General features: G+C 69.3%; 41 protein-coding genes and 1 pseudogene. 28 read left to right on the top strand and 14 right to left on the bottom strand.

Features of this window, described 5'->3' with window-relative positions; all coding sequences use genetic code 11:
• The coding region (locus tag H537_RS0112945) for an IS630 family transposase (RefSeq protein ID WP_028998266.1) at positions 1–579 on the top strand (579 nt) is incomplete at its 5' end.
• A 19-nt stretch (positions 580–598) separates the two neighbouring features.
• Here the strand turns inward: H537_RS0112945 and H537_RS0112940 are convergent.
• From H537_RS0112940 to H537_RS0112895, 10 genes are all read right to left on the bottom strand, one after another.
• Positions 599–1,960, bottom strand: coding sequence for a TolC family protein (locus H537_RS0112940; RefSeq protein WP_028998265.1), 1,362 nt, complete (start codon positions 1,958–1,960; stop codon positions 599–601).
• Between the two features lies 1 nt (position 1,961).
• The gene (locus tag H537_RS0112935) at positions 1,962–3,176 is read right to left on the bottom strand and encodes a beta-barrel domain-containing protein (RefSeq protein ID WP_028998264.1); all 1,215 of its coding nucleotides are present in this window, start codon (positions 3,174–3,176) and stop codon (positions 1,962–1,964) included.
• Between the two features lie 44 nt (positions 3,177–3,220).
• A complete protein-coding gene (locus tag H537_RS42705) occupies positions 3,221–5,458 on the bottom strand; it encodes a type I secretion system permease/ATPase (RefSeq protein WP_051242508.1) in 2,238 nt (745 codons plus the stop codon).
• Entirely contained in the window at positions 5,458–7,302 is a 1,845-nt protein-coding gene (locus tag H537_RS42700) for an O-linked N-acetylglucosamine transferase, SPINDLY family protein (RefSeq protein ID WP_043458705.1), read from the bottom strand. The genes H537_RS42705 and H537_RS42700 overlap by 1 nt, the downstream gene beginning before the upstream one ends.
• 143 nt (positions 7,303–7,445) lie before the next feature.
• Positions 7,446–8,516, bottom strand: a complete 1,071-nt coding sequence (locus H537_RS0112920) for a tetratricopeptide repeat-containing glycosyltransferase family 2 protein (protein WP_028998263.1) — start codon at positions 8,514–8,516, stop codon at positions 7,446–7,448.
• 77 nt (positions 8,517–8,593) lie between these two features.
• Complete coding sequence (locus tag H537_RS0112915; RefSeq protein ID WP_028998262.1) at positions 8,594–8,887, bottom strand: flagellar protein FliT; 294 nt, start codon at positions 8,885–8,887, stop codon at positions 8,594–8,596.
• A gap of 40 nt (positions 8,888–8,927) precedes the next feature.
• Positions 8,928–9,275: a flagellar export chaperone FliS gene (gene fliS / locus H537_RS0112910; RefSeq protein WP_238446676.1), complete on the bottom strand. Its 348-nt coding sequence runs from the start codon at positions 9,273–9,275 to the stop codon at positions 8,928–8,930.
• Between the two features lie 208 nt (positions 9,276–9,483).
• A complete protein-coding gene (fliD, locus tag H537_RS0112905) occupies positions 9,484–10,887 on the bottom strand; it encodes a flagellar filament capping protein FliD (protein WP_028998260.1) in 1,404 nt (467 codons plus the stop codon).
• A gap of 149 nt (positions 10,888–11,036) precedes the next feature.
• A complete protein-coding gene (locus H537_RS0112900) occupies positions 11,037–11,915 on the bottom strand; it encodes a flagellin N-terminal helical domain-containing protein (RefSeq protein WP_028998259.1) in 879 nt (292 codons plus the stop codon).
• Between the two features lie 228 nt (positions 11,916–12,143).
• On the bottom strand, positions 12,144–13,166 hold the full coding sequence (locus H537_RS0112895; RefSeq protein WP_028998258.1) for a flagellin N-terminal helical domain-containing protein: 1,023 nt from the start codon (positions 13,164–13,166) through the stop codon (positions 12,144–12,146).
• A gap of 404 nt (positions 13,167–13,570) precedes the next feature.
• Between H537_RS0112895 and flhD the strand changes: the two genes are divergently transcribed.
• The 13 genes from flhD to H537_RS49140 all read left to right on the top strand — a co-directional run bounded on the left by flhD (position 13,571) and on the right by H537_RS49140 (position 27,936).
• Positions 13,571–13,894, top strand: a complete 324-nt coding sequence (gene flhD, locus H537_RS0112890; protein ID WP_028998257.1) for a flagellar transcriptional regulator FlhD — start codon at positions 13,571–13,573, stop codon at positions 13,892–13,894.
• 49 nt (positions 13,895–13,943) lie between these two features.
• Complete coding sequence (gene flhC, locus H537_RS0112885) at positions 13,944–14,483, top strand: flagellar transcriptional regulator FlhC (protein WP_028998256.1); 540 nt, start codon at positions 13,944–13,946, stop codon at positions 14,481–14,483.
• A 99-nt stretch (positions 14,484–14,582) separates the two neighbouring features.
• Positions 14,583–15,761 carry an HD-GYP domain-containing protein gene (locus H537_RS49145; RefSeq protein ID WP_051242505.1) on the top strand — a complete coding sequence of 393 codons (1,179 nt, stop codon included), beginning with the start codon at positions 14,583–14,585 and terminating at the stop codon, positions 15,759–15,761.
• Between the two features lie 81 nt (positions 15,762–15,842).
• On the top strand, positions 15,843–16,703 hold the full coding sequence (gene motA, locus H537_RS0112875; protein WP_028998255.1) for a flagellar motor stator protein MotA: 861 nt from the start codon (positions 15,843–15,845) through the stop codon (positions 16,701–16,703).
• A 26-nt stretch (positions 16,704–16,729) separates the two neighbouring features.
• A complete protein-coding gene (gene motB / locus H537_RS42690; RefSeq protein ID WP_043458704.1) occupies positions 16,730–17,707 on the top strand; it encodes a flagellar motor protein MotB in 978 nt (325 codons plus the stop codon).
• The gene (cheY, locus tag H537_RS0112865) at positions 17,704–18,102 is read left to right on the top strand and encodes a chemotaxis response regulator CheY (RefSeq protein WP_028998254.1); all 399 of its coding nucleotides are present in this window, start codon (positions 17,704–17,706) and stop codon (positions 18,100–18,102) included. The genes motB and cheY overlap by 4 nt, the downstream gene beginning before the upstream one ends.
• A 16-nt stretch (positions 18,103–18,118) precedes the next feature.
• Positions 18,119–18,769: a protein phosphatase CheZ gene (locus H537_RS0112860; RefSeq protein WP_028998253.1), complete on the top strand. Its 651-nt coding sequence runs from the start codon at positions 18,119–18,121 to the stop codon at positions 18,767–18,769.
• Positions 18,770–18,795: 26 nt separating this feature from the next.
• Complete coding sequence (flhB, locus tag H537_RS0112855) at positions 18,796–19,944, top strand: flagellar biosynthesis protein FlhB (RefSeq protein WP_028998252.1); 1,149 nt, start codon at positions 18,796–18,798, stop codon at positions 19,942–19,944.
• A gap of 341 nt (positions 19,945–20,285) precedes the next feature.
• Positions 20,286–22,319, top strand: a complete 2,034-nt coding sequence (gene flhA, locus H537_RS0112850; RefSeq protein ID WP_375136322.1) for a flagellar biosynthesis protein FlhA — start codon at positions 20,286–20,288, stop codon at positions 22,317–22,319.
• Positions 22,316–23,998 carry a flagellar biosynthesis GTPase FlhF gene (gene flhF, locus H537_RS42685; RefSeq protein ID WP_051242500.1) on the top strand — a complete coding sequence of 561 codons (1,683 nt, stop codon included), beginning with the start codon at positions 22,316–22,318 and terminating at the stop codon, positions 23,996–23,998. Before flhA ends, flhF begins: the two co-directional genes overlap by 4 nt.
• Before the next feature lie 44 nt (positions 23,999–24,042).
• Positions 24,043–24,822 carry a flagellar biosynthesis protein gene (locus tag H537_RS42680; RefSeq protein ID WP_156901664.1) on the top strand — a complete coding sequence of 260 codons (780 nt, stop codon included), beginning with the start codon at positions 24,043–24,045 and terminating at the stop codon, positions 24,820–24,822.
• 29 nt (positions 24,823–24,851) lie between these two features.
• A complete protein-coding gene (locus H537_RS0112835; RefSeq protein ID WP_028998250.1) occupies positions 24,852–25,571 on the top strand; it encodes an RNA polymerase sigma factor FliA in 720 nt (239 codons plus the stop codon).
• Positions 25,572–25,710: 139 nt separating this feature from the next.
• The gene (locus H537_RS49140; RefSeq protein ID WP_084150633.1) at positions 25,711–27,936 is read left to right on the top strand and encodes a PQQ-dependent sugar dehydrogenase; all 2,226 of its coding nucleotides are present in this window, start codon (positions 25,711–25,713) and stop codon (positions 27,934–27,936) included.
• Between the two features lie 68 nt (positions 27,937–28,004).
• On the opposite strand, the gene H537_RS0112825 is transcribed toward H537_RS49140, so the two are convergent.
• The 3 genes from H537_RS0112825 to flgA all read right to left on the bottom strand — a co-directional run bounded on the left by H537_RS0112825 (position 28,005) and on the right by flgA (position 29,608).
• Complete coding sequence (locus H537_RS0112825; protein ID WP_028998249.1) at positions 28,005–28,400, bottom strand: hypothetical protein; 396 nt, start codon at positions 28,398–28,400, stop codon at positions 28,005–28,007.
• A gap of 25 nt (positions 28,401–28,425) precedes the next feature.
• Positions 28,426–28,719: a flagellar biosynthesis anti-sigma factor FlgM gene (gene flgM / locus H537_RS0112820; protein ID WP_028998248.1), complete on the bottom strand. Its 294-nt coding sequence runs from the start codon at positions 28,717–28,719 to the stop codon at positions 28,426–28,428.
• 157 nt (positions 28,720–28,876) lie between these two features.
• The gene (gene flgA, locus H537_RS0112815; RefSeq protein ID WP_051242494.1) at positions 28,877–29,608 is read right to left on the bottom strand and encodes a flagellar basal body P-ring formation chaperone FlgA; all 732 of its coding nucleotides are present in this window, start codon (positions 29,606–29,608) and stop codon (positions 28,877–28,879) included.
• Positions 29,609–29,735: 127 nt separating this feature from the next.
• On the opposite strand from flgA, the gene flgB reads away from it, so the two are divergent.
• The 14 genes from flgB to H537_RS52745 all read left to right on the top strand — a co-directional run bounded on the left by flgB (position 29,736) and on the right by H537_RS52745 (position 44,364).
• Complete coding sequence (gene flgB / locus H537_RS0112810; protein WP_028998246.1) at positions 29,736–30,176, top strand: flagellar basal body rod protein FlgB; 441 nt, start codon at positions 29,736–29,738, stop codon at positions 30,174–30,176.
• 43 nt (positions 30,177–30,219) lie between these two features.
• Positions 30,220–30,627, top strand: coding sequence for a flagellar basal body rod protein FlgC (gene flgC / locus H537_RS0112805; RefSeq protein WP_028998245.1), 408 nt, complete (start codon positions 30,220–30,222; stop codon positions 30,625–30,627).
• Positions 30,628–30,647: 20 nt separating this feature from the next.
• Entirely contained in the window at positions 30,648–31,310 is a 663-nt protein-coding gene (locus H537_RS0112800; protein WP_028998244.1) for a flagellar hook assembly protein FlgD, read from the top strand.
• A gap of 19 nt (positions 31,311–31,329) precedes the next feature.
• The gene (locus tag H537_RS0112795; protein ID WP_028998243.1) at positions 31,330–32,949 is read left to right on the top strand and encodes a flagellar hook protein FlgE; all 1,620 of its coding nucleotides are present in this window, start codon (positions 31,330–31,332) and stop codon (positions 32,947–32,949) included.
• A gap of 43 nt (positions 32,950–32,992) precedes the next feature.
• Positions 32,993–33,724, top strand: a complete 732-nt coding sequence (gene flgF, locus H537_RS0112790) for a flagellar basal-body rod protein FlgF (RefSeq protein WP_028998242.1) — start codon at positions 32,993–32,995, stop codon at positions 33,722–33,724.
• A gap of 294 nt (positions 33,725–34,018) precedes the next feature.
• The gene (flgG, locus tag H537_RS0112785; protein WP_028998241.1) at positions 34,019–34,801 is read left to right on the top strand and encodes a flagellar basal-body rod protein FlgG; all 783 of its coding nucleotides are present in this window, start codon (positions 34,019–34,021) and stop codon (positions 34,799–34,801) included.
• A 25-nt stretch (positions 34,802–34,826) separates the two neighbouring features.
• Positions 34,827–35,528, top strand: a complete 702-nt coding sequence (locus tag H537_RS0112780; RefSeq protein WP_043458702.1) for a flagellar basal body L-ring protein FlgH — start codon at positions 34,827–34,829, stop codon at positions 35,526–35,528.
• A 23-nt stretch (positions 35,529–35,551) separates the two neighbouring features.
• Positions 35,552–36,700, top strand: coding sequence for a flagellar basal body P-ring protein FlgI (locus tag H537_RS0112775; RefSeq protein WP_043458708.1), 1,149 nt, complete (start codon positions 35,552–35,554; stop codon positions 36,698–36,700).
• Between the two features lie 58 nt (positions 36,701–36,758).
• Positions 36,759–37,679 (top strand): flagellar assembly peptidoglycan hydrolase FlgJ, encoded by a 921-nt coding sequence (gene flgJ / locus H537_RS0112770; RefSeq protein WP_051242490.1) that lies wholly within the window; start codon positions 36,759–36,761, stop codon positions 37,677–37,679.
• Positions 37,680–37,719: 40 nt separating this feature from the next.
• Complete coding sequence (flgK, locus tag H537_RS0112765) at positions 37,720–39,720, top strand: flagellar hook-associated protein FlgK (RefSeq protein WP_028998237.1); 2,001 nt, start codon at positions 37,720–37,722, stop codon at positions 39,718–39,720.
• Positions 39,721–39,799: 79 nt separating this feature from the next.
• Entirely contained in the window at positions 39,800–41,020 is a 1,221-nt protein-coding gene (gene flgL / locus H537_RS0112760) for a flagellar hook-associated protein FlgL (protein WP_028998236.1), read from the top strand.
• 126 nt (positions 41,021–41,146) lie between these two features.
• Complete coding sequence (locus H537_RS0112755) at positions 41,147–41,542, top strand: Hpt domain-containing protein (RefSeq protein WP_051242488.1); 396 nt, start codon at positions 41,147–41,149, stop codon at positions 41,540–41,542.
• Between the two features lie 4 nt (positions 41,543–41,546).
• On the top strand, positions 41,547–43,784 hold the full coding sequence (locus H537_RS0112750; RefSeq protein WP_051242486.1) for a putative bifunctional diguanylate cyclase/phosphodiesterase: 2,238 nt from the start codon (positions 41,547–41,549) through the stop codon (positions 43,782–43,784).
• Between the two features lie 424 nt (positions 43,785–44,208).
• Complete coding sequence (locus H537_RS52745) at positions 44,209–44,364, top strand: hypothetical protein (protein ID WP_156901662.1); 156 nt, start codon at positions 44,209–44,211, stop codon at positions 44,362–44,364.
• Between the two features lie 474 nt (positions 44,365–44,838).
• Here the strand turns inward: H537_RS52745 and H537_RS54370 are convergent.
• Positions 44,839–45,290 (bottom strand): annotated as a pseudogene (locus tag H537_RS54370) (IS4 family transposase); the annotation flags it as partial.

The following is a 45,290-nucleotide window of genomic DNA, read 5'->3' as shown; positions in this document are numbered from 1 at the left end:
TGGCGCGAGCACGAATACCCCAAGATCGCGTCACGGGCCAAGCGCGAGGGGGCGCTGGTGATGTTTGCCGACGAGTCAGGGATTCGGGCAGACCACCATGCGGGCACGACCTGGGCGCCCAAGGGCCAGACACCGGTGGTCGAGGCCACGGGCGCGCGATATGGCTTGAACATGCTCTCGGCCATCTCTGCCAAGGGTCACTTGCGCTTCATGACGATCGAAGGCCGGCTCAATGGAGAAACCTTCTGCGAGTTCCTGCGCCGCCTGATCACGGGCATGGACCGCAAGATCTTCCTGGTGGTGGACGGACACCCCGCACACACCTCCAAGCTGACCAAGCAGTTCGTCGAGGACAACGCCGAGCGGCTGGAGTTGTTCTTCCTGCCTGGGTACGCGCCGCAGCTCAATCCCGACGAGCTCGTCTGGGGTCACATGACGACCCGCGTGGCCAAAGCGACAGCGCGGACCAAGGACGAGCTCAAGCGAACGGTCTACCGCACCTTGCATCGACTACAGAAGTTGCCTCGGGTGGTTGCGAGCTTCTTCCACGCACCGACCTGCCGCTACGCCTCAGCATGAGACTTTACTTACGCCGGTTTTAGTAATCCATCCCCGCCGCCACGCCGCGACCCAGCGACCACAGCAGCATCGTGGCCTGCTGCGCGTCGAGCAGCGCGTTGACGCGCGTGACCTGCAGGTTGTGGTACTCGCTTTCGGCGGAGATCACGTCGAACAGCGAGCGCCGTCCCAGCTGCTGCCACTGCAGCAGCGTGGCTTCGCGCAAGCGCTGGCTGCCCTGCAGCACCTCGGCGCTGGCCTGTGCGCGCTCGAAGGCGGCACGCGCCTGCTCGTGCGTCTCGGCCACGCGCTGCAGCCGTGACGCCAGCGCGTCGTCGCGCTGCGCCAGCGCCGCATCGGCGCGCAGGGCCGCGGCGCGCTGCGCGGGCTCCAGGCTGCGGTCCACCAGCGGCACACTCAGGCTCACGCCGCCGCTCCACACCGTGGTGGGCGCCGTCGCACCGGCTTGGCGCGAGCCGCTCACGCTCCAGCTGACTTGCGGCAGGGCGCTCGCGCGCGTGGCACGCGCCAGGTGGGCCTGTGCCTGCGCCTGCGCGCTGAGCTGGGCGATGGGGCTGGCAGCGGCGGCCTCGGACAGCAGCGGCTCCAGCGCCGGAGGGCCGGGCAACAGCGCCTCCAGCGGCGCCGGCGGCGGCAACGATTCGCCCACGAAACGGCGCAGCCGCGATTCCACTTGGCGCTGCTGCGACTGCGCCAGTGCCAGCGCCAGCTCTGCCTGGCGCAGCGTGTTGCGCACTTGCAGCAGCTCGCTGGCTCGGCCTCGGTCGGCCGCCACGATGCGCTCCAGCGCTCCCACCAGGCAGCCCATGCGCGAGGCGTAGCGGGCGTAGACCTCGGCCTGGCGCCGGTAGCGCTGCTGCTCCAGCGACAGCGACACGGTCTGCAGCGCCACCTGCTCGCGCGCCTCGATCTCGCCCAGGCGAGCGGCTTCCAGCAGCCGCTCGCGCCAGTTGACCAGCGCCGCGCTGCGCCCGGCGTCGAACAGTGGGGCGCTCACGTTGACGTTGAGCTGGCCCTGCAGCCCCTCCTGGCGCAACGTGGAGTGATGCTGCGACAGGCCGCTGGCGGCGGCACCCAGCGTCACGCGCGGCAGCGGCGCGGCCTGCGCCTCCTGCAGGTCGCCCTGCGCCGCCTCGGCCAGCAAGCGGGCCGCGCCCACGGACTGGCTGCGCGCCAGGGCCTGCTCCAGCAGCGCCTGCAGCGCGCGGCGCGCTTCGGTGGTGGCCTGCGGGTTCACAGTGGCCGCCATGGGGGCGGCCTGCGCGTCGCTGCAGATGCCGGCCGCGGCGTGCGCCGGCACGGCGGGCAGCACCAGCGTGGCGGCCAGCAGCGCGGCCAGGGCAGGGCGCGGCGCGGCGCGCCCAGGTTTTGCGGGCCTCACTTCAGCGCTCCCGGAACGCTTCGGTGGAGCGCAGCAGCGGGCGCATTAGGAAGCTCAGCACCGAGCGCTCGCCCGTGCGGATGTCCACGGCACCGGTCATGCCCGGGATCACGGGCAGCAACTCGCCGCGCGGGGTGCGCAGGGCCGCCTCGTCCGTGCGCACCAGCACGCGGTAGTAGGTGTTGTCGCCGGCGACGCGGTCGGGGTCGCCCAGAGTATCGGGGCTGATGTGCTCCACGCGGCCCATGAGCCGTCCGTAGATGGAAGGCTCGTAGGTGTTGAGCGTGAGCTCCGCGCTCTGGCCCACCTGCAGGAAGCCGATTTCCGAGGGCTTCACGCGCGCCTCCACCAGCAGCTGCGTGCCGGTGGGCACGATGTCCATCACCGCTGCGCCCGGCGCGACCACGCCGCCCAGCGTGACCGTGCGGATGTTCTTGACCACGCCGTCCACCGGCGAGGTCAGCACCGTGCGGCGCAGCACGTCGGCGCGGCCTTCCTGCTGCTCCATCAGCTGTGCCAGGTCGGCGCGCACGCGCAGCAGATCGGTGCGTGCGTCCTGGCGGAAGCGGTTGATGCGCTCCTCGCCCTGCATTTCCTGGTCGTTGAGCTGGCGTTGCAGCCGCATGACCTCCACTTCCGACAGCAGGCCCTGGGCCGACATGTCCTGCGCCACCTGCAGCTCGCGCCTGAACAGTGCAGCACTGCGGCGTATGGCGGCCAGCGCGCCGTCCAGCGCGCGGCGCCGGGCCTGGAAGGCCTCGGTTTCCGAGCACACCAGCGCGGCGTGGCGCGCCACCTCGGCCGGGAACTGCGGCGTGCCGCCCGAGGCCTCGGCCTCCAGCCGTGCGATGGTGGCCTGCAGTGCCAGTTGCTTGGCTACGCCCTCGTTCTGCTGGGCCTGGAAGCGCGTGGGGTCCAGCCGCGCCAGGGGTTGCCCCGCGCGCACCGGCTGGCCCTCGCGCACCAGCAGCTCGGCCAGCAGGCCGCCTTCCAGGCTCGCAATGGACTGTTCGCGACCATCGGGAATGACGCGCGCGTCAACGTGCGCCATGCGGTCCACGCGCGCCAGCGACGCCCAGGCCACCAGGGTCGCCAGCAGCGCCGCCATCAGCCACAAGGCCCAGCGGCCGCGCGGCAGGTCGTCCAGATGCTGCGCGGCGCGCAGCTCCGAGAGGTATTGCGCCTCGGCGGGGCTCAAAGCGTTCTTGCCGGCCATGAGGGGTACGTCTCAAGAAGGGAAGCCACGGTGCGGCGCAGCACTCAAGCCTGTGCCGCCGCCTGCAGCGGCACCGCGGCGGCCGAGGCGGGTTGCCCCGCGGTCACCTGCCGCTGCGGCTGGGGTTGCTGTGGTTGTTGGGAGGGCTGCGGCTGTGGCTGCGGGGCCAGCGACGCCATCACGGCGGCCTTCGGGCCGTCGCGCACCACCTGGCCGTTGTCGATCACGAGCACGCGCTGCGCCAGCTCCAGCACGGCCGGGCGGTGCGTGACCATCACCAACGTGCGGTCGCCCACGGCGGCGGCGAGCTGGCGAAGAAACAGGAATTCGCTTTGCGCATCCATGGAGCTGGTGGGCTCGTCCATGAGCAGGATGCGCGGGCGTGTGACCAGGCAGCGCGCCAAGGCCACGAGCTGGCGCTGGCCGCCCGAGAGCAGCGCGCCCATCTCGCCTACTTCCATCTCCCAGCCCTGGGGATGCGCGTCCACCATACGGTCGAGCCCGGTAAGGCGGGCCACCTCGGCCAGGGCTGCGGCATCCACGCCGGGGCGGCCCATGGCCACGTTCTCGCGCAGCGTGCCGGTGAACAGCCGCGGCTCCTGCGACACGAAACCCACCTGGGCACGGAAGTCGGCGCGGTTGAGTTGGCGCAGGTCCAGCCCATCTACTTCCACGCGGCCCTGTGTGGGCTCGTACAGGCCCGCCAGTACGCGCAGGATGGTGGACTTGCCGCTGCCTATGCGCCCGAGCATCACCACGCGCTCGCCCGGTTCCACGCGCAGATTCACGTTCCTGAGCACCTGCGGCGCCGGTGCGGCGCCAGTGGGCGGGTAGGCGAACTGCACATCGCGCAGCGCGATGCGCCCGCTCAGCGCCATGGGCGGCAGCGACGCCGCGCCGGGGGGCTGTTCGGTGGGCAGCGACATGAGCTGCTCCAGCGCCCGCAGCGCCGCACGTGCACCCTGGTAGCGCGTGGCCAGACTCACCACGCTGGACAGCGGCGCGATGGCGCGGCCGGCGAACATCACCGCGCCGATGAGGCTGCCGGCGCTGATCTGCTTGTCGGCGATGAGGTACACGCCCCACACCAGCATGGCCAGCGTGATCGCCTGCTGCGAGCCCGTGGTGAGGTTGCTGCTCCAGCTTGCGACGCGGCGCGAGCGCAGCGCCGTTTCGGCGGCGGCGGCGGTGGCCTGTTCGAAACGCTGCGCGAAGCGGCCCTGCGCGCCCACGGCCTTGACGTCCTCCAGCCCCTCCAGCGCCTCCACCAGCGCGGCCTGCTGCTCGGCCTGATGCTTGAGGTTGGAGCGCATGGCGCGGCGCAGCGCACCCTGCATCAGCGCCGTGGCGCCCAGGATCAGCGGGACTGCCACCACCATGACCCAGCCCAGCGGCCCGGCCACGGCGAAGATGGCCACGATGAACACCAGCACGAAGGGCAAGTCCGTGACGGCGGACATGGTGGCGGAGGTGGTGAAGTCGCGCACCAGCTCGATCTGCGCCAGTTGATGGGCGCAGGCGCCGGATGAGGCGGGGCGGTGCTCCATGCGCACATCCAGCGTGTGGCGGAACAGCGCGGTGCCCACCAGCAGGTCGACCTTCTTGCCGGCCACGTCGATGAGGTGGGCGCGCAACTGCCGTGCTACGGAGTCGAAGGCCAGCGCCACCAGCGCCACGGCCGTGAGCGCCCACAGCGTGACGAAGGCCTGGTGCGGGATGACCTTGTCGAAGGTCACCGCAGTCACCAGCCCCATGGCCAGTGTGAGCACGTTGCTCAGCAGCGCCGCCATCATCGCCGAGCGGTAGTGCGGCGCGAAGCGGCGCAGCACGCTCCAGAGCCAGTGCGGTTTGTCCTGTCCGGCCGAGGCCGCCGGGTTCACCGGTTGCGGCGTGGCCAGCAGCGCGAAGCCGCTGTGGCGCGCGGCCAGCGCGCTCGCTTCCTGCACCGTGGCCTGGCCGGTGCAGGGGTCCAGCACCTCGTAGCGCGCGCCTTCGTCCAGGCGGCGCAGCACGACGCAGGCCCCGCGCTCGTGCAGCAGCAGCACGACCGGGAACACCAGTGCGTTGAGCTGGGCCAGCGGGCGCTGCACCACGCCGGCCTTGAAGCCCGCGGCCTGCAGAGCTCGCAGGGCCTGCACGGTGTCGAGCCGGCCCTCAAGGGCTTCACCCGCCAGCAGCGACGCCGCACTGTGCTCGCGCCCATGGTGGCGCGTGAGCCACAACAGCGCTGCCAGCAGCGGGTCGGCCGCCGCGGCGGCATCGGGGCCCAGGGCAGTGCTCATCAGCTCTTACGGTGCTCAAGCGCCAGGCGCTCGAACTCGGCTTCCAGCCCGCGCACGAAGCGCGGGGTGTCGAACAGCGCCGACTGGCGGCCCTGCTCGGTGAGGTAGCGCCGGTACGAGGCCACGCGCGCGGGCGTGTTGCCCAGCAGCACGGCCATGCGCTCGTACTCGGCCAGCGAGCCCGTCGCCAGCTCGGGCAAGCCCACGTGCGTGAGCAGGCTGCCGGCCATGCGCGAGATGTAGCTGCGGCCCGAGCAGGTCAGCAGCGGCAGCCCCATCCACAGCACATCGCTGGCGGTGGTGCCGCCGTTGTAGGGGAAGGTGTCGAGGAACAGATCCGCCAGCGGCAGCCGCGCCAGGTAGTCCGGCGGCGCCACGCGCGGGGCGAAGACCAGTCGCTCGCGCGCCACGCCCTGGGCATCGGCGGCTCGCCGCATGTTCTCCTGCGCCCACTCGTTGTCGGCCAGCAGCCACAGCACGCTGTTCGGCACTGCGTGCAGTACCCGCATCCACAGCCTGAACACTTCTTCGGTGAACTTGAAGTTGTTGTTGAAGGCACAGAAAACGAATGAGTCCTCGGGCAGGCCGTACTGCGCGCGCGTGGGTGCAGCGCCGATCTCGCGCTGGCGGTCGCTGACCTGGTAGCAGCCGGGCAGGTAAATTGGACGCTCGCTGCTGTAGGGCAGCAGCTCCGGAGGCATGACGTAGCGGTCGGCGATCACCCAGTCCACGCCAGGGATGCCGCAGGTGCCGGGAAAGCCCAGGTAGCTCACCTGCACCGGCGCCGGGCGCTGCGTCAGGATGGCCGGGCGCGCGCCGCTGGTCAGGCCTTGCAAGTCCACCAGCACGTCGATGCCCTGCTGCGCGATGAGCTGCGCGGCGGCCTCGTCGGAGAGGGACCCGATGGGCCAGACCTTGTCGACGCCTGCCTTCAAGCGCGCGCGCAGCGGCGAGCCGTCCTCGCGGCTCCAGCAGAAGGCATGCACCTCAAAGCGCTCGCGGTCGTGCGTCTCGTACAGCTCGGCGGTGAGCAGCCCCACGGCGTGCATGTGCAGGTCGCCCGAGAGGTAGCCGATGCGGATCTTGCCGGTGCGCAGCGGCTGCTTGGCGTGCAGCGGCGTTGACAGCGACTTGTACCCCCGCTCCAGCACGAAGCGCTGCGCGGCGAGCATGTGCAGCGCCGGGTCGTCGGTGGCGCTGAGCATGGCCAGCGCCGAGGTTCCGGCCAGCAGGTGATAGTGCGTGAGCGCGCCCACAGGCTGGTACACCGGCCAGGCGCACTGCTTCTGGCGCAGGTGCACGTAGTGCTGTATCGGGCCGGGCTGCGCGGGGGCGAGCTCCAGGCTCTGGCGCAGCCAGGATTCGGCTTCGTCGAAGCGGCGCAGTTGCTCGCACAACCGTGCGCTGTTGTTGAGGGCGTGCAGGCGCAGCTGCAGCGTGGCGTCATCGGGCGCGGACTGCAGGGCGATGGAGCGCCACTGGGCCAATGCCTCGTCGTGGCGGCCGAGCTGTTCGAGCTGGTGGCCCAGGTTGAGCCGGGCCTGCGCGAAGTCCGGCGCCGTTTCCAGCGCGCGCCGGTAAGCCTGCTCCGCGTCGGCCGCACGCCCAAGCGTGCCCAGGACCACGCCCCAGTTGAAGCAGGCCAGATGGCGCAGCGGCGAGGCGGTGTGCGCGAGCCAGTCCTCGTAGAGCCGTGCGGAGGCTTCCGACAGTCCCTGCTGCGTCAGCCGGCCGGCGCTGTCGAACAGCTCGGGCAGCGGCATCCGGCCCGAGCGGGCCTGGGCGAACAACTGCTCGAGCGCGGCCTCGCGGACAGCAGGGGGCGAAACGGTCTGTGAGGACATGGCAGGGCCGGCAGGCATAAGACTTCTGCGGCAATTGTGGAGAGCAGCGGCAGTACGCGATCGGTGCATCAAGCGGCAAAAGGAGGGCTATCTCGGCGGACGGCGCAGGGGCTGTCAACAACACGACGAGCGGCCGTGGCAGGTTAGCCCCTCAACTGCCTGGCCAGCTTCCGGTAGTGCGTGGCCTTGTCGGTCTGGTCCATGCCCTCGTAGAGGACAGCCAGGTTGTGGGCCGCCAGATAGCTGCCGCGGCCCGGCACGCCATCGAGCATGGGGCGCTCGCCGATCTCCAGGCAACGCAGCCAGGCAGCCTCAGCCAGCGGCAGCCAATGGCCGAACGCCTGCGCCGGATGCTGGACGGCCGAGTCCAGTAGCAAGTTGCCCAGGGTGAAGAAATAGTCCGGGCTTTCCTGGAGCCCGTCCAGCATGTCGCCGGAAAGGACCAGCGCCTGTTCCAGTTGGCCGGATTGGGAGAGGCAGTAGAGCAGCCGGACTGAAGCGTCCTGGCGGTAGCTGGCATCCACGGGAGTCAGCGCCAATGCTTGGACGTAGTGGTCACAGGCTTGAGCAAACTCGCCGCCAATTTCGAAGTCCTTGCCCAACTGGTACTGCATGTAGGGATCGTCCGGACGGGCCCGCACTTCCCGCAGCAGTAATTCGCGGTTGCGTCCCGCCTTGCTCGCCAGTTGTGAAGGCAAGTAGCCGTCGTGCCCCAGCACCAACGAAAGGGGCCGTCTGGGCCAGGCCGAAACCGGTGATTCGTGGATGCGCCCCTGGTAGCGTACGCCGCGCGGTAGAAGCCGGGGCAGCCAGGTATGGCTGTGTTCGCGCCGGGCACCGATGTTGAAGTCGCTTCGAACCAAGACCACACCTGTGAACGGCTCGGTAGCTTCTTCAACGAGATGCAAGCACTGTGCGCCGCTGCTGATCCATTCGTCGGCGTCCAGGATGAGATTCCAGTCGGCAGCCGCCAGCTCCAGGGCCGTATTGCGGGCGGCCGAGAAGTCCTCGTTCCAGGCGGCATGGTGCACCTCAGCACCGCAGCGCCTGGCAAGGGCGGCGGTGTCGTCGGTCGAGCCCGTGTCCAGCACCAGCATGCGGCTGACGTGCTCGCGGGCACTGAGCAGGCAGCGTCGGATGCAGCGTGCCTCGTTGCGGGCGATGACGACCAGGGCCAAGTCCAACGGCTTCCGGGGCAGGGGAGGACGCTTCATGAACTGGGGCTTCCTCCTTTGGTGGTGCCACGAGACAGGCGCAGCCGGGCTGGCGCCTGCAGTGGTCTTTGTTGGAGTCAGTGCACGGTGCGGAGCCGCGCGGCCAGCAGCCCGTCGAGCTCATCGAGCCAGGGCTCGGCCAGGCGCCGAATCTGCGCGTCGTTGAAGAGGATGCGCTGCAGGATGCGCATCTTGAGCTTGGCCTGCTCCGGCGCCAGTGCGACCTTGGCCTGCTTGATGTCCGAGATCAGCACGCCGCATGCGCTTTCGAGCTGAATGACCGCATCCCAGTCGCCACGGCGCGCGGCCGACAGCATGTCGGCGCTGGTCTTCTCAATGGCTTCGTAGTAGCTCAGCAGCGAAGTGGTCATGGCGTGCGCGATGGATGCGCAGGGCGGCGGCCTTGCGGCCTCAGCGGGTGCTTCCGACTTGTGGGCCAATGGCGACCCAGGCCTCGATGATCGGCTCGATAAGGCGCTTGCACTCGTCCAGCAGCGCAGGGTCGTTGCGCAGGTTGGCCTGCGTCAGGCGCAGCGAGATGTAGGCGTAGAGGTCGCCCAGATCCGAGGCGAGTTGCCCGCCCTGCTCTCGGTTGAGCGCACTGCGCAGCCCTTCGTCAACGATGCGCACGGCGCGGCTGAGCACGCTGCACTTGAGTTCGGTTTCGCCCTGCGCCATGGCGCCCTGGGCCTTGGCCAGGCAGTCGAGCAGGCCCTCGAACAGCAGGGTCACGAGCTTGTGCGGCGAGGCGGCACTCACCCCGGTTTCCACGCCGATTTTGTGGTAAGCGTGGGCCAGGCCGGCAGCCGCACCACGAGTGGGGGTAAAGGAGGAATTCGCGTTGAACATGACGATGGCGTGAAAAGTAGTTGCGGGTGCTTGCGATTGCCACCAGTGTGACCCGTTACCTGAGATGCTGGGCAGCGTGCAGCGAACGGACTTACGGCGGCAGGTGCAGAACCGGAACTCAGCTTGTGTAGTAGAGGTTGCTCAGATTCGTGACTTGCGCCGCCAGTGCGTTGAGCGAGGACATCTTGGTGTCCAGCGCTTGGTACTGTTTTTCCAGTCGAGCCTGGGTGCGGGCCACACGATCCTCGATTTTCTCCTGCTCGGTCTGGTTGCGTTTGAGCTTGCTTTGCAGGCCCTCGGTGCGGGTGCTCAGCACGCCGTCGCTGCGGGTGATCTGATCGATACGAGTGCTGAAGCGCACCCCGAAGCCGTTGTTTCCGGCCATCGTGTCGTCGGTGCTGGAGAAGAGCTTGGCCACCTCCTCGGGCTGCTGCAGCGCAGCCTTGAGCTTGGCGGTGTCGAGCTTGAGCGTACCGTCACTGGAGGTGCTGAAGCCGATGCTGGCCAAGCTGCCGTACACCGGGGAGGCCGCGTTGGTGCCCTGCAGCAGCGAGCGCATCTGGCTGCGCAGGCCTAGCGCGGTGCTGTCTCCCTGCAGCGGGGCGCCCTTCTTGGCTGCTTCGTCGTACTTGGTCTGGTCGCGCAGGTAGCTGTTGAGCGCGTTGTAGGCGGCCATGAAGTCCTCGACGGCCTTTTGCTGGGCCGTGGCGTCGGAGGTGGAGGACACCTTGACCGGGGCGCTGATCTTCTTCAGGAGCTTAAGCGTGACGCCATCGATGGCGTTCTTGAACTCGTTGGTGGTGGACTCCACCGGCACGCCGTTGACGGTGATGGCCGCGTTCTGGGCTTCCTGGCCTACCGACATCGTTCCGCCGACATCGTTGAGGCCGGCGTAACTGAATTCGCCCATGCCTCCACTGCCCGCGATCTCGATCTGGTCCTTGGTACCGGTGTTCTTGGATGTCAGGGAGAGCTGGACAGTGCCGTCGAGGTTCGTGACCAGCGAGGCGACCACGCCGGCACCCGCCGCGTTGATGCGGTCGCGCACCTGGCTCAGCGTGGTGTTGGGGTCTGTGAATTCCAGTGGCACGGGGTTGGTGCCCTCCTTGTACTTGGGCGGCGGGCCATAGTCTTCCACCAGCCCGATCGTCAGCGAGCCCGCGCCCAGAGGCTCCGAGGGTTGCATGGCTCTGGAGTAAAGCGACTGGGCGCGGGCGAGCTGGCTGACCTCGACGTCGTACTCGCCGGCGCTGACGCTGCCGCTGCTGGTGGCGGTGAGCACCGTGGTGTCGGAGGCGGTGGCCGTGCCCTGGGTCCACAACGAGCTCTTGGACAGCGCCGCGGCCGAGTCGCGCAGCGTGGACATCAGGCTCTGCACCTTGCCGTAGGAGGACACCTGCGTCTGGATGCTGCTGGCCGCGGTTTTGAGCTGCTCGATGGGCTTGCGCTCGACTGCCATCAACTGCGAGACGAGGCTCTGGACGTCGATACCGCTGCCGATGCCGGCGGACGAGATGGTCATGTTCTCCGCTCCTGGTGAGGGTTGTAGGTGGCAGATCGGCGACGCTTGCAACAACTTGAGGCCGTGCCGACGGTGACGCGGGCCATGCAAAGCCGTCTGCGGTAGCCGTGGCGCAGGCTGTGACGGGTGTGGCCCGCGCCAACGGAGCTTCAGCTCTGCAGTAGCTTCATGATCTGCTGCGGCTGCTGGTTGGCCTGCGCAAGCATGGCTTGGGCGGCCTGGCTCAAGATCTGCGAGCGTGCGAGGTTGGCGCTCTCGGCAGCGTAGTCGGCATCCATGATGCGGCTCTTCGCTGCGCTCTGGGCCTCCGCCGAGATTTGCAGGTGGGAGACGGCCGCCTCGAAGCGCGACTGCGCCGCGCCCATGGTCGCGCGCTGGTTGCTGATGTTGTCGAGCGCCTTGTCAATGTTGGAGATCGTCTCGCTGTACACGGGATTCATGGGCTCAAGCGTCGCGCGGGGGACGCTGGGACTGCTGCTGGCCTTGCCGGCTGCAAGCTTGACGCTTGGATCCTCGGTCATGTCGACGATATTGACAGTAATCGCGTCGTTGGAGGTGCCGTTGGCACCGACCTGGAAGCTCAGGTCCTTACCCGTGGGAGCAGGGAGTGCATCGGAACCCAGGATCTTCATCTTGTTGAAGGTCGTGCCGCCCAGCAGCAGCTGCACTTGCTCGGCCAGTTGCCCGAACTCCTTGTCCAGCGCTTCGCGGTCGGACGTGCTGTTGGTGTCGTTGGCGGCCTGGATGGTGAGTTCGCGCATGCGCTGCAGCGCCTCGCTGGCCTTGCCCAGCCCGGCATCGGCGGTCTGCGCCAGCGAGATGCCGTCGTTGGCGTTGCGTACGGCGGCGTTCATGCCACGCACCTGGGCCGTCATGCGCTCGGCGATCGCAAGGCCGGCGGCGTCGTCCTTGGCGCTGTTGACGCGCAGCCCGCTGGAGAGGCGCTGCATCGCCGTGGCGGCCGAGTTTTGACTATTGCCGATGTTGCGCTGCGCGATGAGCGCGGCCAAGTTGGTGTTGAGCGTCATGGCGGGATTCTTTTTTCAAGGTCGGCGCAGGGTCCGAGTCGCGGCTGGGCGAAGTCGTGACGGGGATGATTCTTGGGCGAAAAGGCCCCGGTCAAAGCGTGGAGGAAAGGGTGGTTCGTGGCACAGTTCGCGCGCCGGATGAAAAAAAGCCCCGGCGAGGTACTGCCGGGGCTGTTTGGTTGCCCAGGCAACCGCGCCCGGGCGCAAACCCGGGCGTGAGCGGCGCAATCAGCGCAGCAGCGACATGACCTGCTGCGGCTGCTGGTTGGCCTGCGCCAGCATTGCCTGGCCAGCCTGCTGCAGGATCTGCGAGCGCGACAGGTTCGACGTCTCGGTCGCGTAGTCGGCGTCCATGATGCGGCTCTTGGCGGCCGACTGCGCTTCCGAGGCGGACTGCAGGTTGGAGATGATTGAGTCGAAACGCGACTGGTAGGCGCCCAGGTTAGCGCGCTCTTCGTTGACCAGGTCGATGGCGGTGTCAAGGTCGTCGATCACGAGCCGGGTGGCGTCAGCGTCTCCCGTAATACTGGCCCGGAACATGGCCGAGCCGGCAGCTACCTTATCGTTTGTATTATCACCGTCATTGTTCATGTCCCAAGTTGCGGTCAGCTCCTGGGAGGCGTTGAAGCCTGTCACGGCCGTGATCCCGTTATGCGTGGACGCATAGTTGTTCACCTTCACTTCGACATGATCGTCGGTGCTGATGTTGGCGCCAATCTGGAAGGACAGCGCCTTGGAGGTGGGGTCCGTGATGGTGGTGTTGTCGGGTACCGCCGTATTGTCGCGATATGCGGTCTCGACATCGGCCATGGTGAGACCGGCTCCAGCATTAGCGCCCAGGATGCTCTTGCCGTTGAAGGTCGTCCCACCGAGCACGCGGTTGATTTCCTCGGCCAGCTTGCCGAATTCCTTGTCCAGCGACACGCGGTCGCTCGTACTGTTGCTGTCGTTGGCGGACTGCACGGCCAGCTCGCGCATGCGTTGCAGCGAGTCGCCGATCTTGCCGTAGGCGGCTTCCATGGTCTGCACCATCGAGATGCCGTCGTTGGCGTTGCGAATGGCGGCGTTCATGCCCTTGACCTGCGCGGTCATGCGCTCGGCGATGGCGAGGCCGGCGGAGTCATCCTTGGCGCTGTTGACGCGCAGGCCGCTGGACAGGCGCTGCATCGAGGTGGCGAGCGAGCCCTGGCTGGAAGAGATGTTGCGCTGGGCGTTCAGCGAGGAGAGGTTGGTATTGACGGACATGCCCATGATGTAGCTCCGTATGTCTTGGTTGACTCAGTCAGACGCCGGTATTGCGGCCACTGCTGGCGGACTGCGGACCGTTTGTTCATTTGACGATCCGTTGCTTGGTGTATCGGCCGTCTCGCGCCGGAACTTGAGGGCCTGTCAACGAAAATTTGCAGCCTTTTTGGAGCGTGCTGCCTGAGGGCGAAACCCGGGCTGTCATCGCATCATCGGCCGGGCCTAGGCAAGCTTGAGCGCCAGACGCGTGTCGCCTCCACGGGGTGGAGTGCTTGTAGGAATTTGCCTGACACGGCCCCTGGAAGAAAAGGGACTCCAGTGACCGAGATGGGCCGATATTCGCCCGCTGTTCCGGCTTCTACAGTTCGTACCACGCTGCAAACAGACCGTGACTCTTGTCAGAGACCGCCATGAACACCGACCAAATCCTTGCCGAGATCCGCGAAGCCAACCTGTCGTACCTGATGCTGGCGCAGAGCCTCATCCGCATGGACCGTGAGCAGGCGCTGTACCGGCTGGGCGTCTCCGACGAGACCGCGGGCCTGATCGCCGCGCTCACGCCGGCGCAGATGCTCAAGATCGCCTCGGGCAACACGCTGCTGTGCCGCTTCCGCATGGACGACGACCTGGTGTGGAGCCTGCTGACCAACCATGGCCGCGGCGCGGCCAACGACGGCGTGAGCCGGCTGCATGCCTCGATCCTTATGGCCGGGCGCCACCAGGAAGCGGCCTGAGCCCGCCACGGCCGCCCGCCCATCGCGCAACCGTCACCGCATCATCGCCATGGCCCGCAACAAGAGCATCCTGTCCGAAGCCCGCCAGATCGAGCGCGCCGTTACCCTGATCAACCTGGGCGCGCGGCTGCAGGTGCTGGAGAGCGAGACCGACCTGAGCTACGAGCGGCTGCTGCGCCTATATAAGGAAGTGTCAGGCAAGAGCCCCAGCAAGGGCCAGCTGCCGTTCTCCACGGACTGGTTCATGACTTGGCAGCCCAACATCCACGCCAGTCTCTTCCTCAACATCCACGAGTACCTGAACAAGAGCGCGGCGCTGGAGGACATCGACATCATCATCAAGGCCTACCAGCTGTACCTGGAGCAGACGCAGTGCCAGGGCCTGGAACCGCTGCTGTCGGTCACGCGCGCCTGGCGCCTGGTGAAGTTCGTGGACAACGGCATGCTGTCGTTGACGACCTGCAGCCGTTGCGCCGGCCGCTTCGTGACGCATCCGCACGAGATCGCCAAGCACTACATTTGCGGCCTGTGCAACCCGCCCGCGCGCGCGGGCAAGGGCAAGGCCGCGGGCAGCCTGTCGATGCATTGAGCGCCCCGGGGCGTGCCCGGCCGGGTTCAAGTCTGGGCCGGACGTGCCGATAAGCTCTTGGCCGCGGTCCTTGTTGGTCGTTGTTCCGCCGCGCTTTTCGTGAAACTCGTTCGCCTGCCGTCGCAACTCCTCTTTGACATCACCGAGCTGCCTTTCGACGTTTTCAACGTGCAGGGCCAGCTGCTGCTGTCGGCCGGCGCGCCCATCGACTACGGAACGCGGCTGCAGCTGCTGCGCTGGGCGGTGTACGCCGAAGAGACGGAATCCCAGCCCTGGCGCGAGCAAATGGAGCAGCTGGCCGAGGAACGCAAGGAACGCGCGCGCCGCGCCAGCGAGGACTATCTGCTGTCGTCACGGCGCAGGAGCCTGAGTCAAGAGTGGACCATGGCGGCCATGGCGCTGGAGGCGGCGTTGCGTGAGCCGCGTGAGGATGGCCGGTGGATTCGCGCGGTGCGCGAGCTGCGTACCCGCGCGCGGCACCTGGTGGAGATTTCGCTGGACGCTTCGGTGTGCCACCTCATCCATACCGGTGGCCTGCATACCAACCTCTACAGCTGCCACCAGTCGTTGCGCTGCATGGTCGTGGCCGGCGAGTGCGCGCGCGTACTCGGCTGGGACAGCGGGCGGATCGAGTCGCTGGAGTTGGCGGCGCTGACGATGAACGTCTCCATCCGCCGGATGCAGGACATGCTGGCGCTGCGCGACATGGGCATCAGTGCCGGGCTGCGGGCGCAATTGGCACAACACCCGCGCGACTCGGCAAGGTTGCTGGCCGCCGCAGGCGTGATAGACGGAGTGTGGCTGGGCGCGGTCATGCTGCATCACGACAGCCAGCTCGACGCGCAGCCGCTGGCAGGGCTGTCCACGGCGCAGCAGGCCGCGCGGCTGCTGCGCCGGGTTGATATTTTCTGTGCCAAGCTCAGCCGCCGCGGCCACCGCGCGCCGATGCTGGGCCTGCGGGCCGTGCGCGAAGCCTGCGTAGGTCCTGACGGCAAGCCCGACGAGATCGGCACGGCGCTGCTGCGCACGGTGGGTATGTACCCGCCGGGCAGCTTCGTGCGGCTGGCCAGTGGCGAGTGCGCGCTGGTGCTGGCGCGCGGCAGCCGGGCGCATGCGCCGCGCGTGGCCTCGTTCGCTGACGCTAACGGCGCGGCGCTGGCCCAGCCGCGGCTGCGCGATACGACGCAGGCAACCCTTGCCGTGAAGACATCGCTGAGTCCGGCCGACGTGCACGAGCGGCCCAATCACGAGAAGTTGTTGGCGTTGCTGCTGCGCTGATCCGTTGCGTGCCGCCCCGGCGGGCTCAAGTCGTACCGGCGGGGGCCGATACTAGGCCGACTCGCCAACTCACCCCACTTCATGTTCGTTCTCATCGGCTGGACCCTGGCGCTGAGCTGCGTTTTCGGCGTCTTCGTCGTACACGGCGGCAACATCGTGATCGTGCTGCAAGCATTGCCCTTCGAGCTCGTCACCATCGGTGGCGCGGCGCTGGGCGCGTTCGTGGCCAACAACCAGCCCAAGGTGCTCAAGGCCACGCTGCGCAGCCTGAAGACGTGCTTCAAGGGCTCCAAATACAGCAAGACGCGCTACCTGGAGCTCATGGCGCTGCTCTTCGACATCCTGCAGAAGGCGCGCAAGGAAGGCCTTATCGCCATCGAGCATGACGTGGACGCGCCGGCGGAGTCGGCGCTGTTCCAGCGCTACCCCGTCGTCGGCGCCGACCGCCACGCCGTAGAGTTCATCACCGACTATCTGCGCATGATGGTCTCGGGCAACCTCAACGCGCACGAGATCGAGAGCCTGATGGACAGCGAGATCGAGACCCACCACGCCGAGGCGCATGCACCCGCGGCGGCGATGACGCGCGTGGCCGGCGGGTTGCCGGCCTTCGGCATCGTCGCGGCAGTGCTGGGGGTGGTCAATACCATGGGCTCCGTGGGCCAGCCCCCGGCGGTCCTGGGCGCCATGATCGGCTCGGCGCTGGTGGGCACCTTCCTGGGCATCCTGTTGTCCTATGCCATCTTCGAGCCACTGGCCGGGCTCATGGAACAAAAGGCCGACGAGGCCACCAAGGAGCTTCAGTGCATCAAGACCACGCTGCTGGCCTCGATGCAGGGCTACGCGCCGCAGGTGGCCATGGAGTTCGGGCGCAAGGTGCTCTATTCCACCGAGCGGCCGTCCTTCGCCGAGCTCGAAAACCACGTCAAGGGCAAGAAATGATGCGCCGGGACGTTCAGGGCTGAGCCATGGCGGGTGACGTCAAGGGGCAGCCGCCCATCATCATCAAGCGCGTGCGCAAGAGCACGCACGCGCCGCACAGCGGCGCGTGGAAGATCGCCTATGCCGACTTCGTCACGGCGATGATGGCCTTTTTCCTGCTGATGTGGCTCATGGGCTCGCTCACCGAGGGCGACCGCAAGGGCTTGGCCGACTACTTCAACTCTCCCATGAAGTTCTCGATGAGCGGCAGCACCAGCACCGGCACGGGCGACGCCACGAGCATCATCAAGGGCGGCGGTCAGGACCTCTCGCGCAGCACCGGCCAGATCAAGCGCGGCGAAATCGACCCCGTGAATAACCACAACGCGCTGCGCCCGCTCAAGGGCGACCAGGCCCGCGCCGAGGTGCGCCAGCTCGAAGCGCTCAAGCTGCGCGTGCAAAAGAAGCTCATCGACAATCCGCGCCTGAATTCGCTGTCGCCGCAGATCAAGGTCGAGATGGTGCGGGACGGGCTGCGTATCCAGATCGTCGATGAGCACAACCGGCCCATGTTCGCCAGCGGCAGCGCGGTGGTGCAGCCCTACATGCGTGAGCTGTTGCGCGAAATCGGCCAGACGCTGGCTGACATCTCCAACCGCCTCACGCTCGAAGGCCACACCGACGCGCATCCGTACGCCGGCGGTGACCGCGGCTACAGCAACTGGGAGCTCTCCAGCGACCGGGCCAACGCCAGCCGGCGCGAGCTCATTGCCGGGGGCCTGCCCGAAGATCGCGTAGTGCGTGTGCAAGGTCTCGCATCAAGCGTGCTGTACGACCCGCAGGACCCGCTGAACCCGCAAAATCGGCGCATCAGCATTATCGTCATGAACCGCGAAGCCGAGGAACGCTTCTTCCACAGCGCGTCGGGCCTGGCCCAGAGCCTGGACGGCAAGGACTCAAGCGTTCCCGGCGTCCCGCCGATAACCCCGGCGCCTCCCTCCATTCGCCCGCAACGCACACCATGAGCACCCCCACCGATCTGAAGTTCCTGATCGTCGACGACTTTTCCACCATGCGCCGCATCGTGCGCGGTCTGCTCAAGGAGATGGGTTGCCACAACGCCGATGAAGCCGAGGACGGCGCCATCGCGTTGAGCATGCTCAAGAACCAGAAGTTCGATTTCGTCGTCAGCGACATCAACATGCCCAACATGAACGGCTTCGAGCTGCTGTCGGCGGTGAAGGCGGATCCTTCCCTGAAGCACCTGCCGGTGCTCATGGTCACGGCCGAGGCGCGCAAAGAGGACATCGTGCGCGCGGCGCAAAGCGGAGCGGCGGGATACATCGTCAAGCCCTTTACCAAGGCCACGCTGGAAGAGAAGGTGCAGAAGATCCTGCAGAAGATGGCTGCAAGTGCCTGAAGTGATGGAGCGCGACATGAATCTTCCAGAAATGCCCACGCCGAGCGCGCCGCTGATCGTTTCACCCGAGGTGTTCCAGCAGCTCGGTGCCATCACGCGCATGCTGCACGACACGATGCAGCAGCTCGACGTGATGCCGCGGCTGCAGGCCGCCACCGACGGGCTACCCGACGCGCGCAGCCGGCTGCAGTACATCGCCACCAAGACCGCCGACGCCGCCAACAAGGTGCTCAATTCGGTGGACCAGGCCAAGGCCGAGCAGCAGCGCATCAGCCAAACCACGCGTGAGATGGCCGCGGCCATGGTGGCCAACCCCGTCAAGGCCGTGGCCTCCGGCGCGGTGATGAACTTCATGCATGACGTCGAGCAGTCCTCGGCGCGCATCGACGCTCATCTGACCGACATCATGATGGCGCAGGACTTCCACGACCTCACCGGGCAGGTGGTGGCAAAGGTGGTGAACCTGGCCAACGAGCTTGAGGACGGGCTGGTCAAGCTGCTGGTGCAGGTGATCCCGCCCGACCAGCGCGAGAAGCTGCACGCGCCGTCCTCGCTGGCCGCCGTGGCCCAGGAGCTCGACGGCCCGGTGGTTGATCCCGCGGGCCGCACCGACGTCGTCAGCGACCAGAGCGAGGTTGACGACCTGCTGGCGAGCCTGGGGTTCTGAGGGCATTCGCCCACTGAAGAGCCGCCATGGCTGACGAAGGCGGCCAAGACCGCGAGTTACCCGCATCGGAACGCAAGATCCGCAAGGCCCGCGAGGAGGGCCAGGTCGCGCGTTCGCGCGACCTGGGCCATTTCGCGGCGCTGGCCGTGGGCGGCGCGGTGCTGGTGGCGTTCGCGCCCCTGCTGGTCGAGCGGCTGCGGCAGCTGCTGGCGCACGGGCTGCGCTTCGATGCGCACGCGCTTGCCAGCTCGCAGATGATGCTGGAGCGGCTGTCCGAGCTGGGGCTGCAGTTCTTGCTGGTGGTGCTGCCGCTGGGGCTAGTGATGGCGCTGGTGGCGGTGGCCGCGGCGCTGGGCGGCGGCGGCTGGAACTTCACCACGAAGGCGCTGCAACCCAATTTCACCCGCCTCAATCCGCTCACGGGCGTGGTGCGGCTGTTCTCCAAGGACCAGCTCGTGCAGACGCTCAAGGCGTGCCTGCTGGCGCTGGTGCTTGGGCTGGTGGGCGCGCTGTACTTGCGCGCGCACCTGCAGGATTTCACGGCGCTGCTGACGCAGGCGCTGCCCCAGGCCCTGGCCGACAGCGGCGGGCGGATCTACGGCGGCCTGGCGCTGCTGGTGGGGGTGCTGGCGCTGTTCGCGTTGGTGGACGTGCCGCTGCAGCGCTTCATGCTGCTCAAGCGGCTGCGCATGAGCCACCAGGAGTTCAAGCAGGAGCACAAGCAGGCCGAGGGTAGTCCGGAGGTCAAGGGCCGCATCCGCCAGCGTATGCGCGAGGCATCGCGCCGGCGCATGCTCGCGGCCGTGCCCAAGGCCGACCTGGTGGTGACCAACCCGACGCACTACGCCGTGGCGCTGCGCTACGACGAGGCCACGATGGCCGCGCCGCGCGTGGTGGCCAAGGGCGCCGACTTGGTGGCGCAGCGCATCCGCGACCTGGCGCGAGAGCACAAGGTGCCGGTGCTGGAGGCGCCGCCGCTGGCGCGCGCGCTGTATGCCCACGGCGAGCTCGAACGAGAGATCCCCACTGCGCTGTTCGCCGCGGTGGCGCAGGTGCTGGCCTACGTGTGGCAGCTCAAGGCGGCCATGGCCGGGCGCGGCACCATGCCCGCGGCGCTGCCGGCGCTGCCGGTACCGCCGGACATGGACCCGCAGACCAAGTCCGCGCAAGGCTGATTCCGGCGCGCGATCGCCGGTAAAGGCGTTCCACCATGCCTGCGAAGGCGGGCATCCACGTTGACCCGGACGCTGCGCGAAGCTCGTGGACACCCGTCCCTGCCTGCGCGGCGACGGTTCTGCGCAGGCGTGACGGATTTCTCTTGCTTGACTTCGCGACTTCTTGCGGCCTGGTTTAAGGCGCGCAAGCCAAGCGCCGACGCGCCGTCCGAGCCCTGCGAACAGCGCCGTTTTCGGCCCGCTAATCCGGCTCAAGTTTTGGCGCGGGCTGGGAACAATCTCGGCCCATGAACACTTATCTCGCCCGGCTGCAGGCGGTGCTGGGCGTGAGGCAGGATTTCATGCGCACGCTGGCGGCGCCGCTGTTCGTGGTCATGGTGCTGGCCATGATGGTGCTGCCGCTGCCGGCATTCGTGCTGGACCTGCTGTTCACCTTCAACATCGCGATGGCGCTGATGGTGATGCTGACCGCCTCCAGCATGGTGCGTCCGCTGGACTTTGCCGCCTTCCCGGCGGTGCTGCTGGTGACGACGCTGCTGCGCCTGTCGCTCAACGTCGCATCCTCGCGCGTGGTGCTGCTGGAGGGCCACACCGGCACCGGCGCGGCCGGCCACGTCATCGAGGCCTTCGGCCACTTCCTCATCGGCGGCAACTTCACCGTGGGCCTGATCGTGTTCGCGGTGCTGGTGGTCATCAACTTCATCGTCGTGACCAAGGGGGCCGAGCGCATCGCCGAGGTGGGCGCGCGCTTCACGCTGGACGCCATGCCCGGCAAGCAGATGGCCATCGACGCCGACCTCAACGCCGGGCTCATCGACGAGGCCGAGGCCAAGCGCCGCCGCGCCGAGGTGGGCGACGAGGCCGAGTTCTTCGGATCCATGGACGGCGCCAGCAAGTTCGTGCGCGGCGACGCGATCGCGGGGCTGCTGATCTTGTTCATCAACATTGTGGGCGGCTTCGTCATCGGGATGGTGCAGCACGACCTGGGCGCGGCGCAGGCAGCCAACACCTACGTGCTGCTGGCCGTGGGCGACGCGCTGGTGGCGCAGATCCCGGGGCTGCTGATTTCGGTGGCCGCGGCGATGGTGGTTTCGCGCGTGGGCAAGGACGCCGACGTGGGCAGCCAGATCGGCGCGCAGCTCTTCGGCTCGCCGCGCACGCTGGGGATGACCGCGGGCATCGTGGGCGGGCTGGGGCTAATCCCCGGCATGCCGCACCTGGTGTTCCTGCTGCTGGGCGCGGCGCTGGGCGCGGCTGCATGGCGCATGCACCAGGCCGCCAGGCATCAGCAAGCGCAGCCCGCGCCCCAGCCCGAGGCCGCGCGCAGCAGCGACGCCGAGGCGAGCTGGGACGACCTCGTGCCCGTGGACGCGCTGGGGCTGGAGGTGGGCTACCGCCTCATCGCGCTGGTGGACAAGTCTCGCAACGGCGACCTGCTCAGCCGCATCAAGGGCGTGCGCAAGAAATTCGCCCAGGACGTGGGCTTCTTGCCGCCGGCGGTGCACATCCGCGACAATCTGGAGCTGCGCCCCAGCGCCTACCGCGTGACGCTGCGCGGCGCTGTGGTGGGCGAGGGCGAGGCCTTCCCCGGCATGCTGCTGGCCATCAACCCCGGCGGTGCCACGCAGAAGCTGCCCGGCACCTCCACCACCGATCCGGCCTTCGGGCTGCCGGCCGTGTGGGTTGAGGAGCGGCTGCGCGAGCAGGCGCAGATGGGTGGCTTTACGGTGGTTGATTGTTCGACCGTGGTCGCCACGCACCTCTCACACTTGATGCAGGTCCACGCCGCGAAGCTGCTGGGCCGCACCGAGACCCAGCAACTGGTGGATCACGTGGCCAAGCTTGCGCCCAAGCTCATCGAAGACGTCGTTCCCAAGATCGTGGCCATTCCCGTGCTGCAGAAGGTGCTGCAGCTGCTGTTGGAGGAGGGGGTGCACATCCGCGACATGCGCTCCGTCGTCGAGTGCCTGGCGGAGAACGCGGCGGTGGCCGCCGATCCGGCTGAGCTGGCGCGACGCGTGCGCGTGCACCTGGCCCCGGCCATCGTGCAGCAGATCTACGGCCCGGTGCGCGAGCTCGACGTGATCGCCATCGAGCCGGGGCTGGAGCGCCTGGTGACGCAGGCGCTGAACTCCCCGCACGGCGCGGCACTGGACCCCGGCGTGGCCGAGGCCCTGACCCGCGGCGCCGCCGACACCTCGCTGCGCCAGGAGGAGCTGGGCCAGCCCGCGTGCCTGCTGGTGCCCGACGCCATCCGCGCGCCCATCGCCCGCCTGCTCAAGCGCGCCGCGCCGCGCCTGAAGGTGCTGGCGCACAGCGAGATTCCTGAAACCCACACCATCCGGATCGCCTCGATCATCGGAGGCACAACATGAACGTCAAACGCTTCACTGCGCGCAGCCCGCGCGAAGCCCTGCAACTGGTGCGGCAGGCATTCGGCGACGAGGCCGTCGTTCTGTCCACGCGTCCGTGCCCGGAAGGTGTAGAAGTGCTGGCCATGCCGCACGACGGCATGCGCCAGATCGAGAGCATGGCCACGGGCCTTCCGGTGCGGCAGCCGCCCCAGCCGGTGCCCGCGCCGCGGCCGCGGCCGCAGCCGCAGCAGGCCCGCAAGCCTCAGCAGTTCCAGCCACTGCAACCGCAGCCCGCCGTGGGCGGCGGCATGGGCATGAGCACGCTGTCGTTCCAGGAATACGTGCGCGAGCGCATGCTCAAACGGCGCCAGGCCGAGATGTCGCGCGCGGAGGCGCCGGTGCTCACGCCGATGGCGGCTGCCGTGAGCGCAGTCGGCAAGATGGCCGCTACCGCCCACCCCGTGCGGCCGGTGCAGTCGCAACGGGTGCAGGTGCAGTCGATCCAGGTGCCGCCAGTCCCGGTGCGGCCGATCCAGGTGTCGCCGGCCACGATGCCGTCGATGCCCGTGTTGCCGGTGGCAGCGCAGCCGGTGCCGGCAGCGCCGCTGTCAGTAGCGCCGTTCCAGGCACCGCCGGCGCATGAGCTGCCGATCCTGAGCGAGGCGATCCAGGTGTCGTCGCCGGAAGCGGTGGCGCCCATGGCGCTGGAGGCTGTGGAGCAGGCGGTGGCGCCGGTGATGGCAGACCTGCGCCGCGAGCAGGGCGAGATGCTCAACGAGCTGCGCTCGGCGCGCGCGATGATCGAGCAGCGCCTGGACGCGCTGGCCTATGCCGACCAGCTCCAGCGCAACCCGGCGCAGGCCGCGCTCTCGCAGCGGTTGCTGGAGTGCGGCTTCTCGCCCGGGCTCATCCGCAAGCTCGGCTCGGGGTTGCCGCCGGACGCGGGCGACCCCCTGGCCTGGGCTGCGGGCGTGCTGCAGCGCAACCTCTGCGGGGCCGAGGGCGAGGTGCCGTTGGAGGAAGAGTGCGGCGTGTACGCGCTCATCGGCTCCACCGGCGTGGGCAAGACCACCACCACCGCCAAGCTGGCCGCGGCCTGCGCTACGCGCCACGGCCCGGGTCAGCTCGGCCTGATCACGCTGGACGCCTACCGGGTGGGCGCGCACGAGCAGCTGCGCACTTACGGCCGCATCCTGGGCGTGCCCGTGCACACCGCGCACGACCGCACCTCGCTGGAGGATCTGCTGTCACTGCTGGGTGGCAAGAAGATGGTGATCATCGACACGGCCGGCATGGCGCAGCGCGATGAGCGCACGCGCGAGCTGCTGGACATGCTGGTGCACCCGTCGATCCAGCGGCTGCTGGTGGTCAACGCCGCCTCGCAGGGTGAAACGATCGACGATGTGATGCACGCCTGGCGCGCTGCGCAGTGCCGCGGCGTGATCCTGTCCAAGCTGGACGAGGCGGTGAAGCTGGCGCCGGCGCTGGATGCGGTGATCCGCCACCGGCTGCGCGTGGTGGGCGTGGCCACCGGCCAGCGCGTGCCCGAGGACTGGCACCGCCTGTCGGGTCAAATGCTGGTGGAGCGCGCGCTGCGCCCGGCCGGCGCTGCGGTGTACCGGCTGCACGCCGATGACGTGAGCCTGGTGCTTTGCGGTACGGGTCGCGCCGCTACGAACCCGGCCTCGATGTTGGCCTGAGGAGAAGGCAAGGCATGCGCAGTCTGCTTTCCCGGCGACAACCCTTGTTGAGCGACCGAACCGACCAGGCCGCGGGCTTGCGCCGTCTCTTCAGCGGTGGTGCGCACCAGCGCTTCGTGCCCGTGGCGGCTAATCCGCATATCAGTGGCGTGGGGCTGCTGCTGGAGCGGCTGACGACGGCGCTGGCCGCGCAGGGCGGCAACACGCTGATCATCGACACGACCGGAAGCGCGCCCGAAGCCGCGCCGGCGGTGCTGGAGGACCCGGCGTTGGGCATTGAGCCGCTGGGCAACGGGCTGTCCTACCTGGCAGCGCGCGGCCTGCCGGCACGGCTGCTGGCAGCCCAAGGCAGCGCCGCGCAGTGGCTGCAGTGCCTGGCGCGGTCGGCGCCGCAGTGCGACGTGCTGATGGTGCATGCCGGCGCCGCCGAGCTCAGCCGCTTCTTCGAAGGCCGCGCGGTGAACCCGCTGCTGTTGGCCGGCGAAGAAGCTGACAGTCTGGCGCACGCGCTGGCGAGCCTGCGGCTGCTGGGGTCACGCCACCGCTGCACGCAGTTCGACCTGCTGCTGGGCGCGCCGATGTCCTCGCCGCAGGCCGCGCGCGCCGTGCGCCACCTCGCCGGTTGGGCGCGCAACCGTCCGGGCGCTGTGCTGCGCGAGGGCGTGGCCGTGGACCCGGCGTGCGGGGCGGACGCCTCCGCGGTGCCGGTGCCACTGGCGCGGCTGGCCGCGGCGCTGCTCAAAACCGAAGAACGGCAAGCGGACCAGGGCTGGCATCCGGGCGGCGACGCCGCGCTGGGCAGTACCTCGTCCGCACGAAATTGAAAAACAAGGATGCCTGGGAGCGTTGGAGCATGTACACCGTCAAAGGCCGCTTGGAGAACGATGCGTTGCTGGCGCAGTACAGCCCGCTGGTACGGCGCCTGGCCCACCAGATGATTGCCAAGCTGCCAGCCAACGTGGAGGTTTCCGACCTGATCCAGGCCGGGATGATCGGACTCAACGACGCGCTGGGGCGCTTCGACGCCAACCAGTGCGTGCAGTTCGAAACCTTCGCCACCCAGCGTATCCGCGGCGCGATGCTCGACGAGCTGCGCGGGGCGGATTGGATGAGCCGCGGCAGCCGGCGGCAGCAGCGTGAGATCGAGGCCGCCGTGCACCGGCTGGAGCACCGCCTCGGCCGCGCGCCGCTGGAGAGCGAGATTGCCGTCGAGATGGGGCTCGCGCTCACCGACTACCAGGAGCTGCTGGGCAAGGTGCGCGGCACGCAGCTGCTGTACCTGGAGGACATGGCCGGCAGCAGCAGCGACGGCGAAGAAGACTTCCTGGACCGCCACATCAGCGATGCCGAGGCCAACCCCATGGCGCGGCTGCAGGACCGGCGCATGCGCGAGGCGCTGGTGGCGGCCATCGAGTGCCTGCCCGAGCGCGAGCAGTACGTCATGAGCATGTACTACGAGCACGACATGAACCTCAAGGAGATCGCCGCCGTGCTCGGCGTGACCGAGTCGCGCGTGTGCCAGCTCCACAGCCAAAGCATCGCCCGGTTGCGCGCGCGGCTGCGCGACTGGTAAGCCCGCGCGGCGCACGCCTGTCGGCGCCGCGGCAAGCCAACGCTTTGAAACGTAACCGCACGCGCTCCCGGGTGTGCGTGCGCTGGCAGCGGCATACGCTTCCCCGGAACCCAGCTGTGGTGGGTGTCGGGGGATTGACATGCGTTTCCATTGGAAATGGCCGTGCCGGCTGCTCGTCGTCCTGATGCTGGGCGGCGGGGCCGCGGCGGGTGCGGCGCCGGGCCTGCCGGCCGATGGCGTGTACCGCTTGGAGAACCAGTGCGACAGCCGCGTGCTGGAAGTGCAGGGCGGTGCCGCGCAGGCCGAGGCCGCGCTGCAGCTGGGCCGATGGCAGTCGCAGGCCTACCAGCGCTGGCGCCTGGAGCGGCTGCCCGAAGGGGACTGGCGCCTGACGGCACAGCACAGCGAGCTGGTGCTCGATGGCGCCGGGGCGGCGTTCCGCCAAGGTGCATGGACCGAGCTGGCCAGCCAGCGCGTGCTGCTGCAGCCGCTGGGCGACGGCTGGGTGCGGCTGGTTTCGCGCCACAGCGGCTTGGCATTGGGTGCCGCCGCCGATGCCGACGGCGCCGCGGCGCAGCCGCAGGCGCTGAGCGCGGACTGCAGCCAGGCCTGGCGCCTGGTGTCGGCGGAGGCGGCCGGCACGCCGGCGGACCTGCGCATCGTGCGCGGCCAGGGCCAGGTCGCCCTGGTGAACACGCGGCTGCCGGTCGCGCCGCTGGTGCGGGTGGTGGACAACAACGGCGTGGCAGTGGTGGGTGTGTCGGTGCGCTTCCGGGTGGTGGACGGTGGGGGCGCAATCACCGGCGCCTTCGCCACGACCAACGCCGAGGGCAATGCACGGCTGGGCAGCTGGACGCTGGGCCCGGTCGCCGGGCGGCAACGGCTGTCCGTGAGCACGCCGGGCCTGGCCGAGGCCGTGATCTGGGCCACGGCGCTGTCCGACGGCGCACGCCTGGAGGCGCCGGAGGCCAACAATCACCAGATGGCGCCGGCGGGCGCCGCGCTGCCGCGCCCGGCGGTGGCGCTGGTGCTCGATGCCAATGGGGAGCCGGTGAGCGGCGTGGCGGTGAGCTTCACGCCCAGCGACGGCGGCAGCATCGGCCAGGGCACGGTGGTCAGCGGCGCCGACGGCCGCGCCAATGCCGGCCTCTGGCGGCTGGGGCCGGGGCAGGGGCCGCAGACGCTGGACGTGCGCGCCACCGGCTACGCCAGTACGCAGCTCGAAGCCACGGCGCTGCCCGCGGGCGCGCCGACGCTGGTGCGCGACGTGTACATGCGCAACGTCTTCGAAGTCTGGGACATGGCGTTTGCGCCCGGCGGCGTGATGCTCTACACCGAGCGCGGGCGGGGACTGTGGGCGCGCCTGCCCAGCGGCACGCAGCGGCGGCTGTTCGCGCCGGCGGACCTCGTCAGCGCCACCAACAGCGGCATGCTGGGCCTGGCGCTGGACCCGGAGTTCGCGCTCAACCGCCGCGTGTACGTGTTCATGGCTTCCAGTGCTGGCGGGACGCCTGACAACCGCGTGGTGCGGCTGCGCGTGAAGCCGGACTGGTCGGGGGTGGACTCGCGCAAGGACATCGTCACCGGCATCCCGTTCCAGAGCAAGGTCGGGCTGGTGGGCCAGCACTCGGGCGGCGCGCTGGCCTTCGTGGGCAACGAGCTGCTCATCAGCACGGGCGACCTGCGCGATGGCCCGGTGCCGCAGAACCTGAGGTCGCTGGGCGGCAAGGTGCTGCGCGTGGACCGCGAGGGCCGGGCATCGGCCGCCGGCCAGGCGCCGGCCGGGGCCGATGCGCGCATCTGGGTGCTGGGCCTGCGCAACGGGCAGGGCCTGGCGGTGCAGCCGGGAACGCGGCGGCCCTACCTGATCGAGCACGGCTCGGGCAACAACGACGAGGTCACGCCGCTGCGCGCGGGCAATGGCGGCTGGGACCCGCGTCCGCGCCCGCTGGGCAGCCCGGACGCGCTGTGCCCCAGTGGCCAGGCGCTGAGCTATTGCGGCTATGCCGGCACGCCCATGACCGACACCGAGCTGTACCCCGGAGCGCTGCGTCCGGCCTGGCGCTCAGGGCTGCCCGCGCGCGGCACGGGTGGCGGCGGCTTCGTCACGGGTGCGGCCTGGAAGGAGTGGTCCGGCGCGCTGGTGATCGGGCAGTTGTCGGGGCGAAGGCTGCTGGTGCTGCAGCTTGATGGCACCGGCAACGCCGCGAGCGCGGTCACGCCGCTGCTGGAGGATATCAATGTACGGTTGCGCCACGTGCGGCAAGGCCCCGACGGCGCGCTCTACATTAGCACCTCCAGCGACAACAACCAGAGCAACGTGCGCACGCAGGTGTGGCGGCTGGCGCCAGTGGGCGGGCAGTGAACCCGGTGAAGGGCTGAAAGAACAGGCCCGCTCACGCGGGCCTGTTCAAGACTGGTTGCAGGCGCAGCTCAGGCGCGCACCATGCCGCTGCGCGTGGGCCGGTCGGAGAAGCCACCGGCACCGTAGACGGGGCCGGCGTTGAGGCCGGGCAGCAGCACTTCGATGGCGCGGTCCAGCGCGGCGGTGGCGCGTGCCAGCGCTTCGCGCTGCGCGGCCACTTGGCTGCCCGCGCGCGCCAGGCGCAGCCGCAGTGCCTGCGGCACGCCGCCGCTGCGCGCGGCTTGCGAGAAACGGTTCACGGCCGTGGCCAGTGCCTGGTGCAGCTGCTCGGCTTGCCACTCCATCGCGGCGGCGTCGCGCTCGCGCAGCGAGTCGCTCAACCCCTGCAGGTTCGCCTCCAGCACAGCCAGCGTGCCTTCGAGCTCAACGGCGGTGGACGTGGTGTCGGCGAGGGGGGTGTTCATGAGGTGGTCTGCAGCAGGTTGTTTCTCAGTGCTGAGGGGGACGCACCAGGATCTCCTGGGCGTTGTCGATGAGCTTGTCGGCGATGGCGCCGGCATTGATGCGGAAGCTGCCGTCGCGGATGGCCTGCGCGATGCGCTCGACCTTCGCGGCGTCGAAGCTGGTGTCCTCCCCGCCCAGCAGCGCGGAGGCGGTGGAAGACAGAGCCACCTGCGTGCTGCTGCTGGCGCTGGCCGGGCTGCTGGACGACGAGCGCGCGACGGGGCGTTCGCCAGTTGCCGTGATGCGCGCGGACGGAAGGTCAGGGTGGCCGATTTTCATGAGCGTTCTCCAGGTGCGGGCTGAGCGGGCCCCACCAACATGTCCGTGGTATCGGTCACGGTTTGGAGAACTTTAGGTTGAACTACCGATGGTGGGGGGAACCGCTTGCGGGCAACCGGCGCGTATGCATGGTTTTCACAGTGGCGCGGCCCGCGGCTCATGGCGTGACCTCCGCCTGGCGCGGCGCCACGGGCATGGCGCTGACGATGCGGCCGCTCTCGGTGCGCAGCCGCACGGCCTGGCCTTCCAGGCCGTGGCCCAGCGCCTGGGCCTCGCCGCTGACGCTGTAGCCCGCACCCTGCGCCACCAGGCGCACGGTGTCACCGGCGGCAAACCACTGGCGCGTGCGCAGGCTGGCGCGCAGTAGCGTGTCACCCGCGTTCATGGCCTGCGCCAGGGGGCGTCCGAGCGCCTGTTCCGGTTGCATCAGCGCGGGGCTGCGGTCCGCGGCCACGTCCACGTCCTTGAGCTCCAGGTGCGCGGCTTCCAGCGCCGTGCCCGCAGGCAGCGATTGCGTGAGCACCAGCGCGGGCGCGAACACCTTCACCGTTACGGGCAGCGACACGTTCCACGCCGCGCCTTGCGCGCAGCGCAGCCCGATGCGGGCGCGGCCCCACATGCGCTGGCCCGGCGGCACGTAGGGCTGCACCTGCCCGCAGGGCGCCAGGCGCAGCCGCGCGTCGAGCGTGCCCAGCTCCAGCTGCACGCGTGCACCCGGCAGCTCGGCCACACCGGCCTGCGCCGCCTGCTGTGCCAGCTCGCGCACCCGTGCCAGCAGCGCCGGATCAAGCGGCGTCGCGGCGGCCGGCGCGCTGGACTGCGCCCAGGCGGCACACGCCGCGGACGCCAAGCCCAGAGCCAGCAGGTGGTGGAGGTGCAACCATTTCACGAGGACCACTGTAGGGCACACCGGCGCGGGGCATGCGCCGGAATTGCGCCCGGTTCATGCCGCTTATTTCACGGGTGGCGTGCGCGCGGCTGACCACAATGCCAGACATCGGAAGACCCGCGCCGCCATGCTCAACCGCCTCACCGAAACCCTGAACTTCCAGTCCGAGGCCTTGACGCTGCGCTCGGAGCGTCAGCGCATGCTGGCTAGCAACATCGCCAACGCCGACACCCCGGGCTACCAGGCGCGCGACATCAGCTTCGCGCAGGCGCTGCGCGAGGCCACCGGCCAGGGCGGCGACCTCACGGTCACGTCCATGGGTGGCGTCGCGCGGCTGGCCACCACGGCCGCGGGCCACCTCGACGCCGCACCCGCCAGCCTGGACCGCACGGTGGGCACCGCGCGGCTGTCCTACGCACAGCCCGCGCAGACCAACCTGGACGGCAACTCCGTGGACATGGACCGCGAGCGCGCGGCCTTCGCCGACAACAGCGTCAAGTACGAGGCGACGCTGCGCTTCATCAACGGCAGCGTGCGCACCATGCTCGATGCCATCAAGGGCCAGTGAGCGGTGCCGTTGCCGCCGCATCCACCGACGCAAGGAACGCCGCATGAGCCTTCTGAACATCCTGAACGTCGCCGCCAGCGCCGTGAGCGCGCAGAGCCAGCGGCTGAACGTAGTGTCCTCCAACCTGGCCAACGCCGACACCGTGGCCGGCCCCGACGGGCAGGCCTACAAGGCGCGCCAGGTGGTGTTCCAGACCGAGCTCATGGGCGCCCAGGGCCACGCCGGCGTGCGCGTGAGCGCCATCAACGAGAACGACACGCCCGGGCGCCGCGCCTTCGACCCCAAGCACCCGGCGGCCGACGCCGAGGGCTACGTGACCTTCAGCAACGTCAATCCGGTGGAGGAGATGGTCAACATGATCTCGGCCTCGCGCTCCTACCAGAACAACGTCGAAGTCATGAACACCGCCAAGAGCCTGCTGCTCAAGACGCTGCAGATGGGCCAGTCCTGACCAACCCCCCGTCCCATCGCATGAGCACCATCGACACCACCAATCCCTTCGCGGCGCTGTCCGACAGCACCGCCAGCAGCTCGTCCAAGAAGAGCAGCGAGGCCGGCAGCCAGGACCGCTTCCTCACGCTGCTGGTGGCGCAGATGCAGAACCAGGATCCGCTCAACCCGATGGACAACGCGCAGATCACCAGCCAGATGGCGCAGATCAACACCGTCTCGGGCCTGGAGAAGGTCAACGCGTCCATCGCCGCGCTGAGCACGCAGTTCATGCAGATGCAGACGCTGCAGGGCGCGAGCCTGGTGGGGCGCGGCGTGGTGGTGGAGGGCAACCGCCTCACCGCCGCCGACGCCGAGGGCACCAAGCTGCAAGGCGGCTTCGAGCTTGCCAACGCAGCCGACCAGGTGCAGGTGGAGATCCTCGACGGCGCCGGGCACGTGCTGGACACGGTGCCGCTGGGCGCGCAGACCGCGGGCCGCCATGCCTTCGAATGGGCGCAGCCGGCGGACAAGGCCGCGGGCAGCACCTTCCGCATCGCCGCCACCAGCGGTGCAACCAAGCTCACCACCACGGCGCTGATGAGCGACCTCGTCGAGGCGGTCAGCACCAGCGGCCAGGCGCTGCAGCTGCAACTCAGCCGCAGCGGCACCGTGAGCTACGACGCCGTCAAGGCCTTCAACTGAAGAACAAGGACTACTCGCCATGAGCAGCTTCCCGCAAGGCCTTTCCGGCCTCAACGCCTCCAGCAAGAACCTGGAAGTCATCGGCAACAACATCGCCAACGCCAACACCTTCGGCGCCAAGACCTCGCGCGCCGAGTTCTCGCACGTGTACACGGCGGCCCTGGGCCAGGGCGGGACGGTGCAGGCGGGCGCGGGCGTGCGCGTCGACACCGTGTCGCAGCAGTTCACGCAGGGCAACATCACCGACACCGGGCGGTCGACCGACCTGGCCATCAGCGGCGAGGGCTTCTTCCAGGTCAGCGACGGCATCAACCCGACGATGTACACCCGCAACGGCCAGTTCAAGGTCAACAACTCGGGCGAGATCGTCAACAACGACGGGCTGCGCCTGATGGGCTATGGCGTCAACGCCAACGGCCAGATCATGTCCGGCACCCTGCAGGGACTGCGCGTGCCCACCGCCACCGTTGCGCCCCGCGCCACCAGCGAGATCAAGCTGGAAATGAACCTGGACTCGCGCTCCACGCTCAAGAACGCGGCGCTGGCGACCACACAGAGCGCCGCGAATGCGGCCCAAACGGCCAAGGTCAATGCCGACGAGGCCGTTGATGCGACTGTGACTGCCGACGTCGCTGATGCTGACGCAGTCGTGCCGGCCCTCGTCGCGGACAAGAGGGCCACTGCAGCCGCCCTGCTGGGCCTTGACCCGAGTGACCTCGGCTATGCAGCGGCGAAGCAGGCCGACGATGACGCGTCGGCTGCATTGGTCACGGCAGGTTTCCCCAACGCTCCTGCTGCTGTTACCAAAGTCGTGACCGCAGAGGCGGCGAACACCGCGGCCACCAATGCCGCCACTGCGCTGGCCACGGCCAAGCAGGCTGCCATCAACGCCTTCGATCCCGCCGACACCAGCACCTACAACTACGCCACTTCGCAGACGGCCTACGATGCGCTGGGCCAGGAAGTGACGCTCAACTACTACTTCCAGAAGGGCACCACCGATCCCGCGACGAACCAGACGAGCTGGAGCGTCTTCGTCTCCGCCAACGGCCAGCCGCTGGTGGACGCGGACAAGAAGAACGTGCGGATGGAGCTGACCTTCGAGGCGGACGGCTCCAAGCCCGTCACGGGCTCGCCCTCGGCTTTCCAGCTTGCCGTCCCCGGCACTGACAACGGCGCCGGCCTCAAGACCCTGCCGCTGACGGTCCAGTTCGACCTGTCCAAGGCCACCCAGCGCAGCCTGACCACCGCGGTGAGCAAGCCCTACCAGGACGGCTACGCCCCGGGCAACGTCACCAGCATCAACGTCCAGGAGGACGGCACGGTGTTGGCGCTCTACAGCAACGGCAAGAGCTTCACCGCCGGTCAGGTGGAGCTGGCCAAGTTCGTCAACCCGCAGGGGCTGCAGCCGCTGTCGGGCAACCTGTGGGCGGGCACGCCGGCCTCGGGTGAGCCCGTGCGCGGCACGCCGGGCAGCGGCGTCGTGGGCAAGATCCAATCCGAGGCGCTGGAGGAGTCCAACGTGGACATCGCCAGCGAGCTGGTCAACATGATCACGGCGCAGCGCTCCTACCAGGCCAACGCGCAGACGATCAAGACGCAGGACCAAGTCATGCAGACCCTGATCAACCTGCGCTGACGCGCAGCGCGACTGACACGCCACCAAAGAAGGAAGCGTCGCCGTGGACCGCATGATCTATCTCTCGATGACCGGGGCCAAGGCGGCGCTGCAGCGCCAGGAGGTGCTCTCCAACAACCTGGCCAACGTCTCCACCGGCGGCTTCCGCGCCGAGATGGCGGCGTTCCGTGCCGTGCCGGTGCGCGGCGACGGCGCCAGCACCCGCGTGCCGGCGCTGGAGACCACCGTAGGCTACAACCCCGAGCCCGGCCCGATCCAGACCACCGGGCGCAACCTGGACGTGGCCATGGAAGGCGGCGCCTGGCTGGCGGTGCAGGCGCTGGACGGCACCGAGGCCTACACGCGCGCGGGCTCGCTGGAGGTGGACGCGCAGGGCCAGCTCGTCACGCGCGCGGGCCTGCCCGTGCTGGGCGACGGCGGCCCCATCGACGTGCCGCCCAACAGCAGCGTGAGCATCGCCGCCGACGGCACGCTCAGCGCCACCGGCACCGACGGCCGCACCACCAGGGCCGGCCGGCTCAAGCTGGTCACGCCCGACGCGCCGCTGCTGCGCGGCAGCGATGGACTGTTCCGCGGCGCCGCCGGCGACCTGCCGGCCAACCCCGGCGCGCGGCTGCGCGACGGCGCGCTCGAAGGCAGCAACGTCAGCCCCATCGAGACCATGGTGGCCATGATCTCCGCGGCGCGGCAGTTCGAGCAGCAGATGAAGCTCATTCAGACCGCCGAGCGCCAGGAGCAGGGCGCGCAGAAGCTGCTGTCCAACAGCACGGGTTGAGCAAGTTCCTTTCAGCCGCCTCCGTAAGTCCCCTGATCCGTTCGCCCTGAGCCCTTCGGCAAGCGCAGGACAGGCCCTGTCGAAGGGCAGGCGCTGGCGCGCGGGCACAGCAGGGGCTTCGACAAGCCTTGCCCGAACGGTTTCGTTTCAATGCCAACGAAGGGCTGACGGCCCCCTCGGCTCAAGCCCCGCCGGGCGCGGCCGATAACTGGGCGACAAACACCTTGTTATTCGCGCGCTGCCCCGGGCCGGGGGCGCGCGAAGATCGCCCGCAGCATCGAGGAGAAGCGCCCCATGATCCGTTCGCTGTGGATCGCCAAGACCGGCATGGAAGCCCAGCAGACCAAGCTGGACACCATCACCCACAACCTGGCCAACGTCTCGACCAACGGCTACAAGCGCACGCACGCCGTGTTCGAGGACCTGATGTACCAGAACCTGCGCCAGAGCGGCGCCGCCAGCTCCGAGCAGACGCAGCTGCCCACGGGGCTGCAGCTCGGCCTGGGCGTGCGCCCGGTGGCGACCTCGCGCAATTTCACGCAGGGCAACCTGCAGCAGACGGGCAACAACCTGGACCTGGCCGTCAAGGGACAGGGCTTCTTCCAGATCCAGATGCCCGACGGCACCACCGCCTACACCCGCGACGGCGCCTTCCAGCTCGACAGCACCGGCCAGCTCGTCACCAGCTCGGGCTACACCGTGCAGCCCGGCATCGTCGTGCCGGCCACGGCCACCAACGTGACGGTGGGCGGCGACGGCGTGGTCTCGGTGCAGATGCCGGGCCAGGCCGCGCCCACGCGCGTGGGCCAGCTGCAGCTGGCACAGTTCATCAACCCCGCCGGGCTGGAGCCGCGCGGGCAGAACCTGTTCGTCGAGACGGCCTCCTCGGGCACGCCCACCACCGGCAACCCGGAGGCCAATGGCCTGGGCGCGCTGGCGCAGGGCTTCGTCGAGACCTCCAACGTCAGCGTGGTGGAGGAGCTGGTGTCGATGATCCAGACCCAGCGCGCCTACGAGCTCAACTCCAAGGCCGTCAGCACCTCCGACCAGATGTTGCAGAAGCTCACGCAGCTCTGAAGCATCGCAGTAACCGCTCCGTGCCATGAAGTTTCCGCGCACCATGCCCCTGGCCGCCGCCGCGCTGGCCGCGTTGCTGGCGCTGGGCGGCTGCGCCTCGGTGAACGAGTACCGCGCCCCGCGTGTGGAGATGCCCGACACCGCGCCCGTGCCGCCTGCGCCGCCGCCTGCGCCGGCCGCCGCCAACGGCGCGATCTTCCAGGGCGCGAGCTACCGGCCGCTGTTCGAGGACCACCGCGCGCGGCTGCCCGGCGACACGCTCACGGTGCAGATCGTCGAGGCCGTGAGCGCCAGCCAGAAGTCCACCAGCTCCGTGGACAAGAGCGGCAAGGTCGATGCCAGCGTGAGCCAGCTGCCGCTGCTCAACAGCTCGTCCTCGCTGCTGGGCCGGCTGGGTGCGGGCGCAAGCTCCAGCAACAACTTCGCCGGCGCCGGCGCCACGGCCAGCAGCAACGACTTCTCCGGAACCATCACGGCCATGGTCACGGGCGTGCTGCCCAACGGGCACCTGCTCGTTGCCGGCGAGAAGCAGATCGGCGTCAACGCCAACGTGGACGTGCTGCGCTTCTCGGGCCAGGTGGACCCGCGCGCCATCCAGCCGGGCAACATGGTGCCCAGCGCGAGGATCGCCAACGTGCGGGTGGAGCACCGTGGCCGCGGGCAGCAGGCCGACGCGCAGCTCATGGGCTGGCTGGGCCGTTTCTTCCTCAACGTGCTGCCCTTCTGATTTCCGAGCAAGACATGAACGAGATGGCGCTGTCCCCCTTCGAGCCGCGGCGGCTGTTGCCGCGGCTGCTGTCGCTGGGGGCGCTGCTTTGCGTACTGGCGCTGGCGCTGGCGCTGCCCGTGCCGGCGCACGCGGTGCGCATCAAGGAAGTCGCCGCCGTGCAGGGCGTGCGCAACAACCAGCTCACGGGCTACGGCCTGGTGGTGGGCCTGGACGGTACGGGCGACCAGACCACGCAGACCCCCTTCACCACGCAGAGCCTCAACGCGATGCTGCAGCAGATGGGCGTGACGGTGCCCCCGGGTACCACCATGCAGCTGCGCAACGTGGCGGCGGTGATGGTGACGGCGGTGCTGCCGCCCTTCGCGGTGCCGGGGCAGGCCATCGACGTCAACGTCTCCTCGATGGGCAACTCCAAGAGCCTGCGCGGCGGCACGCTGGTGGCCACGCCGCTCAAGGGCGCCGACGGCCAGATCTACGCCCTGGCGCAGGGCAACCTGGTGGTGGGCGGCGCCGGCGCCTCGGCCAACGGCTCCAAGGTGCAGATCAACCACCTCAGCGCCGGGCGCATCCCCGAGGGCGCCACGGTGGAGCGCGAGGTGGCCACGCCGCTGCAGCAGGGCGAGGTGCTGAGCCTGGGGCTCAACGCCGCTGACTTCGACACCGCGCGCCAGGTGGCCCAGGCCATCAACCGCGCCAAGGGCACGGGCACGGCGATGGCGCTGGACGGCCGCGTGGTGCGCGTGCGCATGCCGGTGGGGGCCGGCGAGCGCGTGGCCTTCCTGGCCGACATCGAGAACCTGCAGCTGGAGCTGGCGCGCCCGGCGGCCAAGGTGGTGCTCAACGCGCGCACCGGCTCGGTGGTGATGAACGAGGCGGTGACGCTGGGCGCCTGCGCAGTGGCGCATGGCAGCCTGTCCGTGACCATCAACACCACGCCGCAGGTCAGCCAGCCCAATGCCTTCGGCCAGGGCCAGACGGTGGTGACGCAGAAGTCCGACATCTCCATCACGCAGCAGGGCGGCAACCTGGTGCAGATGCCCGCGGGCACCAAGCTCGCCGACGTGGTCAAGGCGTTGAACCTGCTTGGCGCCACCCCGCAGGACCTGCTGGCGATCCTGCAGGCGATGAAGAGCGCCGGCGCGCTCAACGCCGAGCTGGAGGTGATCTGATGCGAACCCTGCAGGCACGCCGCGCCGGTTCCCGCGCCTGGCCGCTCGGGAGGCGGCCATGACGACGCTGCCGCGCGCCAGCGGGGCGGCGCCGGCCGGCCTGGCCGCCGATGCGCGCTCGCTGGACTCGCTGCGCGGCCGCGCCGCGAGCGACCCGCGGGGCGCTGCCAAGGAGGTGGCGCGGCAGTTCGAGGCCCTGTTCATGCAGGAGATGCTCAAGAGCATGCGCCAGGCTACGCAGGCCAGCGGGCTGCTCGACAACGAGGGCACGCAGCTTGGCACCGAGCTGCTGGACCAGCAGCTCGCGACCCAGATGAGCGGGCTGCCCGGCGGGCTGAGCGGCGCGCTGCTGCGGCAGCTTGAACGCGGTCTGGGCGTGGGCACGGACACCTTGCCTGGCGCCGCCGGTGGCCGCGGTGCCTTGGCCGCGCCGCTGCCGGGGCAGGCTGCCGGCGCCCCCGCGCGCTCCGCCCCGGCGCAGGCCGGCGCTGCCGTGGGGCGTGGCGGCCAAGCGCAGGAGTTCGTGGCCGCGCACCATGAGGCCGCGCGCGAGGCCGAGGCCGTCACCGGCATCCCGGCGGCATTCATGATCGCGCAGGCCGCGCACGAGACCGGCTGGGGCCGGCGCGACATCCGCATGGCCGACGGCAGCCCCTCGCACAACCTTTTTGGCATCAAGGCCGGGCCGAACTGGAAGGGCCCGGTGGCCCAGGTGCTCACCACCGAATACTTCAGCGGCCAGCCGCGCCAGGTCGTGCAGCGCTTCCGCGCCTACGCCAGCCCGCAGGAGTCCTTTGCCGACTACGCCCGGCTGATCAAGAACAGCCCGCGCTACGCCAACGTCGTGGCCAACGGCGGCAGTGCCCAAGGCTTCGCGCAGGGCCTGCAGCGTGCGGGCTACGCCACCGACCCGGCCTACGCCGAGAAGCTCGGCCGCGTCATCGACACCACCCTGCGGCTGCAGCGCACGCTGACCTGAAGCCGCACCAGACGAACCAGCACCTACCGGAAGCTTCCGCATGGCCTTCTCCCTGTTGTCCGTGGGCGCGCGCGCGATGAGCGCCAACTACGCCGCGCTGCAGACCACCAGTAACAACGTCGCCAACGCCAACGTCGAGGGCTATTCGCGGCAGCAGGTCAACCTGCGCACCACGGCCGGGCAGCCCCTAGGCTCGGGTTTCGTGGGCAGCGGCGTGAAGGTGGGCAGCATCACGCGCGCGCACGACGCCTTCCTCACACGTGAGGTGACCACGGCGCGCTCGCAGGCCTCCTTCGACGGCACGCGCCTGGGGCTGCTGTCGCAGCTGGAAAGCGCCTTCGCCACCGGCGACGCGGGTGTGGGCGCGGCGGCGAGCGATTTCTTCACCGCGCTGTCGGATCTGGCGAGCGCTCCCGGCGACACCGCCGCGCGGCGGTCGGTACTGTCGCGCGCGGGCGAGCTGGCGCAGCGCTTCTCCAGCGCGGGCCAGACGCTGGAGACCCTGCAGTCCGGCGTGGTGGCGGAGCTGCGCACCTCGGTGGACAGCGTCAACGGCCTGACCGGCAGCTTGGCGCAGCTCAACGACGAGATCGTGCGCCAGCAGGCGCTGGGCCAGCCGTCCAGCGAGCTGCTCGACCAGCGTGACCAGCTGGTGCAACAGCTCAGCGGCTTCATGCAGGTCACCACCCTGGCCTCGGACGACGGCGCGTTGAGCGTGTTCGCCGCCGGCGGCCAGAGCCTGGTGCTGGGCGGGAAGGCGCAGAAGCTGGAAGTGGTGGCCGACAAGCTGGACGGCTCGCGCGCCACGGTGGCGCTGCGCGAGGCCAACGGCAGCGTGCGCCGGCTCGACAGCGGGCTGCTGGAGAGCGGCGGCTCGGTGGGGGCGCTGCTGCACTTCCAGAACGACGACCTGGTGGCCGCGCGCAACTCGCTGGGCCAGATGGCCCTGGCGCTGGCCACGCGCACCAACGAGCAGCAGGCCCGCGGCCTGGACCTGGGCAACCCGTCCGGGGCGGGCGCACCGATCTTCACCGACTTCGTCGCGCAGTCCCTCGCCGGCGGGCTCAAGGCGCTGCCGGCCCAGGGCAACACGCTCACCAACGTGGGCATCCACATCACGGACGCCTCGCTGCTGGAAGCCGAGGAGTACACGCTGGAGGCCCAGCCCGGCGGCACCTTGCTGATGACGCGCGGCAGCGACGGCGAGCAGTTCTCCAGCGCCGATGGCGGTGCCACCTTCAAGCGCGCCTCCGGCGGCGACTTCCACCCCGGCTTCACGCTGCAGCTGGGCGGCACCCCGGCTGCGGGCGACCGCTTCCTGCTGCAGCCCGTGGGCCAGGCCGCTGCCCGGATCGAGCGCGTGCTGAACGAACCCAAGGGTGTGGCCGCGGCCGCGCCGGCCACGGTCACGGCCGCAGGCACCAACAAGGGCACGGCTGCGGTGTCGGCCCTGACGGTCACCGGCGACGCGGCTTCCGTCCAGGCCCGGATGCCGGGCAAGCTCACCTTCACCGACGATGCCGGCGCCTACACGTGGTCGCAGATCGACGCCAACGGCGACCCGGTGGGCACGGCGCTGACCGGCACCTGGACGGGCAGCCAGCCGCTGTCGCTGCCGGGCCTTGAGCTCAAGCTCACGGGCCAGCCCAAGTCCGGCGACACCTTCGGGTTCCAGTCCACGCCGTACCCGGGCACCAACAGCGGCAATGCCAAGGCGCTGGCGGCACTGGCCAGCGAGGCGCTGGTGGGACGCAGCTGGAGCGCCTCGGGCAACGGCGGCGGCTCGACCCTCATCAACGCCTACGCCGATGCGCTGTCCGGCGTGGGCACGCGGGTGCAGGTGGCCGAGACGGCCAGCGACATCTCTTCCCGGGTGGCCACCGACGCGCTGACGCGGCGCGATGTGCAGAGCGGCGTGGACCTCGATGAGGAGGGCGCGAGGCTGCTCGCCTTCCAGAAGAGCTACCAGGCTGCGGCCAAGGTGCTGCAGGTGGCGCAGTCGGTGTTCGACACGCTGCTGGATGCCACCTCCGGCCGCTGACGTGCCGTCCGCCCAGCATGACGACCCTGACTGAACAGAACTTTCCGCACCACGGCCCGCGTGCCGCCAGGAGCCGCCCATGAGGATTACCACCGCCGCCGCCTTCCAGAAGAGCGTCTCCAACCTGCAGGAGCGGCAACGCAAGCTGCAAGACGCGCAGGAGCACATCGGTGCCCAGAAGCGTGTGCTGCGCGCCAGCGATGATCCGGTCGCGGCGGCGCGCGCGGAACGGGCGCGTGGACAGATCGCCAGCAGCGACGCGCAGCAGCGCTCGCTGCAGGCCAGCCGCAACGCCATGACGCAGGCGGAATCGACGCTGGGCAACGCCGGCGAGCTGCTGACGGAGGCCTACACGGCACTGATGAGCGCGGGCAACGGCGCCTTCGACGACGCCAACCGTGCCACGGTGGCGCAGACGCTGCAGAACCTGCGCGACCAATTGCTGGTGCTGGCCAACCGTGAGGACGGCTCGGGCAACTACATCTTCGGCGGCCAGGGTGCGAGCACACCGCCTTTCATGATGGACGGTGCGGGCAAGGTCTCCTTCAAGGGCGACCGCGGGGAGCAGGCCACCGCGGGCGCCGAGGCGCTGCCGCTGACGCTGGACGGTGCCGCGGCCTGGGTCAACGCAGCCGACGGCAACGGCTTCTTCAAGACCACCACCCCCAACAGCACCACGGCGTACTCGGACGGCGGCCGCGTCACCGACCCGAAGACGTTCTTCAATCAAACCTCGCCGCCGCCGGACTACAAGGTACAGTTCAGCAGCGCCGGCGGCGCACTGACCTACACCGTGCTCAAGAACGGCGCGGCGATGGCCGATGCGACGGACAAGCCGTGGGCCGGCGGCAGCACGGCCAAGGCGGTGGAGTTCGACGGCATGAGCTTCTCCATCGGCGGGCTGCCCACGGACGGCGATGTGTTCGAAGTGCGGCTGTCGCAGCCTCGGCACAACGTGTTCGAGACGCTGGACAAGGCCATCCAGGAGCTGCGCACGCCGGGGCGCACCAGTGCGCAGCTGTCGCAGACGGTTCAGGACGGACTGGCCGGCGTCAGCCGCTCGTCCGACGTGCTGAGCGCGCTGCGCAGCCGCGTGGGCGAGGCGCTGGTGCACATCGACCAAGCCGAGGATCGCAACGGCACAGCCAAGCTCCAGGCCCAGACGGTGCGCAGCGAGGCCGAGGACCTGGACCCGATGGCGGCGCTGGCAGACATGCAGCTGCAGAGCACCAACTACGACATCGCGCTCAAGACCTATTCGATGGTGCAAAAGCTCTCGATCTTCAATCACATCGGCTGAATGCGGCCGGCACCAAGGCGCACCGGGCAAAGGCCGACATCGCTTTAATGCCGCCCAGGCGGCGGCGTTGCCTGCTCCCCCGTTTCGCGGGGCAGAATGCAGGCAACGCCCAAGCAAGCGCCCGACATGACCGACCAAGACCCCTCGCAGGCCCTGCTGGCCGCGCTGAGCCCGCCGCTGGATGCCGAGGCCCTGCAGCGGCTCAACGAGCTCGATCCCGGCGGCCGCCACGGCCTGCTGCCCAAGGTGCTGCGCACCTTCGACGGCTCCACGCGCCGGCTGCTGGAGCAGCTCGTGAGCGCGCGCACCACGGGAGACCTGGAAGCGCAGCGCATGGTGGCGCACACGCTCAAGTCCTCCTCGATGAGCGTGGGCGCGCTGCGGCTGTCGCAGCTGTGCGCCGATGCCGAGCAGCGGCTGCGCGAGCAGCGCAGCGACGGCCTGCAGCCGCTACTCGACGATCTCGAAACCGAATGCCGGCAGCTGCTGTCCACCCTGCAGCCGCTGCTGCCCGCGGCCTGAGCCGATGAACTTGCCCCTGCCGCTGGGCGCGGACGAAGGTCCGGAGCAGCCCAAGGTGCTGCTGGTGGACGACGACAAGGTGCAGCTCATGCTCACGGGCGCGGCGCTGCGCCAGCGCGGCTTTGCCGTCACGGAGGCCGACGGCGGCGCGCAGGCGCTGGCGCTGCTGGCCGAGGCGCCCTTCGACATCGTGGTGCTGGACGCGCTGATGCCCGAAGTCGACGGTTTCGAGACCTGCCGCCGGCTGCGCGGCACCCCGGGCTTCGAGCACATGCCCGTGCTCATGCTCACCGGGCTCAACGACGACGCCTCCATCGCCCGCGCCTACCAGGCTGGCGCCACCGATTTCTACGTCAAGAGCTCGCAGTGGAGCCTGCTGGCCGGACGGCTGCAGTACCTGCTGCGCAGCGCGCGCACGCGACGCGAGCTCGAACGCAGCCAGGCGCGGCTGGCGCGCGCGCAGGACATCGCACGCATGGGCAGCTTCGACTGGCGCCACCCCGTGGACGGCCATCCTGGCGCGCTGCTGCTGTCGCCTGAGGGGCTACGCGTGTTCGGCTACGCCGCCGGCGACCGCCCGGGCCTGTACCAGCTGCTGCGCCTGGCCGAGCGCGCCGACCGCGCCGGGCTGCTGCAGCTGCTGCGCGACGCGCTTGCGCACGGCGCGGTGCTGGCCACCGACGTGCCGGTGACGCTGCCCGACGGGCGCCACCGCGTGCTGCATATTGAGGCCGAGCCCGAGTTCAACGAGCACGCCGTGCAGACCGGCTACACCGGCATCGTGCAGGACGTGACGGACCGGCGGCAGGCCGAGGACAAGATCCGCCACCTCGCCAACTTCGACGCGCTCACCGGGCTGCCCAACCGGCGTCAGCTGCTGTGGCGCGCAGACCGGGCCATCGAGCATGGCCGCCGCCTGGGGCATGCGGCGGCGCTGCTGCTGATCGACTTGGACCGTTTCAAGATCATCAACGACACCCTGGGCCACTCCGCCGGCGACGAGCTGCTGGTTGAGGTGGGCCGGCGGCTGAAGGCCTGCGTGCGCCACTGCGACGCGGTGCAGGAGGGCACGCTGGAGGCGGTGGGCTCGCGCTCGCACCGCCTGCTGGAGGCCGTGGGGCGCCTGGGCGGCGACGAGTTCATCGCGCTGCTGCCGGAGGTGCTGGACGAGACCGACGCGCAGCGCGTGGCTGACCGCATCCTGGAGGTGATGCGCGAGCCCATCTTCGTGGGCGGCCAGGAGTGCTTCGTCACCGCCAGTGTGGGCATCGCGCTGTACCCGCGCGACGGCGCCACGGTGGCCGACCTGATGCGCAACTCCGACGTGGCGATGTACGCGGTCAAGGCGCAGGGGCGCAACGCGGCGTCGAGCTACAGCCCGATGCTGGCCGGGCGCGGGCGCGAGAAGCTGGAGCTGGAGAGCGCGCTGCACAAGGCCATCGAGCGCGACGAGCTGGTGATGTACTACCAGCCCAAGGTGGACGTGCGCAGCGCGCGCATGGTGGGCGTGGAGGCGCTCATGCGCTGGCAGCGCGGACGCACGCTGGTGTCGCCGGCGGAGTTCATCCCGCTGGCGGAGGAGACGGGGCTGATCGTGCCGATGTCGGAGTGGGCGCTGCACGAGGCGGCGCGCCAGGCCAAGCGCTGGGAGCTAAGCTTTGGCTTCACCGACGCCATCGCCGTGAACCTGCCCAACCGGCTCTTCGAGCGCTCGGACCTGGTGCAGCACATCGAGCGCGCGGTGGGCGAGTACGGCGTCAAGACCGACGCCATCCAGCTGGAGATTACCGAGACCGGGCTGATGAAGGACCTGCAGGAGGTCATTCCCTCGCTGCACCGGCTCAACGAGATTGGGGTGCAGATCGCCATCGACGACTTCGGCACCGGCTATTCCTCACTGGCGTACCTGACGACGCTGCCGATCTCGGAGCTCAAGATCGACCGCAGCTTCATCCGCGACCTGGGCATCACGCCGCAGAGCTCGGCGGTGGTGACGGCCATCATCGCGCTGGCACGCACCCTCAAGCTGCGCGTGGTGGCCGAGGGCGTGGAGACGCTGCGCCAGATGGAAGTGCTCAACCGCCTGGGCTGCAGCATCATGCAGGGCTACTTGTTCAGCCGCCCGTGCCTGGCCGGCGAGCTGGAGCGCTGGCTGCAGCACACGGTGCTCACCGGCAAGGCCGTGTGGATGGGCGTGCTGGGCGCCAACGACGAGGCTTCGCCGCAGGCTGCGGCCAGCTAGCAGCGCCGGTGCCGCCGCAGTGGCCCTCGGCCGGGCAGCGGGGCCGGGGTCAGCCCGGTGCCCGGCGCCTCAACTGGCCAGCTGCCACAGCAGCCGTCCCAGCGGCATCAACAACACGCCCAGATAGAGCCACATACAAAGGTGACGGCGGGGTCGTCATGGGCACGGACGCGGCGGCGCTGTACTGCGATCTGCGCGGTCTGGTGGGGGTGCTTCATGGTCCGGTCCTTCCCGACGCCGGTCTCGTCCGGCGTCGAGCCAATGTGGCATGTAAGGCTCTTTAAGGGAAGGGCGCCGACACGGTACCGCCATGATTCCGCCGCTTTGGCGCGCCGCGCCGCGTCGCGCGAAGACGTGAAACATGCACGGCCGAGGCCGGGGGCAAAGGAGCGGACGGGGACGAATCGATGAGGCGGCATCTTTCATGAGCCGCACGCCGTACGGCATCACCTGGTGGGGTGAGCAGTGGCTGCAGGCGCCGGAGCGCATTGGTTTCACGGCCGTGTCCAAGCTGTGCGAGCCGCTGTGGCGGCTGCTGCGGCGCAGTGGGATAGAGCTCGAATGCCGCCTAAGTAGTTGACCTGATTGAACTACTGGCGGAAGCAGTGTCCACCACACTGTATAGGGAGAATCGGGCCGTGAAACACATATACCCATCATCCAACCTATCAAACGGTGTGCGCTTGGATGAGACTGTGCGAAACGGCAGGTCGCCTCTACCGCGATTGGCCTGGGGCGATGTCGTGCCAGCGGTTGCTGAACACCGTGCGTGGTTACGTGCGCTCGGCCGAGCTTTTCAAGGACCACGCCGGCACCGGGCTACTGTGAATACGGCGTCAGCCGCGCGTCAGTCATCACCATCAGGGACACGGCGCCAGCCTGGCGCTGCTGCTGTACGTTGCCGTCGGGCACGACGCGGCCATCCCTAGGCTTAGGACATGCCACTGTGGCCGGGCACCGGCGGCACCACGGCCACGGTCAAGTGGTACTGCGCCGCCAGACTCCCAGCGGCTGTCGCGGGGCGCTTAACGCCACCCCTTTCAAGGTCAGTTCCTCAGTCAACTCGGCCACGGGCCAGAACACGCGCTGTGGCGACATGGCGAGAGGCTTTGCGGTGCGTGACGTAGTTCTTCTTGGCCGCGGGCTTGGCCGCGCGGCGATGGCGGCGCAACTGGGCGGGCTGGACATGCGCCGCAACGTCCAGCAGCGCCTGCGCCAGTGCCGCAGCATCAAGCTGCTCATAGGCGAGCCAGGCCTGCGGCTCTACAGCCACGAGCATGCCCGCGTAATGCGCACGGACCTCGCTGGCCAAGTAGTACAGCGAGACATCGTCCACGTCGGTCAGCGCGCTCGCATGGCGCGCGTACACAGCCGCCTGCAGCACCGCGAGCACGTTGTACGCCAGCACCGCCACGCCAAAGGCCAGCAGCGCCGCGCGCGGCTGGCCCAGGCTGGCGACTTCGCTGTACAGCACCGACTCCAGGCGCTGGAACATCGACTCGATGG

Origin of the sequence: Azohydromonas australica DSM 1124 (assembly GCF_000430725.1) — a bacterium.
GTDB lineage: Bacteria > Pseudomonadota > Gammaproteobacteria > Burkholderiales > Burkholderiaceae_C > Azohydromonas > Azohydromonas australica.
Note: the sequence above shows the minus strand (reverse complement) of the source record. Positions and strands in the feature narration are given on the sequence as shown.

Bases quoted from the DNA above. Each gene is read 5' to 3' on its own strand.
- H537_RS52745 (WP_156901662.1), top strand. From the start codon at position 44,209: ATGAGCCGCACGCCGTACGGCATCACCTGGTGGGGTGAGCAGTGGCTG.
- H537_RS0112775 (WP_043458708.1), top strand. From the start codon at position 35,552: ATGGCGCTGTCCCCCTTCGAGCCGCGGCGGCTGTTGCCGCGGCTGCTG.
- cheY (WP_028998254.1), top strand. From the start codon at position 17,704: ATGAGCACCCCCACCGATCTGAAGTTCCTGATCGTCGACGACTTTTCC.
- flhA (WP_375136322.1), top strand. From the start codon at position 20,286: ATGCGCACGCTGGCGGCGCCGCTGTTCGTGGTCATGGTGCTGGCCATG.
- H537_RS0112835 (WP_028998250.1), top strand. From the start codon at position 24,852: ATGTACACCGTCAAAGGCCGCTTGGAGAACGATGCGTTGCTGGCGCAG.
- flgJ (WP_051242490.1), top strand. From the start codon at position 36,759: ATGACGACGCTGCCGCGCGCCAGCGGGGCGGCGCCGGCCGGCCTGGCC.
- H537_RS0112800 (WP_028998244.1), top strand. From the start codon at position 30,648: ATGAGCACCATCGACACCACCAATCCCTTCGCGGCGCTGTCCGACAGC.
- motB (WP_043458704.1), top strand. From the start codon at position 16,730: ATGGCGGGTGACGTCAAGGGGCAGCCGCCCATCATCATCAAGCGCGTG.
- H537_RS0112825 (WP_028998249.1), bottom strand. From the start codon at position 28,400: ATGAACACCCCCCTCGCCGACACCACGTCCACCGCCGTTGAGCTCGAA.
- flgC (WP_028998245.1), top strand. From the start codon at position 30,220: ATGAGCCTTCTGAACATCCTGAACGTCGCCGCCAGCGCCGTGAGCGCG.
- H537_RS0112915 (WP_028998262.1), bottom strand. From the start codon at position 8,887: ATGACCACTTCGCTGCTGAGCTACTACGAAGCCATTGAGAAGACCAGC.
- H537_RS0112755 (WP_051242488.1), top strand. From the start codon at position 41,147: ATGACCGACCAAGACCCCTCGCAGGCCCTGCTGGCCGCGCTGAGCCCG.
- H537_RS0112920 (WP_028998263.1), bottom strand. From the start codon at position 8,516: ATGAAGCGTCCTCCCCTGCCCCGGAAGCCGTTGGACTTGGCCCTGGTC.
- H537_RS42700 (WP_043458705.1), bottom strand. From the start codon at position 7,302: ATGTCCTCACAGACCGTTTCGCCCCCTGCTGTCCGCGAGGCCGCGCTC.
- H537_RS0112750 (WP_051242486.1), top strand. From the start codon at position 41,547: ATGAACTTGCCCCTGCCGCTGGGCGCGGACGAAGGTCCGGAGCAGCCC.
- flhF (WP_051242500.1), top strand. From the start codon at position 22,316: ATGAACGTCAAACGCTTCACTGCGCGCAGCCCGCGCGAAGCCCTGCAA.
- flgB (WP_028998246.1), top strand. From the start codon at position 29,736: ATGCTCAACCGCCTCACCGAAACCCTGAACTTCCAGTCCGAGGCCTTG.
- H537_RS42705 (WP_051242508.1), bottom strand. From the start codon at position 5,458: ATGAGCACTGCCCTGGGCCCCGATGCCGCCGCGGCGGCCGACCCGCTG.
- H537_RS0112895 (WP_028998258.1), bottom strand. From the start codon at position 13,166: ATGGGCATGTCCGTCAATACCAACCTCTCCTCGCTGAACGCCCAGCGC.
- flgG (WP_028998241.1), top strand. From the start codon at position 34,019: ATGATCCGTTCGCTGTGGATCGCCAAGACCGGCATGGAAGCCCAGCAG.
- H537_RS0112935 (WP_028998264.1), bottom strand. From the start codon at position 3,176: ATGGCCGGCAAGAACGCTTTGAGCCCCGCCGAGGCGCAATACCTCTCG.
- H537_RS0112900 (WP_028998259.1), bottom strand. From the start codon at position 11,915: ATGACGCTCAACACCAACTTGGCCGCGCTCATCGCGCAGCGCAACATC.
- flgK (WP_028998237.1), top strand. From the start codon at position 37,720: ATGGCCTTCTCCCTGTTGTCCGTGGGCGCGCGCGCGATGAGCGCCAAC.
- flhB (WP_028998252.1), top strand. From the start codon at position 18,796: ATGGCTGACGAAGGCGGCCAAGACCGCGAGTTACCCGCATCGGAACGC.
- H537_RS0112860 (WP_028998253.1), top strand. From the start codon at position 18,119: ATGAATCTTCCAGAAATGCCCACGCCGAGCGCGCCGCTGATCGTTTCA.
- flhC (WP_028998256.1), top strand. From the start codon at position 13,944: ATGGCCCGCAACAAGAGCATCCTGTCCGAAGCCCGCCAGATCGAGCGC.
- motA (WP_028998255.1), top strand. From the start codon at position 15,843: ATGTTCGTTCTCATCGGCTGGACCCTGGCGCTGAGCTGCGTTTTCGGC.
- H537_RS0112780 (WP_043458702.1), top strand. From the start codon at position 34,827: ATGAAGTTTCCGCGCACCATGCCCCTGGCCGCCGCCGCGCTGGCCGCG.
- H537_RS49140 (WP_084150633.1), top strand. From the start codon at position 25,711: ATGCGTTTCCATTGGAAATGGCCGTGCCGGCTGCTCGTCGTCCTGATG.
- flgM (WP_028998248.1), bottom strand. From the start codon at position 28,719: ATGAAAATCGGCCACCCTGACCTTCCGTCCGCGCGCATCACGGCAACT.
- fliD (WP_028998260.1), bottom strand. From the start codon at position 10,887: ATGACCATCTCGTCCGCCGGCATCGGCAGCGGTATCGACGTCCAGAGC.
- flgL (WP_028998236.1), top strand. From the start codon at position 39,800: ATGAGGATTACCACCGCCGCCGCCTTCCAGAAGAGCGTCTCCAACCTG.
- H537_RS0112795 (WP_028998243.1), top strand. From the start codon at position 31,330: ATGAGCAGCTTCCCGCAAGGCCTTTCCGGCCTCAACGCCTCCAGCAAG.
- flhD (WP_028998257.1), top strand. From the start codon at position 13,571: ATGAACACCGACCAAATCCTTGCCGAGATCCGCGAAGCCAACCTGTCG.